The 53,646-nt window shown below is 64.3% G+C and carries 60 protein-coding genes (2 of these 60 cut by a window edge); 27 read left to right on the forward strand and 33 right to left on the reverse strand.

The window, feature by feature from the left end; genetic code table 11:
* From rplC to rpsL, 6 genes are all read right to left on the reverse strand, one after another.
* Positions 1–375 carry the start of a 50S ribosomal protein L3 gene (rplC, locus tag AOA14_RS07895; protein WP_062903064.1) on the reverse strand. It extends 384 nt beyond the left edge of the window, so only the first 375 of its 759 coding nucleotides appear in the window; it begins with the start codon at positions 373–375; the stop codon falls past the left edge of the window.
* 303 nt (positions 376–678) lie between these two features.
* Positions 679–990 carry a 30S ribosomal protein S10 gene (gene rpsJ, locus AOA14_RS07900; protein WP_003042199.1) on the reverse strand — a complete coding sequence of 104 codons (312 nt, stop codon included), beginning with the start codon at positions 988–990 and terminating at the stop codon, positions 679–681.
* Between the two features lie 147 nt (positions 991–1,137).
* A complete protein-coding gene (gene tuf, locus AOA14_RS07905; RefSeq protein WP_062901388.1) occupies positions 1,138–2,328 on the reverse strand; it encodes an elongation factor Tu in 1,191 nt (396 codons plus the stop codon).
* 153 nt (positions 2,329–2,481) lie between these two features.
* A complete protein-coding gene (gene fusA / locus AOA14_RS07910) occupies positions 2,482–4,575 on the reverse strand; it encodes an elongation factor G (protein WP_003042194.1) in 2,094 nt (697 codons plus the stop codon).
* 96 nt (positions 4,576–4,671) lie between these two features.
* Positions 4,672–5,142, reverse strand: a complete 471-nt coding sequence (gene rpsG / locus AOA14_RS07915; protein WP_003042192.1) for a 30S ribosomal protein S7 — start codon at positions 5,140–5,142, stop codon at positions 4,672–4,674.
* A 73-nt stretch (positions 5,143–5,215) separates the two neighbouring features.
* Entirely contained in the window at positions 5,216–5,587 is a 372-nt protein-coding gene (rpsL, locus tag AOA14_RS07920) for a 30S ribosomal protein S12 (protein ID WP_003042180.1), read from the reverse strand.
* 290 nt (positions 5,588–5,877) lie between these two features.
* Here rpsL and AOA14_RS07925 point away from each other — a divergent pair, with 290 nt between their 5' ends.
* Positions 5,878–6,375, forward strand: coding sequence for a DNA-deoxyinosine glycosylase (locus AOA14_RS07925; protein WP_062901389.1), 498 nt, complete (start codon positions 5,878–5,880; stop codon positions 6,373–6,375).
* Between the two features lie 97 nt (positions 6,376–6,472).
* Here AOA14_RS07925 and AOA14_RS07930 read toward each other — a convergent pair whose 3' ends face one another.
* Positions 6,473–7,774, reverse strand: coding sequence for a metal-dependent hydrolase family protein (locus AOA14_RS07930; RefSeq protein ID WP_062901390.1), 1,302 nt, complete (start codon positions 7,772–7,774; stop codon positions 6,473–6,475).
* A 115-nt stretch (positions 7,775–7,889) separates the two neighbouring features.
* Between AOA14_RS07930 and AOA14_RS07935 the strand changes: the two genes are divergently transcribed.
* On the forward strand, positions 7,890–8,564 hold the full coding sequence (locus AOA14_RS07935; RefSeq protein WP_062903065.1) for a pyrimidine 5'-nucleotidase: 675 nt from the start codon (positions 7,890–7,892) through the stop codon (positions 8,562–8,564).
* A gap of 14 nt (positions 8,565–8,578) precedes the next feature.
* Positions 8,579–9,421, forward strand: a complete 843-nt coding sequence (dapD, locus tag AOA14_RS07940; RefSeq protein WP_003042169.1) for a 2,3,4,5-tetrahydropyridine-2,6-dicarboxylate N-succinyltransferase — start codon at positions 8,579–8,581, stop codon at positions 9,419–9,421.
* 53 nt (positions 9,422–9,474) lie between these two features.
* On the opposite strand, the gene gpmA is transcribed toward dapD, so the two are convergent.
* Entirely contained in the window at positions 9,475–10,161 is a 687-nt protein-coding gene (gene gpmA / locus AOA14_RS07945) for a 2,3-diphosphoglycerate-dependent phosphoglycerate mutase (RefSeq protein ID WP_062903066.1), read from the reverse strand.
* Positions 10,162–10,368: 207 nt separating this feature from the next.
* On the opposite strand from gpmA, the gene AOA14_RS07950 reads away from it, so the two are divergent.
* Positions 10,369–10,824, forward strand: a complete 456-nt coding sequence (locus tag AOA14_RS07950; RefSeq protein WP_062901391.1) for an Hsp20 family protein — start codon at positions 10,369–10,371, stop codon at positions 10,822–10,824.
* An 82-nt stretch (positions 10,825–10,906) separates the two neighbouring features.
* Here the strand turns inward: AOA14_RS07950 and AOA14_RS07955 are convergent, their stop codons facing one another.
* The 12 genes from AOA14_RS07955 to AOA14_RS08010 form a co-directional block, all read right to left on the reverse strand.
* Positions 10,907–11,389, reverse strand: a complete 483-nt coding sequence (locus tag AOA14_RS07955; protein ID WP_062901392.1) for a GNAT family N-acetyltransferase — start codon at positions 11,387–11,389, stop codon at positions 10,907–10,909.
* The gene (locus AOA14_RS07960) at positions 11,386–12,495 is read right to left on the reverse strand and encodes a M14 family metallopeptidase (protein WP_062901393.1); all 1,110 of its coding nucleotides are present in this window, start codon (positions 12,493–12,495) and stop codon (positions 11,386–11,388) included. The genes AOA14_RS07955 and AOA14_RS07960 overlap by 4 nt, the downstream gene beginning before the upstream one ends.
* Positions 12,492–13,118 (reverse strand): DUF4136 domain-containing protein, encoded by a 627-nt coding sequence (locus AOA14_RS07965; RefSeq protein ID WP_062903067.1) that lies wholly within the window; start codon positions 13,116–13,118, stop codon positions 12,492–12,494. Before AOA14_RS07965 ends, AOA14_RS07960 begins: the two co-directional genes overlap by 4 nt.
* 73 nt (positions 13,119–13,191) lie before the next feature.
* Positions 13,192–13,824, reverse strand: coding sequence for a cell wall hydrolase (locus tag AOA14_RS07970; protein ID WP_062901394.1), 633 nt, complete (start codon positions 13,822–13,824; stop codon positions 13,192–13,194).
* 195 nt (positions 13,825–14,019) lie between these two features.
* Positions 14,020–14,358, reverse strand: coding sequence for a DUF1491 family protein (locus AOA14_RS07975; protein WP_062901395.1), 339 nt, complete (start codon positions 14,356–14,358; stop codon positions 14,020–14,022).
* 21 nt (positions 14,359–14,379) lie between these two features.
* Complete coding sequence (locus tag AOA14_RS07980; protein ID WP_062901396.1) at positions 14,380–14,844, reverse strand: PTS sugar transporter subunit IIA; 465 nt, start codon at positions 14,842–14,844, stop codon at positions 14,380–14,382.
* Between the two features lie 164 nt (positions 14,845–15,008).
* On the reverse strand, positions 15,009–15,584 hold the full coding sequence (hpf, locus tag AOA14_RS07985) for a ribosome hibernation-promoting factor, HPF/YfiA family (RefSeq protein ID WP_003042145.1): 576 nt from the start codon (positions 15,582–15,584) through the stop codon (positions 15,009–15,011).
* A gap of 47 nt (positions 15,585–15,631) precedes the next feature.
* Positions 15,632–16,333 (reverse strand): DNA polymerase III subunit epsilon, encoded by a 702-nt coding sequence (gene dnaQ / locus AOA14_RS07990; RefSeq protein WP_062901397.1) that lies wholly within the window; start codon positions 16,331–16,333, stop codon positions 15,632–15,634.
* Between the two features lie 19 nt (positions 16,334–16,352).
* A complete protein-coding gene (gene coaE / locus AOA14_RS07995) occupies positions 16,353–16,976 on the reverse strand; it encodes a dephospho-CoA kinase (RefSeq protein ID WP_062901398.1) in 624 nt (207 codons plus the stop codon).
* A complete protein-coding gene (gene aroE / locus AOA14_RS08000) occupies positions 16,973–17,797 on the reverse strand; it encodes a shikimate dehydrogenase (RefSeq protein WP_062901399.1) in 825 nt (274 codons plus the stop codon). Before aroE ends, coaE begins: the two co-directional genes overlap by 4 nt.
* Entirely contained in the window at positions 17,794–18,390 is a 597-nt protein-coding gene (locus AOA14_RS08005; protein ID WP_082819859.1) for a Maf family protein, read from the reverse strand. The genes aroE and AOA14_RS08005 overlap by 4 nt, the downstream gene beginning before the upstream one ends.
* Positions 18,390–19,208: a pyruvate, water dikinase regulatory protein gene (locus tag AOA14_RS08010; protein ID WP_062901400.1), complete on the reverse strand. Its 819-nt coding sequence runs from the start codon at positions 19,206–19,208 to the stop codon at positions 18,390–18,392. Before AOA14_RS08010 ends, AOA14_RS08005 begins: the two co-directional genes overlap by 1 nt.
* Positions 19,209–19,544: 336 nt before the next feature.
* Between AOA14_RS08010 and hemE the strand changes: the two genes are divergently transcribed.
* From hemE to AOA14_RS08040, 6 genes are all read left to right on the forward strand, one after another.
* Complete coding sequence (gene hemE, locus AOA14_RS08015) at positions 19,545–20,573, forward strand: uroporphyrinogen decarboxylase (protein WP_062901401.1); 1,029 nt, start codon at positions 19,545–19,547, stop codon at positions 20,571–20,573.
* A gap of 4 nt (positions 20,574–20,577) precedes the next feature.
* A complete protein-coding gene (locus AOA14_RS08020) occupies positions 20,578–21,030 on the forward strand; it encodes a CopD family protein (RefSeq protein WP_062901402.1) in 453 nt (150 codons plus the stop codon).
* A gap of 193 nt (positions 21,031–21,223) precedes the next feature.
* Positions 21,224–22,480 carry a transcription termination factor Rho gene (rho, locus tag AOA14_RS08025; protein ID WP_003042126.1) on the forward strand — a complete coding sequence of 419 codons (1,257 nt, stop codon included), beginning with the start codon at positions 21,224–21,226 and terminating at the stop codon, positions 22,478–22,480.
* A 6-nt stretch (positions 22,481–22,486) separates the two neighbouring features.
* On the forward strand, positions 22,487–22,780 hold the full coding sequence (locus AOA14_RS08030; RefSeq protein WP_062901403.1) for an antibiotic biosynthesis monooxygenase family protein: 294 nt from the start codon (positions 22,487–22,489) through the stop codon (positions 22,778–22,780).
* A gap of 8 nt (positions 22,781–22,788) precedes the next feature.
* Complete coding sequence (locus tag AOA14_RS08035) at positions 22,789–23,499, forward strand: TerC family protein (protein ID WP_062901404.1); 711 nt, start codon at positions 22,789–22,791, stop codon at positions 23,497–23,499.
* A gap of 63 nt (positions 23,500–23,562) precedes the next feature.
* Positions 23,563–23,964, forward strand: coding sequence for a DUF1489 family protein (locus AOA14_RS08040; protein WP_062901405.1), 402 nt, complete (start codon positions 23,563–23,565; stop codon positions 23,962–23,964).
* On the opposite strand, the gene AOA14_RS08045 is transcribed toward AOA14_RS08040, so the two are convergent.
* Genes AOA14_RS08045 through AOA14_RS08055 form a run of 3 tightly spaced genes read right to left on the reverse strand, consistent with a single transcriptional unit; the run spans position 23,961 to position 26,680 of the window.
* A complete protein-coding gene (locus AOA14_RS08045; RefSeq protein ID WP_062901406.1) occupies positions 23,961–25,559 on the reverse strand; it encodes an FMN-binding glutamate synthase family protein in 1,599 nt (532 codons plus the stop codon). The two genes, AOA14_RS08040 and AOA14_RS08045, sit on opposite strands and share 4 nt — an antisense overlap.
* A gap of 15 nt (positions 25,560–25,574) precedes the next feature.
* Positions 25,575–25,985, reverse strand: coding sequence for a nuclear transport factor 2 family protein (locus AOA14_RS08050; protein ID WP_062901407.1), 411 nt, complete (start codon positions 25,983–25,985; stop codon positions 25,575–25,577).
* Positions 25,982–26,680, reverse strand: coding sequence for a dienelactone hydrolase family protein (locus tag AOA14_RS08055; protein ID WP_062901408.1), 699 nt, complete (start codon positions 26,678–26,680; stop codon positions 25,982–25,984). The genes AOA14_RS08050 and AOA14_RS08055 overlap by 4 nt, the downstream gene beginning before the upstream one ends.
* 92 nt (positions 26,681–26,772) lie before the next feature.
* Between AOA14_RS08055 and AOA14_RS08060 the strand changes: the two genes are divergently transcribed.
* The 9 genes from AOA14_RS08060 to AOA14_RS08100 all read left to right on the forward strand — a co-directional run bounded on the left by AOA14_RS08060 (position 26,773) and on the right by AOA14_RS08100 (position 37,608).
* Entirely contained in the window at positions 26,773–27,069 is a 297-nt protein-coding gene (locus tag AOA14_RS08060; RefSeq protein ID WP_062901409.1) for a DUF6489 family protein, read from the forward strand.
* 44 nt (positions 27,070–27,113) lie between these two features.
* The gene (mnmE, locus tag AOA14_RS08065) at positions 27,114–28,397 is read left to right on the forward strand and encodes a tRNA uridine-5-carboxymethylaminomethyl(34) synthesis GTPase MnmE (protein WP_062901410.1); all 1,284 of its coding nucleotides are present in this window, start codon (positions 27,114–27,116) and stop codon (positions 28,395–28,397) included.
* 86 nt (positions 28,398–28,483) lie between these two features.
* Positions 28,484–30,355, forward strand: a complete 1,872-nt coding sequence (gene mnmG / locus AOA14_RS08070; protein ID WP_062901411.1) for a tRNA uridine-5-carboxymethylaminomethyl(34) synthesis enzyme MnmG — start codon at positions 28,484–28,486, stop codon at positions 30,353–30,355.
* A 301-nt stretch (positions 30,356–30,656) separates the two neighbouring features.
* Positions 30,657–31,208, forward strand: a complete 552-nt coding sequence (rsmG, locus tag AOA14_RS08075) for a 16S rRNA (guanine(527)-N(7))-methyltransferase RsmG (protein ID WP_238929754.1) — start codon at positions 30,657–30,659, stop codon at positions 31,206–31,208.
* Positions 31,205–31,987 (forward strand): ParA family protein, encoded by a 783-nt coding sequence (locus AOA14_RS08080; protein WP_062901413.1) that lies wholly within the window; start codon positions 31,205–31,207, stop codon positions 31,985–31,987. The genes rsmG and AOA14_RS08080 overlap by 4 nt, the downstream gene beginning before the upstream one ends.
* Positions 31,988–32,947 (forward strand): ParB/RepB/Spo0J family partition protein, encoded by a 960-nt coding sequence (locus tag AOA14_RS08085; RefSeq protein WP_062901414.1) that lies wholly within the window; start codon positions 31,988–31,990, stop codon positions 32,945–32,947.
* Positions 32,948–33,231: 284 nt separating this feature from the next.
* A complete protein-coding gene (locus AOA14_RS08090; protein WP_058810817.1) occupies positions 33,232–33,729 on the forward strand; it encodes a DUF4402 domain-containing protein in 498 nt (165 codons plus the stop codon).
* 225 nt (positions 33,730–33,954) lie between these two features.
* On the forward strand, positions 33,955–34,782 hold the full coding sequence (locus tag AOA14_RS08095; RefSeq protein ID WP_062901415.1) for a fimbrial biogenesis chaperone: 828 nt from the start codon (positions 33,955–33,957) through the stop codon (positions 34,780–34,782).
* Positions 34,783–34,815: 33 nt separating this feature from the next.
* Positions 34,816–37,608: a hypothetical protein gene (locus AOA14_RS08100; protein ID WP_062901416.1), complete on the forward strand. Its 2,793-nt coding sequence runs from the start codon at positions 34,816–34,818 to the stop codon at positions 37,606–37,608.
* A 35-nt stretch (positions 37,609–37,643) separates the two neighbouring features.
* Here AOA14_RS08100 and glpX read toward each other — a convergent pair whose 3' ends face one another.
* The gene (glpX, locus tag AOA14_RS08105) at positions 37,644–38,618 is read right to left on the reverse strand and encodes a class II fructose-bisphosphatase (protein ID WP_062901417.1); all 975 of its coding nucleotides are present in this window, start codon (positions 38,616–38,618) and stop codon (positions 37,644–37,646) included.
* 129 nt (positions 38,619–38,747) lie between these two features.
* Between glpX and AOA14_RS08110 the strand changes: the two genes are divergently transcribed.
* Positions 38,748–39,134: a hypothetical protein gene (locus AOA14_RS08110; protein ID WP_238929755.1), complete on the forward strand. Its 387-nt coding sequence runs from the start codon at positions 38,748–38,750 to the stop codon at positions 39,132–39,134.
* Here the strand turns inward: AOA14_RS08110 and AOA14_RS08115 are convergent.
* The 3 genes from AOA14_RS08115 to AOA14_RS08125 all read right to left on the reverse strand — a co-directional run bounded on the left by AOA14_RS08115 (position 39,131) and on the right by AOA14_RS08125 (position 42,180).
* Positions 39,131–39,955 carry a hypothetical protein gene (locus tag AOA14_RS08115; protein WP_202988432.1) on the reverse strand — a complete coding sequence of 275 codons (825 nt, stop codon included), beginning with the start codon at positions 39,953–39,955 and terminating at the stop codon, positions 39,131–39,133. The two genes, AOA14_RS08110 and AOA14_RS08115, sit on opposite strands and share 4 nt — an antisense overlap.
* Before the next feature lie 59 nt (positions 39,956–40,014).
* A complete protein-coding gene (locus AOA14_RS08120; RefSeq protein WP_062901420.1) occupies positions 40,015–41,334 on the reverse strand; it encodes a homoserine dehydrogenase in 1,320 nt (439 codons plus the stop codon).
* Positions 41,335–41,445: 111 nt separating this feature from the next.
* Complete coding sequence (locus AOA14_RS08125) at positions 41,446–42,180, reverse strand: hypothetical protein (RefSeq protein ID WP_238929756.1); 735 nt, start codon at positions 42,178–42,180, stop codon at positions 41,446–41,448.
* A 417-nt stretch (positions 42,181–42,597) separates the two neighbouring features.
* On the opposite strand from AOA14_RS08125, the gene AOA14_RS08130 reads away from it, so the two are divergent.
* From AOA14_RS08130 to AOA14_RS08150, 5 genes are all read left to right on the forward strand, one after another.
* Positions 42,598–43,254, forward strand: coding sequence for an energy transducer TonB (locus AOA14_RS08130; RefSeq protein ID WP_062901422.1), 657 nt, complete (start codon positions 42,598–42,600; stop codon positions 43,252–43,254).
* 126 nt (positions 43,255–43,380) lie between these two features.
* Positions 43,381–44,136, forward strand: a complete 756-nt coding sequence (locus AOA14_RS08135) for a MotA/TolQ/ExbB proton channel family protein (RefSeq protein ID WP_062903069.1) — start codon at positions 43,381–43,383, stop codon at positions 44,134–44,136.
* A 119-nt stretch (positions 44,137–44,255) separates the two neighbouring features.
* Positions 44,256–44,747: an ExbD/TolR family protein gene (locus AOA14_RS08140; protein ID WP_062901423.1), complete on the forward strand. Its 492-nt coding sequence runs from the start codon at positions 44,256–44,258 to the stop codon at positions 44,745–44,747.
* A gap of 32 nt (positions 44,748–44,779) precedes the next feature.
* The gene (locus AOA14_RS08145; RefSeq protein WP_062901424.1) at positions 44,780–45,205 is read left to right on the forward strand and encodes an ExbD/TolR family protein; all 426 of its coding nucleotides are present in this window, start codon (positions 44,780–44,782) and stop codon (positions 45,203–45,205) included.
* Between the two features lie 186 nt (positions 45,206–45,391).
* Positions 45,392–45,955 (forward strand): superoxide dismutase family protein, encoded by a 564-nt coding sequence (locus AOA14_RS08150; RefSeq protein WP_062903070.1) that lies wholly within the window; start codon positions 45,392–45,394, stop codon positions 45,953–45,955.
* 31 nt (positions 45,956–45,986) lie between these two features.
* On the opposite strand, the gene AOA14_RS08155 is transcribed toward AOA14_RS08150, so the two are convergent.
* Positions 45,987–47,591, reverse strand: coding sequence for a spinster family MFS transporter (locus tag AOA14_RS08155; protein ID WP_062901425.1), 1,605 nt, complete (start codon positions 47,589–47,591; stop codon positions 45,987–45,989).
* 105 nt (positions 47,592–47,696) lie between these two features.
* Here AOA14_RS08155 and AOA14_RS08160 point away from each other — a divergent pair, with 105 nt between their 5' ends.
* On the forward strand, positions 47,697–48,185 hold the full coding sequence (locus AOA14_RS08160; protein ID WP_062901426.1) for a low molecular weight protein-tyrosine-phosphatase: 489 nt from the start codon (positions 47,697–47,699) through the stop codon (positions 48,183–48,185).
* Here AOA14_RS08160 and thpR read toward each other — a convergent pair.
* Positions 48,092–48,709: an RNA 2',3'-cyclic phosphodiesterase gene (gene thpR / locus AOA14_RS08165; RefSeq protein WP_062903071.1), complete on the reverse strand. Its 618-nt coding sequence runs from the start codon at positions 48,707–48,709 to the stop codon at positions 48,092–48,094. The genes AOA14_RS08160 and thpR overlap by 94 nt on opposite strands.
* 140 nt (positions 48,710–48,849) lie before the next feature.
* Here thpR and AOA14_RS08170 point away from each other — a divergent pair, with 140 nt between their 5' ends.
* Entirely contained in the window at positions 48,850–49,578 is a 729-nt protein-coding gene (locus tag AOA14_RS08170; protein ID WP_003042056.1) for a Bax inhibitor-1/YccA family protein, read from the forward strand.
* An 84-nt stretch (positions 49,579–49,662) separates the two neighbouring features.
* Here the strand turns inward: AOA14_RS08170 and msrB are convergent, their stop codons facing one another.
* The 4 genes from msrB to AOA14_RS08190 form a co-directional block, all read right to left on the reverse strand.
* Entirely contained in the window at positions 49,663–50,151 is a 489-nt protein-coding gene (gene msrB / locus AOA14_RS08175) for a peptide-methionine (R)-S-oxide reductase MsrB (protein ID WP_202988433.1), read from the reverse strand.
* Between the two features lie 58 nt (positions 50,152–50,209).
* A complete protein-coding gene (locus tag AOA14_RS08180; protein WP_003042048.1) occupies positions 50,210–51,466 on the reverse strand; it encodes a cytochrome P450 in 1,257 nt (418 codons plus the stop codon).
* 122 nt (positions 51,467–51,588) lie between these two features.
* On the reverse strand, positions 51,589–52,836 hold the full coding sequence (locus AOA14_RS08185; protein ID WP_062901427.1) for an ABC transporter permease: 1,248 nt from the start codon (positions 52,834–52,836) through the stop codon (positions 51,589–51,591).
* On the reverse strand, positions 52,833–53,646 hold the 3' portion of the coding sequence (locus AOA14_RS08190; protein WP_062901428.1) for an ABC transporter ATP-binding protein. Its footprint extends 176 nt past the window's final position; the window shows 814 of its 990 coding nt (coding positions 177–990); the start codon falls outside the window, past its right edge; the stop codon is at positions 52,833–52,835. The genes AOA14_RS08185 and AOA14_RS08190 overlap by 4 nt, the downstream gene beginning before the upstream one ends.

Below are 53,646 nucleotides of genomic sequence, written 5' to 3' on the forward strand. Positions count from 1 at the left end.
GCGCTTCATCGCACCGGCAAAGCCCTTACCCTGGGTGACACCCTGGATATCGACCATCTGGCCGGCGACGAAATGGTCGGCCGACAGTTCGGCGCCGACGTCAAGCGTCGCGTCGTCAGCGACGCGGAATTCGACGAGCTTCGCCTTGGGCTCAACCTCGGCCTTGCCATAGGCCCCGCGCTGCGGCTTGGCGACATTCTTCGCCTTTGCCGAGCCGGCACCGAGCTGGACGGCCACATAGCCGTCGCGTTCCTTTTCGCGAACCGAGACGACCTGGCAGCCTTCGAGGCTCAGAACGGTGACGGGCACATGGCGGCCATCGTCCTGAAACAGGCGGGTCATCCCCATTTTTTTCGCGATCACGCCAGTGCGCATGATCATTCACTCCTAACAGAGGCCGGGCAGAACCATTTCCGCACGGCATGTGGACCCCACCGAACCTGCGCTCGATGACGGCCCTCCCAGCCCGAAATTTCGATGCATCGCCCCGTCCGGGCTGAGGTGCCGCTTTCCCGTGGGATCAGCGGCAAGACGGGGGACGCAGCCCGGATAAATCCGGCGGTATCCTCCGAAACCTGAATGTGTTCCTGCGAAAGCAGGAACCCAGGGCGGTTTCAGTGCGGCCTATCGGCCGCTTCTACCCTGGCCTCCGGATCAAGTCCGGAGCACGCTGGCTAGTTAGGCCAACTTGATTTCGACGTTCACGCCCGCGGCGAGGTCGAGCTTCATCAGCGCATCGACCGTCTGCGGGGTGGGCTGCACGATGTCGAGCAGCCGCTTGTGGGTACGCACCTCGAACTGCTCGCGCGACTTCTTGTCGACATGCGGACCGCGGTTCACGGTGAATTTTTCAATGCGCGTCGGCAGCGGGATGGGACCGCGAATGAGGGCGCCCGTACGACGTGCCGTATCGGCGATGTCGGTGGTGGCCTGATCGAGCACGCGGTGATCAAAGGCCTTCAGGCGAATGCGAATATTCTGCGTTTCCATGACTATTCCAGTCGAATCCCGTCTGACGATGCGAAAGAGCCGAAATGGCCCGTCCCGACCCCCGCATGGAGGCCGGAAAGGCCATCAAAAATCTCAAAAGCTACGAGCCGCCCGAATCACCCGATTCGAGCGGCTCGAGGCCCTATATTACTTAATGATCGAGGCCACAACCCCTGCGCCGACCGTGCGGCCACCTTCGCGGATCGCGAAGCGCAGGCCCTGGTCCATGGCGATCGGAGCGATGAGCTTGACCGTCAGCTGGACGTTGTCGCCCGGCATGACCATTTCCGTGCCTTCCGGCAGGATGACTTCGCCGGTGACGTCAGTGGTACGGAAGTAGAACTGCGGACGATAGTTCGCGAAGAACGGCGTGTGACGGCCGCCTTCGTCCTTCGACAGGACGTACACTTCCGAGCTGAACTCGGTGTGCGGCGTGATCGAGCCGGGCTTCGCCAGAACCTGGCCACGCTCGACTTCTTCACGGCCGACGCCGCGGATCAGCGCACCGATGTTGTCGCCAGCCTGGCCCTGATCGAGCAGCTTGCGGAACATTTCGACGCCGGTGACGGTCGTCTTCTTGGTGTCCTTGATGCCGACGATTTCGACTTCTTCACCAACCTTGACGATACCGGTTTCGACGCGACCGGTGACAACCGTACCACGACCCGAAATCGAGAACACGTCTTCGATCGGCATCAGGAAGGGCTTGTCGAGCGGGCGTTCCGGCTGCGGGATCCAGCTGTCGACGGCTTCCATCAGCTTCAGGATAGCTTCCTTGCCGATGTTGTCGTCGCGGCTTTCGAGGGCGGCCAGAGCCGAACCCGCGATGATCGGAATATTGTCGCCGTCGAAATCGCGCTTCGAAAGTTCTTCGCGGATTTCGAGCTCGACGAGTTCGAGCAGTTCGGGATCGTCGAGCTGGTCAACCTTGTTCAGGAAGACGACCATGGTCGGAACGCCGACCTGCTTCGCGAGCAGGATGTGCTCCTTGGTCTGCGGCATCGGGCCGTCAGCAGCCGAAACCACCAGGATCGCGCCGTCCATCTGCGCCGCGCCGGTGATCATGTTCTTCACATAGTCGGCGTGACCCGGGCAGTCGACGTGCGCATAGTGGCGTTCCTTGGTTTCATATTCGACGTGCGCGGTCGAAATGGTGATGCCGCGCTCGCGCTCTTCGGGCGCCTTGTCGATGTTTTCGAAGTCGACCTTCTGCGACAGACCTTCTTCGGCGAGCACCTTGGTGATCGCGGCGGTCAGCGAGGTCTTGCCATGGTCGACGTGACCGATGGTGCCGATGTTGCAGTGCGGCTTCGTCCGCTCAAATTTAGCCTTAGCCATGTTTCTTGAACCTTCTTGTTCGCGTGTTGAGTTGATCAGTCCTGGACGAGCCTGCTGAATCAGGCGCCGCCCTTAGTAGGTCTTGCCGCGCGGTGCAAGCCCGCGCTTGTCCGGGTCCGCCGTGCGAGGCAAGCCCCGCACGGCCAAACCGGATCAGGCCATCTTCGCCTTCACCTCGTCCGCGACGTTGTTCGGCACTTCTTCATAGTGCGAGAACTGCATCGTGTACTGGGCCCGGCCCTGGGTGAAAGAACGCAGCTGGTTGACGTAGCCGAACATATTGGCGAGCGGCACGATGGCTTCAACCACCTGGGCGTTGCCGCGGCTGTCCGTACCCTGGATCTGGCCACGACGGCTGTTGAGGTCGCCGATCACGTCGCCCATGAATTCTTCAGGGGTAACAACTTCGACCTTCATCACCGGTTCGAGCAGCTTGATGCCGGCCTTTGCCGCCACTTCGCGCATCGCCGCACGGCCCGCGATTTCGAACGCCAGCGCCGACGAGTCGACATCGTGGTACGCACCGTCGATCAGCTTGATGTCGAAGTCGATGATCGGGAAGCCGATCATGTGACCGTTTTCAGCCGATTCGCGGAAACCCTTTTCGACCGCCGGGATATATTCGCGCGGAATGTTGCCGCCCTTGATCTCGTCGGTGAAGGTGACGCCGCTGCCGCGCTCGCCCGGGGTGACCTGGACCTTGACGCGACCGAACTGACCCGAACCACCCGACTGCTTCTTGTGGGTGTAGTCAACTTCGACCGGCTTCGCGAGGCTTTCGCGATACGCCACCTGCGGCGCACCGACATTTGCTTCGACCTTGAATTCGCGCTTCATGCGATCGACGAGAATGTCGAGGTGAAGCTCGCCCATGCCCTTGATGATCGTCTGGCCCGATTCATGGTCGGTCGAGACGCGGAACGAGGGATCCTCGGCTGCCAGGCGGTTGAGGGCAACGCCCATCTTTTCCTGGTCGGCCTTGGTCTTGGGTTCGACCGACAGCTCGATGACCGGCTCGGGGAATTCCATCCGTTCGAGGATGATCGGCGCATTGCTCGCGCAGATCGTGTCGCCGGTCGTGGTTTCCTTGAGGCCGGCGAGCGCGACGATGTCGCCCGCATAGGCTTCTTCGATGTCCTCACGCGAGTTGGCGTGCATGAGGAGCATACGGCCGATCTTTTCCTTCTTGTCCTTCACCGAGTTCAGATAGGTGCCCTTCGAGAGCGTACCCGAATAGATGCGCGCGAAGGTGAGCGAACCGACGAAGGGGTCGTTCATGATCTTGAACGCGAGCATCGACAGCGGTGCGCTGTCCGACGTCGGACGCGAATCGGCTTCCTCGGTGTCGGGGTTGATGCCCTGGACGTCGGGGATGTCGAGCGGCGAAGGCAGATAATCGACAACCGCGTCGAGCAGCGTCTGGACGCCCTTGTTCTTGAACGCCGAGCCGCACAGGACCGGAACGAACGCCTGGCCGAGCGTGCCCTTGCGGATCAGCGCTTTCAGCGTCGCCACGTCGGGCAGCGTGCCTTCGAGATAGGCTTCCATCGCATCGTCGTCCTGTTCGACGGCGAGTTCGACGAGCTTTTCGCGATATTCGGCAGCCTTGTCGGCGAGGTCGGCCGGGATGTCTTCGTAGAAGAATTCGGCGCCCAGGCTTTCATCCTTCCAGATGATCGCGCGTTCGTTGACGAGGTCGACGAGGCCCTTGAAGTCCGATTCCGCCCCGATGGGGAGGTACAGGACGGCCGGCACCGCACCCAGACGATCGATGATCGTCTGAACGCAGTAATAGAAATTGGCGCCGGTGCGGTCGAGCTTGTTGATGAAGCACATCCGCGGAACCTTGTACTTGTCCGCCTGGCGCCACACGGTTTCCGACTGCGGTTCGACACCCGCAACGCCGTCGAACGCGGCGACGGCGCCGTCGAGGACGCGCAAGCTGCGTTCGACTTCGATGGTGAAGTCAACGTGGCCGGGGGTGTCGATGATGTTCAGGCGGTGTTCCGGACCCTGACCTTCATCGGCCTTCCACAGGCAGGTGGTGGCAGCCGACGTGATCGTGATGCCGCGTTCCTGTTCCTGTTCCATCCAGTCCATCGTGGCAGCGCCGTCGTGGACTTCGCCGATCTTGTAGGACTTGCCGGTGTAATAGAGAATGCGCTCGGTCGTCGTGGTCTTGCCGGCGTCGATGTGCGCCATGATACCGAAATTGCGATAGCGTTCGAGCGGATGGCTGCGTGCCATGATCTTTTCCTCGGTTTTTGGGGGAAGCCTTTGGAGCCGCCCCCGATATAGGAAGTTTTGTTGCGATTGCGAGACGCCGGGGGGCGCCCTCGCAAATTACCAGCGGTAGTGGCTGAAGGCGCGGTTAGCTTCGGCCATGCGGTGCGTGTCTTCGCGCTTCTTGACCGCGTTGCCGCGATTGTTCGACGCATCGAGCAGTTCGCCCGACAGGCGCGCGGCCATCGTGGTTTCGCTGCGGTTGCGCGCCGCGGTGATCAGCCAGCGGATCGCGAGCGCCTGCGCGCGGTCCGGACGGACTTCGACCGGAACCTGATAGGTCGCACCGCCGACGCGGCGGCTGCGGACTTCGATATTCGGACGGATATTGGCGAGCGCCTCATGGAACACGCCGAGCGGCTCCTTCTTGGCGCGGGCTTCGACCGCTTCGAGTGCGCCATAGACGATGCTTTCGGCGACCGACTTCTTACCGTCGAGCATGACACTGTTCATGAACTTCGACAGCACGACATCCCCGAAACGGGGATCGGGCAGGATTTCGCGGCGTTCAGGACGACGACGACGAGCCATAGGTAATTCCTTTTACAACAGCATCCCGGCGCAACGCGCCCGCGGGATGATCAAATAGCCGAAAAAGCCGTCCTTACTTCGGACGCTTCGCACCGTATTTCGAACGGCTCTGCTTGCGGTCTTTCACACCCTGGGTGTCCAGAACGCCGCGCAGGACGTGGTAACGGACACCGGGAAGGTCGCGCACACGGCCGCCGCGGATCAGCACGACGCTGTGTTCCTGGAGGTTGTGGCCTTCGCCGGGGATGTAGGAAATGACTTCGCGCTGGTTGGTCAGGCGGACCTTCGCAACCTTGCGGAGCGCCGAGTTCGGCTTTTTCGGGGTCGTCGTATAGACACGGGTGCAAACGCCGCGCTTCTGCGGGTTTGCTTCCATCGCCGGGACCTTGGACTTCACTTTCTGCGGAGTCCGGCCCTTGCGGACCAGCTGGTTGATCGTGGGCATGAATGCTTCACCTTCAAGTGTCCGCCCATCGGAGCGAACGGTTACTCTACCGCGGTGGATGAAGCTCCGGGGCATCGAAATGCCCCGACCTTATAACAGCAAAAGACCCCGGCGGACACATTACGTCCTCCGGAGGCTCCATCCGCGCCAGCAATGTTCAAGCGCTGTTGTGAACGAGTTTGGCGAGAAGTCCGCCGCTTTCGATCGGGGGCGCCCCTAGCGGTGATTCCCTTTGCGGTCAAGCGTCAAGCGGCTTGCGCCGCGGATTTCCGGCCGGTAGCGCCCCGTAAATGCCTCCGGTCCGCCACGCCAGCTTCGCACCGCACGTCGCGCCCGACACGCGCCTGCTGATTCTCGGCAGCCTGCCCGGCGCGCGTTCCCTCGCCGAGCGGCGCTATTATGCGCATCCAACGAACCAGTTCTGGCGGCTGGTAGGCGCCGCGATCGACCGGCCGCTCGCCGTCCTGACCTATGACGAGCGGCTGGGCGCGCTCGCGGATGCGAAGATCGGGCTATGGGACGTGATCCGTTCGGCCGAGCGGCTTACGAGCAGCGATTCGCTGATCCGCGAGGCCGAGGCGCACGACCTTGGCGCCCTGATCGCGGCACTGCCCGATCTGCGCATGATCGCCTTCAACGGCAACAAGGCCGCAGCGATCGGGCGAAGGCAAGTGCCCGTGCTTGAGGGCGTCGCGCTCGTCGATCTGCCATCAAGCAGCGCGGCGAATACGGTGGGCTATGCGGCGAAGCTGGAGCGGTGGCTGCGGTTGCGCGCGGCGTTGGCATAATAGAGCGCGTCATTGCGAGCGAAGCGGCTCAATCCGGAGCTGATCAATGCAGCACTGGATTGCCGCGTCGCTTCGCTCCTCGCGATGATGCTGCGGGTCAATCAACCACTGCCCCCCGCGCCATCACGAAGTCGACCTTTTTCAGCACCGTCACATCGGCAACCGGGTCACTCGCCACCGCGATGATGTCCGCGCTCTTGCCCGGCGCGATCGTGCCGATTTCGTCCGACAGGCCCAGCAGATCCGCGGCGTTGACCGTCGCAGCCTTCAGCGCTTCAACGGGCGTCATGCCGTGCTGGACCATCAGTTCGAATTCGTCGGCGTTGCGGCCATGCTTGGACACGCCCGCGTCGGTGCCGAAGGCGATACGCACGCCGCGCGGGACGAGTTGCTCGAGGCTTTTGCCGGTGATCGAGATGCGCCAGCGAATCTTGGCGAGCACATCGGGTTCATAGGCATTGGCGTTCGCCGCCAGCCGCTCCTTGTAGCCGTTCACGGTCGACAGGGTCGGAACATAATAAGCCTTCGACTTCGTCCAGGCGGCGATCGTCGCTTCGTCGAGGATCGTGCCGTGCTCGATCGAATCGGCGCCGGCGTCGAGCGCCAGGCGGATGCCGTCGGCACCGTGCGCATGGACCGCGACCTTTTTGCCGAACATATGCGCGGTAGCGACGATCGCCTTGGCTTCGTCGTCGAACATCTGCTTGCCCAGCCCTGCACCGATGCGGCTGTTGACGCCGCCCGTCGAGGCGAATTTGATCACGTCGGCGCCGCGCCCGACCTGAAGCCGGACGGCACGGCGGCAATCGTCGGCACCGTTGCAAGTGTTCCCCGCTCCCTGGAAATAGGGGCGCAGTTCGTCCCGATAGCCGAGCGATCCGTCCATATGTCCGGCGCTACCCGAAATCGCGTTGCCCGCATCGACGATGCGCGGCCCCTGCACCTTCCCCGCCAGGATCGCGTCGCGCAGCGCCAGCGTGGCCCCGTCACCATCGCCCAGATTGCGCACCGTGGTGAAGCCCGCACGCAGGGTCTTCAGGCCGTTTACCTCGGCATTGAAGGCCTGAGCCGCAGGGCTGAGCGTCACTTCCTCGAGCTGGCCCGCCAGACCGCCAGCATCGCTGGTCAGGTGGACGTGGCTGTCGATCAGGCCGGGCAGGACATATTTGTCCTTGAGATCGATCAGCACCGCGCCGGCATCGGCCGGCTGGTAGCCGTCGAGAATCGCAACGACCTTGCCATTTTCGACGATGATCGTCGTCGCGCCGCGCACCGGCTTGCCGGGCTCCGCCATCAATTTGCCGGCGTGGATCACCGTGCGCGTCGGCGCCTGCGCCGCAACCGGCGCCGAAAGCAGCGCGCCTGCCAGCGCGAGCGGAAGAAGCATCGTCGATTTCATAAGTCTGTCCCCTGCTGCCCAGTGGCAGCCTGCTTAGCGGGGTAACATGGGAACTGCAAAGTGTGCCACGGCTACCTTGCCGTCGCGGGCGGCGCGTCCTATGGCGCGCGGCGTCATGACGGTACCGATCGATCATATCGACTGCTGGATCTTCGATCTCGACAACACGCTCTACCATCCGTCGGCGCGGCTGTTCGACCTGATCGACGCGCGCATGGGCGCTTTCATCATGCGTCTGATGGACGTCGATGCCGTCGAAGCTCGGCGTGTACAAAAGCAGTATTTCCACGATCACGGCACGACGATGGCGGGGCTGATGCGCCACCACGGCGTCGATCCCGAAGATTTCCTAGTCGACGTCCACGATATTCCTCTCGACCGGCTGGCGCCCGATGCGCGGCTGCGCGCCGGACTCGAGCGCCTGCCCGGCCGCCGTCTGATCTTCACCAACGCCGATGCCGATTATGCGGCGCGCGTGCTCGACGCGCGGGGCATCGCCGATCTGTTCGACGGCATCTGCGATATTCGCTCGACGCGCTATACGCCGAAGCCCGACGCCGAAGCTTATCGCATGATGATCGGCCATCTCGGAATCGATCCGGCGAAGAGCCTGTTCGTCGAGGATATGGCGCGCAATCTGACCCCCGCCAAGGCGCTGGGAATGACGACCGTATGGCTGGACAATGGCAGCGAAAGCGGCCATCGCGACCACCTGCCGGACCATGTCGATTTTCATGTGAACGACATCGCCGACTGGCTTGATGCGCTTCCGGAACATTTTGGGCCGTAACCTTGGGGAATTTCATGAGCACCGACCTGCAATCGACGATCGAAGCCGCCTGGGATGCACGCGAGACGCTCGGTCTGACGACGACCGGCGCGGTGCGCGACGCGGTCGAGGCGGCACTCGCGGGCCTCGATGACGGCAGCTTCCGCGTTGCCGAGCGCGATGCCGGCGGAACGTGGCAGGTCAATCAGTGGCTCAAGAAGGCGGTGCTGCTCTCCTTCCGCCTCAACGACATGGAGATTATCGAGGGCGGCGCCGGCGGCGCGACTTGGTGGGACAAGGTTCCGTCGAAATTCGCCGGCTGGGGCGAGAACCGCTTCCGCGATGCGGGCTTCCGCGCCGTTCCCGGATCGATCGTCCGCCGCGGCGCCTTCATCAGCAAGGGCGCCGTGCTGATGCCGAGCTTCGTCAACATCGGCGCCTATGTCGGCGAGGGATCGATGGTCGATGCCTGGGCCACCGTCGGCAGCTGCGCGCAGATCGGCGCGAACGTCCACCTGTCGGGCGGCGCGGGGATCGGCGGCGTGCTCGAACCGCTGCAGGCCGGACCCGTGGTGATCGAGGACGGCGCCTTCATCGGCGCGCGCGCCGAAGTGGCCGAGGGCGTGATCGTGCGCGAGGGTGCGGTACTGTCGATGGGCGTCTATCTCGGCGCATCGACCAAGATTATCGACCGCGCGACCGGTGAGGTCTTCATCGGCGAGGTTCCGGCTTATTCGGTCGTTGTCCCGGGTTCGCTTCCGGGCAAGCCGCTTCCCGACGGAACGCCGGGGCCGTCGCTCTACTGCGCCGTCATCGTCAAGCGCGTCGATGCGCAGACGCGCGCGAAGACGGGCATCAACGAACTGCTGCGCGACTGATCGCTTCCCGGATAATCGTCATTGCGAGCAAAGCGAAGCAATGACGGGGTGGCTCACCGCTCGCTGAGATAATAGCGCTCGCGCGCCGTCAGATCGTCGTCCAGATCATAGACGATCGGCTGGCCAGTGGGGATTTCGAGGCCGGTGATGTCAGCGTCGGAAATGCCCGACAAATGCTTCACCAGCGCACGTAGGCTGTTGCCGTGCGCCGAGATCAGCACCGTCTTGCCGTCCCGCAGCTGCGGCGCAATCGCGCTGTCATAATAGGGAAGAACGCGCGCGATGGTGTCTTTCAGGCTTTCGGTCGCCGGGATCGCGATGCCCGCATAGCGCGGATCGCCCGACAGATCGTAAGGCGAGCCGGCCTCAAGCGGCGGCGGCGGGGTGTCGAAGCTGCGGCGCCAGATCTTCACCTGATCCTCGCCATGCCTGGCCGCGGTCTCCGCCTTGTCGAGGCCGGTGAGCCCGCCATAATGGCGTTCGTTGAGGTGCCAATCCTTCGTCACCGGCAGCCAGAGCCGCCCCATCGCCTCGAGCGCGAGGTTGAGCGTCTTGATCGCGCGCGTCTGGACCGAGGTGAAGCAGGTGTCGGGTGCTATACCCTTTTCCTTCATCAGTTCGCCCGCCGCCCACGCCTCTGCCGCGCCTTTTTCGGTGACATCGACGTCCCACCAGCCGGTGAAGCGGTTCTCCAGATTCCACTGCGACTGGCCGTGACGGATGAGGATGAGCTGCGGCATGATCTGTCCTTTCGACAAAGGGCGCGCCCGCGCGGGCGATTCGGGGGCGCCATAGCGCGGCTTTCGGGCAAGGGCCACCGCCCCTCTTGAAAAGGGTCGGCGCCATCCCAGATTCGGAACATCCGGTCGCCAAAACGGGGCCGGATGGAAGCCGCGGCAGGCCATGCCGCGGCCCGATGACTTCGCTTTGCAAGGAAGGAATGACCCATGCGTAACAGCTTTGACTGGACCCCCTATCGCCGCTCGACCGTCGGTTTCGATCGTCTGTTCGACTTTCTGGAAAACAGCGGTTCTGCCGAAAATTATCCGCCCTTCGATATCGAGAAGGTCGCCGACGACCATTTCCGCATCACTGTCGCGGTGGCGGGTTTCAAGAGCGACGAGATCGACATCACCGCGCAGCAGAATATGCTGACCGTCAGCGGCCGCAAGGCGCCCGCGAAGGAAGGCGAAACGCGCCAGCTTCTGTATAGCGGCATTGCGACGCGCGCCTTCGAGCGCCGCTTCCAGCTTGCCGATTTCGTGCGCGTCGATCGCGCTGACCTCGCCGACGGGCTGCTGATCATCGACCTGGTGCGCGAAGTGCCCGAAGCGATGAAGCCGCACAAGATTGCCATCGGCGGCACGCAGCCCACGGCGATCGAAGCCAAGAAAGCCGCGTAAGCCAGCGGCTAACGCCGGCCCGAATGGGCCGTACGAACGGGGTCCGGCTGTCCCTTCCGGGCCCCGTTTCTGCTCGGCGTTGCTAGATTGCGCGCGTCATGAAGCGACTGAATGGATCGGGCCTGTAATCCGCGAATGGCCCACAATCGGTGAAGCCATGTCGCCGGTAGAGCGCGAGCGCCGGTTTGAAGGCAGCGCCTGACCCGGTTTCGAGGCTGAGCCGCTCAAGCCCGGCCGCGCGGGCCACTTCGATAATGTGGCTCAGCATCCGGGCGGCGACACCGCGGCGCAGAAAGGCGTCGGCGGTGCGCATCGACTTGATCTCGCCGTGCCGGCCATCGAGCCGCTTCAGCGCGCCGCAACCCGCCAGATCGGGGCCGCAATGAATCGACCAGAAGGTAACACCGGGGGCCTTCAGTCCCTCGAAATCGAGAAAATGGCAGCTTTCCTCGGGCGAGTTTGCGAGCATGCCGGCAAAATGCCGTTCGAGCAGCGCGCGGATCGGGGCGCCTGACAGATCGTCCTCGACGATATGCCAGCCGTCCCGACCTGCAGCATCGGTCAAAGCATCTGATCCAGCGTCGCGAGGCACGCGTGCGCGAGCAGCTTCGAGCGTTCGGGCGACCAGCCGGCGACGGGATCGGGCAGATCGCGATTGTCCTTGAACGGCATTTCGATCGTCATCGACACCGCACCAAAGCGCTCGGCGAGCTGCGTCGTCGACATCGACAGATTGGCCTTGCCCGGCGCTGAGCTTTCATAGCCGAGCGCGGTCTGGAAATCGGGCGTGTTGGCGGCAAGGGCGGACTGGAAGGCCAGATAGCGCGCCTGTTGCTCGTCCTTCAACGACGGGATGCCCTCGAAACCCGCGAGGAACACCGCCGGAATCGCCTCGTCGCCATGAACGTCCATCGCCCAATCGACGCCGCTTTCGTCCATCGCATTGCGCACCGCGAGCACTTCGGGGCTGCGATCGGCAGTCGGATTGTCCCATTCGCGGTTGAGATTCACCCCGGCATAGTTGGTGCGCAGATGACCGCGGCGCGACCCATCGGGGTTCATGTTCGGTACAAGGTGGAAACGGCATTTCTGCCGTAGCGACCGGGCATGGGGATCGGCCGGATCGGTGAGCTTCTCAAGCGCGCCTTCCATCCACCATTCGGCCATGCTCTCGCCCGGATGCTGGCGCGCATACAGCCACACCTGGACCGGCCCGGTGCCCATTTCGAGGCAGTCGATCGGCTGCCCCTCAAGACTGGTGCCGAGACAGCGATAGGAAACGCCGTCGCATTCAGCGACAGAGGCGACCAGGTCGTGATGCCGTTCCATCGAATAGGGCGCGAAATAGGCGATCCACAGAAGCTGCCCTTCGGCGCTGTGGTTGATGGTGAGCGTCCCGGCTTCGTAGCCGGTGTCGAGCCGGAACCAGTTTTCGCGGTCATAGCTGGCGCAGGCGGCATAGCCGGGCCAGCCATCGGGATAGGCCGAATCGCCGAGCCCGGCGATCGCCAGTTCAAGTTCATCGCCCACCGCGCAGCCCACGCGGAAATGGAACCACTGGAAGAAATCGGATTCGCGATCCTTGCGGATCGAAAGGCGGGCACGCGTGCCATCGATCGAATCCACGACGATATTGCCGCTGTCGAAAGCGGCGTTGATGCTGATTGTCATGGAACGCTGATAGTGCGTCCCGATTCGCCGGGGAAGTCCTTGAATAGGGCTTCGGCCAATTTCGCCGCAGCAATCGACGGTTGTGCCGCAGGCGCCTTCACCGGCACCGCGCTGAGCGCCCGGCCTTCCCACACGGCCTGGCCCGTGGCCGCGTCATCGATACGCACCGACAGCTGCAGATCCTGCATCTGTTTCGGCCCGCCACCAAGATTGATGCCGATACCGAGGCCCACCCCCGAGCCATAGCTGCCGGTCGATCCGCCAACGCCGACCGAAACCGGCGAACGCTTCGCAAGCGGCATGCGATCGCTGCGGTCGAAGGCTATGCGAACCTTGAGCGGCGCGGCCGCTCCTTCGGGCGCAGCGACGAAGCCCAGCAACTGCAGCTGACGCTCCACCGCGATGCGATAACTGTTCCATTCGAGTGACGGCTGCGCCGCGCCGCCCGTCGCCGAGGCATCGCCGTGCGGCAGCACTTCGACGGCATAGCGCGTGCCTGGGGCCAGGCCGGCGGTTGCATTGTTATGGAAGCGGGTAACCTCGACGGGGGGAACCGCCGTGGCACAGCCGCCGAGCGCAAGCGCCACTGCCGCGAGCAGGGCGACGGAAAATTGACGCGTCATGCCCGCATCATGCGCCAGCAAAAATGGCTTGGCAATGAACGAGGTGGGGGGCGTGGCCCCCGCACCCTCGAATTCAGCGATAGAAGATATGATTGTCGATCTGCGCGATGCGCGTCTTGCGCCAGCCGGGCGAGACGTAGCGCGCATGGAAGAACAGCGCGCCTGGCGCCTTGTTCTGCCAGCTGCCGTCGCGCGCGATCTGCGCGATTGCGATCGCATTCGACCATTGGCCGGCATTGCGCACGGCGGGCATCTTGCCGCGGCGCACGAAGCTGAACTGGCTCGGCTGATGGACGACGCCGCACAGGCTCGTCGGGAAGCGGCCCGACTTCGCGCGGTTGATCACGACATGTGCGACCGCGAGCTGCCCCGCGAGCGATTCGCCGCGCGATTCGAAATAGACCGCCTGCGCGAGGCAGCGCAGTTCGGGATCGATCGTCTCGGGCTTCGGGGTCGCCGCGACCAACTGGGCCAATGTATCGGCAACAGCGCTGTCGTCGGTGGCGGTATCGACCGGCGTTTCGGCTTCGGTCGACGGAGCTGCCGCATCGCTGTCGGCCGGAACATCGGCGGCGGGCAGCGTGATCGCGGGAATGTTGGCGTCGGCGGCCAGATCACTGGCGAAGCCGGGTTCGGCCAACGACAGCGCGGCAAAGGCAGTGATGCCCACGGCAGCCACGCTGGCAGCGTTCAGAATACGACTCATCTAATCCGTCAAAAGGGCGGCTGACGAACCTAAATCTAACAGGCTGGGGGATCGTTGATCCTGAACCACCTGCGGTCGTCATCCGACTGCGTGTCCATATCGGTAAATCGGGCCTGTCCGAAAAGACGGATGCAACCCGCGATACGACCTACGCGTTATCAAGTGGCCGGGCACCTATTGTGCGCCGCAACAGAGTCAAGTTAACGCGCCCCACTCCGCGACGAGACGTGGCGCATCTGCGATATCCAGTTCGACGATCCACAAGTCGGGATCGGCTTTTCGCCGCCGGTCCTGATAGTTTGCGCGTTCTTCACCATCGCTCGCGGGATCGGGTCCGACCGCTTCCCATATATAATTGCCAGTCATCGCAAAGCGGCGTTCGAGCAGCGGCCCCGCCACCCCTCGGTCGCTGCACTGGACGAGGATCGAGCCGGAATGATCGTCGCCCGCGGCAAGAACCGCAGCGAATCCGCCCGCGGCCTCGGTTTCGCGGATAAGAAGATCGACGAGGAACCGGCTGGTGAAGCGCGTCATCGGAGCATCCGCCCCGGAAGGTCAGGCCGCGTCGCGCGCTTCGGCATCGACGAGCATGGCATAGAGCGCTTCGTCATTCTTCGCACCGCGCAATCGTTCGGCAATGCTCTCATTGCGCAGCATACGCGATACGCCGGCGAGGGCCTTCAGATGGTCGGCGCCCGCGTCGAGCGGCGACAGCAGTATGAAGAGAAGATCGACCGGCAAACCATCGACCGCCTGAAAATCGATCGGCCGCGCGAGCTGCAGGAACATGCCACGCACGCCGTTGAGATCGGCCATCTTGGCATGCGGCAAGGCAATGCCGCGACCAAAGCCGGTCGAACCGAGCCGCTCGCGCTCGAGCAGCGCCTCGCTCACTTCGCCCGCGTCGAGTCCCAGCGACCGCGCCGCCAGTTCGCCGACATAGGGGAACAGCGCCTTTTTGGAATCGAGCTGCACATTGGCGCGCACGGTGGCGGGATAAAGGAGGGAGGATAGGTTCATTGGTCTGGTCAAATCTGCATGGCCGCAAGGCGACGCCACGCGGGTCATCCTGTTGGCGTTGGTTCGCTTGAGCGTACTAGGCTGGCCCCCGCCGTCCGGCTTTCGGGCTTTGTTGGGCGCGGCCCTTAGGCCGAACGGCAGAGAAAATCCAGCCCTATTGTCTGCTAGCGCGGCTCGACCCAGCCAATGGTGCCGTCGCGGCGGCGATAGACCATGTTGTGCGACCCCGTCTTGCTGTTGACGAAAAGCAGCGCATTGGTGTCACGCAAATCAAGCATCATGACCGCATCGGACACGCTGCTCGTCGGGATATCGACGCGGGTTTCGGCGATGATCGCCGGCGCATCGCCTGCATCTTCATCATCGGTGCCGCCGTCGAAAACGACATAGCTGGCATTGTCCTCGATCGTCTCGATCGTCACCAACTGCGCACCATTGCCATTGTTGCGATCCTTCAGCCGGCGCATATAGCGGCGCAGCTGCTTTTCGATACGGTCGGCCGCGCCCTCGAACGCAACATGCGCGTCCTGCGCCTGGCCATGGCCTTTCAGGACCAGACCCTGCATGACATGCGCGACAATGTCGCACTGGAAACTGTCGTGCGGTCCCTTTCCGAAGGTCGCGTGCGCCCCGATCGCGCGCGAGAAATATTTGTCGGCAATCGCGTTCATCCGGTCCGACACATGCGCCTGCAGCGCTTCGCCGGTTTCGATCTGGTGGCCAGAGACGCGGATTTCCATTTTTCTTCTCCTTCAGTCATGTCCACGGGATCGCGGGGGAGCCGCGATCAGGGACTATCGTGCCACAGAGGTTGATTGAGTGTGGCGACGAATTCTGCATGACGCGCCAGTTCGGCCGGGGTTGCACCGTGCGGGCGCGGTTCGCGAAACGGGCGGGTGGGGGCGACGGATCGGACGGGTGCCGGTGCGGCACCCCGCGCCGCGGCGGCGGGTTCGGCGGCGAGCCCCAGCCCGATCTGCCGCCCGCCGGTCATTTCGATATAAAGGTGCGCCAGCAGTTCGGCGTCGAGCAGCGCGCCGTGCTTGACGCGGTGGCTGCGGTCGATGCCGTAGCGCGTGCAAAGCGCATCGAGGCTGTGCTTGGCGCCCGGATGAAGCTTGCGCGCCATCTGCACGGTGCAGCACATGCGCGCCATATCGAGCGGCGGCCGGCCGACGCGCGCCAGCTCGGCGTTGACGAAGCCGAAGTCGAAAGCGGCGTTGTGCGCCACCATCGGCGCATCGCCAAGAAAGTCGAGCAATTCGTCGACGCGCGCGGCAAAGAGCGGCTTGTCGGACAGAAACTGGATCGAAAGGCCGTGCACCGCCTCGGCCTCGGCGGGCATATCGCGTTCGGGATGAAAATAGGCGTGAAAGGTCCGCCCCGATTCGCGGCGGTCGATCAATTCGATGCACCCGATTTCGACCAGCCTGTGCCCCGTTCTGGGGTCGAGGCCCGTGGTTTCCGTATCGAAGATTATCTCACGCATCTTTCAAACAATCTGGACCCTATTGCGCATGGAAACAAGAGGCGATCCGCCGAATCTGACGATGGGTCTCGCTTTTCGGGCGGCCGGTTTCGATCAGGAAATCGGCGCGCGCGCGCTTGACGCGATCGGGAACCTGCAGGCCCCGGATCGCCTTGAACTTTGCATTGGTCATGCCGGGCCGGCGCAGCACGCGTTTGCGCTGGATCCACATCGGTGCGGTGACGACGGCGACTGCGCCGACGCGGTGCCAGCCCCCTTTTTCGAACAGGAGCGGAATGTCGAGCACGACGACATCGCGCGCGCGGTGACGGGCAAGGAATTTCTTCTGCGCGCGGCCGACTGCGGGATGGACGATCGCTTCGAGTGCGACAAGCTCGTGGCGGTTGCCGAGCACGCGGCGGCCGAGTTCCTGGCGATCGACGCCGCGCGGACCGGTGGTGCCGGGAAAGCGCGCCTCGATCGCGGCGACCAAGGCACCGCCGGGACCTTGCAGGCGGTGAACTTCGGCATCGGCGTCGAACACCGGCACCCCTTCGCGTTCGAACATCGTTGCCGCGGTCGACTTCCCCATGCCGATCGAACCCGTCAGGCCGAGAATGAACGGTCGGCGAAGCCGCGATCCGGGGCGCTTGTAATGCGTCATGCGGTGAGAATCGCGCGCAATTCCTCGTCGCGACCTTCGGGCGGCGGCGCGCCGAAAAACAGCTCGAACGCCAAGGCCGCCTGACCGATCAGCATGTCGAGCCCATCGACGATGTCCAGCCCGCGCGCGTCCGCAGCGCGGAGCAGCCCTGTCATCAGCGGCGCGTAAACAAGATCGTATACGATCGCATCGTCGGGCAACGGTGACAGATCGAGATCGAGCGGCGGCTGCCCCGTCATGCCAAGACTGCTCGAATTCACGAGCAACGCGGCCGGCGGAAGCGGGGCATCGAGCGCGACGACATCGCCCTTGAGGCCAAATGTGGCAAGCAGGCCCATCGCCTTCAGCGGCGAACGGTTGAGGATGGTGACATGCCCCACGTTCGCGCGCGCGAGCGCAAAAAGCACCGCTCGCGCCGCGCCCCCGGCGCCGATTAGCGCGACCGGCGCGCCTTCGAGATCGAGTTCGGCGAGCGGGGAATAAAAGCCCGCGGCGTCGGTGTTGGTCCCGATAAGCGATCCGTCGCGTTGCCGCACGATCGTGTTCATCGCACCGATCGTGCCGCGAATGTCGCCCGGATCATCGACCAGATCCATCACCGCGATCTTGTGCGGGATGGTTACATTGCATCCGCGCCAGGCGGGATCGGTCCGGCGCTGGGCGATATAGGCGGCCAGATCGTCAGGTTTCACATGCGCGGGCCGATAGTCGCCCTTCATTCCCAGCGCATCGAGCCAGAAGCGATGAATCAGCGGCGATTTCGACTGGGCAATCGGATCGCCGATCACCTCGGCATAAGGCGCGGGCTCGGCAGCGGTCATTGCGGCGCCAGTCCGGTGGCGCGCAGCCATGCCATCAACGGCAGCATCGGCATGCCGATGATCGTCCAGGGATCGCCTTCGACCCGATCGAACAATTGCACGCCCGCCCCCTCGATTTCGTAACAGCCGACGGTCCAGCGGATGCTGTCCCAATGCTGCGCCACATAGTCGGCGATGAAGGCGTCCGACAAGGGCCGCATCCACAGCCGCGCCTCGCCGATCGCGCGCCAGACCGGCGCGCCGTCGCGCGCTGCAACGACCGCGCTGAACAATTTGTGCCGCGTCCCCGCCATGCGGCGCAGATGGTCTGCCGCCTCATCGGGGCTCGCGGGCTTGGCGAGCATTGTTCCATCGGCAAGCGCGAGCGTCGAATCGGCACCGATTACGGTAACGCCAGGCAGCCGAGAAGAAATCTTGATCGCCTTGGCCTCCGCCAGCGCATCGGCAATGTTGCGCGCCGTCTGGCCGGCGGCAACGAGACCGGCCGTCAGCGCTTCTTCATCGACATGCGCCGCGGTCGCTTCGAACGCGATGCCGGCAGCGCGCAGCATCGCTGCGCGGCCGCTGCTCTGCGATGCAAGGACGATCTGCATCACGCCGTCCGGCCCCCGCGATCCTCGACCAGCTTGATCACCGCAGCCGCCGTTTCCTCGATCGAACGGCGCGTCACGTCGATCACCGGCCAGTCATTGTCGGCGAACATGCGGCGGGCATAAGCGATTTCGGCTTTCACGCGTTCATCGTCCACATAGGCGGTTTCGGGCGCCTGATTGAGCGAGAGCAGACGGTTGCGGCGCACCTGGACGAGGCGGTCGAGGCTGGTCGTCAGCCCGACGACGAGCGGACGCTTCAGATGATAGAGGGCGTCGGGCGGCGGCGATTCAGGAACGATCGGAATATTGGCCGTCTTGTACCCCCGGTTCGCCAGATAGATGCTCGTCGGCGTTTTGGAGGTTCGCGAGACGCCAGCGAGCAGAATGTCGGCCTGTTCCCAATTTTCCCAGCCGATCCCATCGTCATGCGCGACGGTGAACTGGATCGCCTCGACGCGCGCGAAATAGGCGGCATCGAGCGCATGCTGACGGCCCGGCCGCGCCTTGGCTTCCTGCCCGAGCATGCGCGACAAGGCATCGGTTACGGCGTCGAGCGCGGGAACAAGCGGCAGGCCCTGGGCCTCGGCGCGGCGCTCGAGACTGGCGCGCAACTCACCGTTGACGAGGGTGAAGAGGATCATGCCGGGGCTCGCCTGGACCTCCGCCATGATCCGGTCGAGATGCGATTCCGAGCGCACCATCGGCCAGAAATGGCGTACGACTTCGACGTCGTCGAACTGTGCGATCGCCGCCTTGGCGATATTTTCGAGCGTTTCGCCGGTGGAATCGGATATCAGGTGAAGGTGGAGGCGGTCCATCACCTCTCTTGCCGCCTTGCGATCCGAAAAGGCAAGCCGTGAAGCGAAATTCCGAGGCTGTGGATAAGTTCGCGGACAAGCCCCGGGATGAAATCGGCAGGGCGATTCCATCCCCGGCCGCGTCGATTCCGTCCCACCGCTTATCCACAAGGGACGAGTCTTATCCACAGGCTGTGAATAGCGGGGATAAGAGCCAACGACTCCGTGGCGTTTGGCGGACCAGCCGGAGTCAAGCTGTTGGCAAAAAGGGCGGCTGCGCCTAAAGCGCGCTTATCCGCCCGCCAACAATCCACCACAATCATTTATATATATTATGAAGAGAGAAAGAGGGGCCGCGTGAAGGCGTCATCGAAGAGCTTGCTGGCAACGCTGCGTGGGGTGCGGCAGGAACGGCCCGCCCTGTGGCTGATGCGCCAGGCCGGTCGCTATCTTCCCGAATATCGTGCGTTGCGGGCGACGAAGGGCGGCTTTCTGGAACTATGCTATGATCCAGAAGCTGCGGCCGAAGTAACATTGCAGCCGATCCGCCGCTTCGGATTCGACGGTGCCATTCTCTTTTCGGACATTCTGGTCGTGCCGCATGCGCTGGGGCAGCGGCTGTGGTTCGAGACGGGTGAGGGGCCGCGGCTGGCCCCGGCACTCGTCGATAGCGCTCTGGCGTCGCTTGAGGCGGCGCCTGAGCGGCTCGACGCGGTCTATGCTACCGTAGCGCGCGTGGCAGCTGCCTTGCCGCCCCAGACGACCTTTCTGGGATTTGCCGGCAGTCCCTGGACGGTCGCCACCTATATGGTCGCCGGCCAGGGATCGAAGGACCAGGCCGCCGCCCGGCGCATGGCGCTCTCTGATCCGGTGGCATTCGGCGCGATCATCGATGCGATCGTCGACCTCAGCGTGACCTATTTGTCGGGGCAGATCGAACAGGGGGTCGAGGCGGTCCAGTTGTTCGACAGCTGGGCAGGAAGCCTGTCGCCTGCCGAGTTCGAACGCTGGGTGATCGCCCCCAATGCCGAAATCGTCCGGCAACTGAAGGCGCTCCATCCCCACACGCCGATCATCGGTTTCCCGAAGGGCGCGGGCGGCAAGCTGGCGGCATATGCCCGCGGGGTCGGCGCCGATGCGATCGGTCTTGACGAAACGGTCGATCCCGCTTGGGCCAATGATGATCTTCCCGATCATCTACCGGTGCAGGGCAATCTTGATCCGCTCGCGCTGGTCGCCGGCGGCCCGGCTCTTGACGCTGCGATCGATCGCATCCTTGCAGCTTTCCCCGAACGGCCCCATATCTTCAATCTCGGCCATGGTATCGTGCCCGACACGCCCATAGCCCATGTCGAACATCTGATCAGGCGCGTGCGAGGCGAGTAGCGGGATGGCAGACTGGACTGGATTTCTGGGGGTCACGATGTTGTGGGTGAAAGCGGCGCATGTGATTTTCGTCATCTTCCTGATGGCGGGTCTTTTCATGATGCCGCGCTTTTTCGTCTATCATCACCAATGTGCGGTGGGGTCGGACGAGGACAGGAAATGGATCGAGCGCGAAGATCGCCTGCGCAAGATCATCCTCAATCCCTCGCTCGTCCTCGTCTGGATCCTGGGTCTGATGCTCGCTTTCAATGGTGGCTATTGGTCGCAGGGCTGGTTTCACGCCAAGCTCCTGCTTGTCCTGCTTCTGTCGGGCTATCACGGCTGGACGATCGGCTATTTCAAGAAGCTGAAGCGCGGCGAACGACCTCTGTCCGAAAAGCGCCTGCGGATGCTCAACGAGGTACCGGGCGTAGCCGCGGCGATCATCGTCATTCTGGCGGTCGTCCGGCCCTTTTGACCTCTCGTCTCGGCGACAGCCGATTGACTTGACGAAATCGGCGGCTTAGGGGCCGATCAACCCGGCTTTCCGTCGGCGGCGTCGATCTCGGCGCCGAAGCTATCGTGAACGGTCGTCCCCCGGCCGGATAGGCACCGCCTGGTGCGCCGTATCGAACGAATTTTCCTATATTTCTGTTACCTGGAATCCATCCATGCATCTTAAAGAACTCAAGACAAAATCGCCCGCGCAGCTCGTCGAAATGGCTGAAGAGCTGGGCGTCGAGGGCGCCTCGACGCTGCGCAAGCAGGATCTGATGTTTTCGATCCTCAAGGAGCTCGCCGAAGAGGGCGAGGAAATCATCGGATCGGGAACGATCGAGGTTCTGCCCGACAGCTTCGGTTTTCTGCGAAGTCCCGAAGCCAATTATCTTGCCGGTCCCGACGACATCTATGTGTCGCCCAATCAGGTCCGCAAATATGGTCTGCGCACCGGCGACACCGTCGAGGGCGAAATTCGCGCGCCGAAGGACGGCGAACGCTATTTCGCGCTGACCAAGCTGATCAGCGTCAATTTCGACAATCCTGAGGTCGTGCGCCACCGCGTCAATTTCGACAATCTGACGCCGCTCTATCCGAACCAGAAGCTCAAGCTCGATACGATCGATCCGACCGTCAAGGACAAGTCGGCGCGCGTGATCGATCTCGTCAGCCCGCAGGGCAAGGGCCAGCGCGCGCTGATCGTCGCGCCGCCGCGCACGGGTAAGACGGTGCTGCTGCAAAATATCGCGAAGGCGATCACCGACAATCACCCCGAGGTCTATCTGATCGTCCTGCTGATCGACGAGCGGCCCGAGGAAGTCACCGACATGCAGCGCAGCGTCAATGGCGAGGTCGTCTCCTCGACCTTCGACGAGCCCGCGACGCGCCACGTCCAGGTCGCCGAAATGGTGATCGAAAAGGCGAAGCGGCTAGTCGAGCACAAAAAGGATGTCGTCATCCTGCTCGACTCGATCACCCGCCTCGGCCGCGCATACAACACCGTAGTGCCGAGCTCGGGCAAGGTTCTGACCGGCGGTGTCGATGCGAACGCGCTTCAGCGTCCCAAGCGCTTCTTCGGTGCTGCGCGCAATATCGAGGAAGGCGGATCGCTGTCGATCATCGCGACCGCGCTGATCGATACCGGCAGCCGCATGGACGAAGTCATCTTCGAAGAATTCAAGGGCACGGGTAACAGCGAAATCGTCCTCGACCGCAAGGTCGCCGACAAGCGCATTTTCCCGTCGCTCGACGTCGGCAAGTCGGGCACCCGAAAGGAAGAACTGCTCGTCGAAAAGGACAAGCTCAGCAAAATGTGGGTGCTGCGCCGCATCCTCATGCAGATGGGCACGGTCGATGCGATGGAATTCCTGCTCGACAAGATCAAGGATTCCAAGACCAACGAAGATTTCTTCGACAGCATGAACCAGTAAGCCGCGATGGCCGTGATCGAGCATGCCTTGCTGCCGGTCCGGCCTGGAATGGAAGTGGAATTCGAAGCGGCCATCGCCAAAGCGCGGCCGCTGATCGAAGCCTCGCCCGGCTTCATTTCGCTGACCCTTCGTCGGCCGTTGGGAACCGGACAGCCCTATCTGTTGTTGGCAGAATGGCGAACGGTCGCGGATCATCGCGATGGTTTTCGTCGATCCGACCGCTATGAACGGTGGCGGGCGCTGCTGCATCGCTTTTACGACCCCGTGCCGGGGGTGAGCTATTTCGGAGACGCTGTGTGATTTTGGACATGTTGACGCAGGCGGCGGCCACTGCCGGGCCCGGTGGGTTCGGCGAAATCTGGTCGCACATCGTCGCCGATTTTTCGAACATCACTGAACCCGCCGCGCTCGCTGCCTTCGTGCAGGTGCTGATGATCGACATCGTGCTGGCCGGCGACAATGCCATCGTCGTCGGCGCGCTCGCCGCAGGACTGCCCGCCGATCAGCGCAAGAAGGTGATCCTGATCGGCGTTCTGGCGGCGCTCGTCCTGCGCATTGCCTTTGCCCTTGTCGTCACGCAGTTGATGCAGATCGTCGGTCTGATCTTCGTCGGCGGTCTGCTGCTGATCTGGGTCGCCTGGAAGATGTGGCGCGAACTACGCGAAGGCGCGCATTCGGCCGGATCACCCGAGATTGAGGGCGACGAACATTCGGGGTTGAAGCCTGCCAAAAGCTTTGCCGCCGCCGCCTGGGCGGTCGCGATCGCCGACGTCAGCATGAGTCTCGACAATGTGCTTGCGGTTGCCGGCGCGGCGCGCGAGCATCCGGGCATCCTGATCGTCGGGCTGATCTTCGCGGTCGCACTGATGGGTATCGCGGCGAATATCATCGCCAAATATATCGAGCGCTATCGCTGGATCGCCTATGTCGGCCTTGCCGTCATCCTCTATGTCGCGGTCAAGATGATCCACGAAGGCTGGATCGACCCCGCGGTCGGGCTGGGAACATTGTTCGGCTGAACAAAAGCCGGTCTCGTGAGAGGCCGGCTTTTCTTTTAGCGGCGGAATCCCCATTTGGCGGATATGGCAAAGCTCCATCTCACCCGTGTTGCTGTGGGTTGTCCCGACTATCCGTCGCTGGATGCGCGGATTGCCGCACGCGCAGAGCAGGGCGAAGTGCGGTTCACGACGCGGTTCAAGCCGAAACGTGCCGACGAACTGATCGGCGGCAGATTGCATTTCATCATTCGTCACATGATCGTCGGGCGCGTCGAAATCCTGGCTTTTGACGATCGGGATGATGGGCGGGTCGATATTGTGTGTGCGGCCAGGCTCGAACCCGTTCATCCGCAGCCCAAGCGTGCGCACCAGGGCTGGCGTTATCTGAGCGAGGCCGATGCGCCCAAGACTGCGGATGGCGCGAGCGGAATCGGCGATCTGCCGCCCGAGCTCTATCGCGAATTGGCGGCGATCAGCCTGATCTAGCGCTCACCGGGCGTGCCTTCGATGGCGGCGCGAAAGCTGTCGGCACGCGCCATGGCCCAATAGCGCGCGCTGGCGACCGATCCCGGATCGTCGAGCAGAATGGAGCGCGGGTAGAAGCTGTAGATGCGGTCGATCGAATCCGAGCGTGCCGAATTCAGCCGCTCGTGGAGATGGTGCGGCCTTATCTGCCATGGATCGTCGAGCCCCATTGCGCAGCTGATATCCCATAGCGCCGACACGGTGGACGCCTGGAACCGGCGGACCCGTTCGGCCTTGTCCTCGACGACCAGACCGCGTTGGCGTCCGGCATCCTGCGTTGCCACGCCCGTCGGACATTCGTCGGTGTGGCATTTGAGCGACTGGACGCAGCCGAGACTGAACATGAAAGCGCGCGCCGCGTTGGACCAGTCGGCGCCGAGGGCGCAATTGACCGCGAGCCCGGCGCCCGAATGCACCTTGCCCGAGGCGGCTAGACGGATTTCTTCCTTGAGCCCGCAGCCGACAAGCGCGTTGCGGACGAAGATCAAGCCTTCGCGAAGCGGCATGCCGACGCGGTTCGAAAATTCAACCGGAGCGGCGCCGGTGCCGCCTTCGGCGCCGTCGACGACGATATAGTCGAGGCGGATTCCCGTCTCGAGCATGGCCTTCATGACGGCATAGATTTCGTGCGGCTGGCCGACGCAGAGCTTGATCCCGACCGGCTTTCCGCCGGTGAGATCGCGTAGCTTCGCCGCCCATTCGACCATTTCTATCGGCGTCGAGAAAGCGGAATGCGCGGCCGGCGACACGCAATCCTTGCCTTCGGGAACTCCGCGCGTCGCAGCGATCTCGGCGCTCACCTTCGGGCCTGGCAAGACGCCGCCATGCCCCGGCTTCGCGCCTTGGCTGAGCTTGATTTCGATCATCTTGACCTGATCATGTTGCGCGGCATCGCGAAAGCGATCGGGGTCGAAACGACCTTCATCATCGCGGCAACCAAAATAGCCGCTGCCCAGCTCCCAGACGATGTCGCCGCCGTGGACACGGTGATAGGGGCTGAAGCCGCCTTCGCCGGTATCGTGGTAGAAATCGCCTGCCTTGGCGCCAAGATTGAGCGCCTCGATCGCCTTGGCGCCGAGCGACCCAAAGCTCATGGCCGAAATATTGAGGAGCGCCGCATCATAAGGCCGTGCGCATTGTGCGGTTCCGACGCGGACCCGCCGCGTCCGGTCATGCGCTTCGGCGGGCGCAATGCTGTGGCTCATCCATTCATATTCGTCCGAATAGACGTCGAGTTCGGTTCCGAAGGGATGGCTGTCGAGCTGCCCCTTGGCGCGGGCATAGACCAGATCGCGTTCGTTGCGCGCGAAGGGACGGCCGTCGAGCGGGCTTTCGACGACATAAGCGTAAAGAAAGGGCCGCAATGCCTCGAACAGCCAGCGGATGCGCGCGATCAGCGGATAGTTGCGGCGCAGCGAATGATGCGACTGCATGACGTCGTAAAGCGCCACGAGCAGCAACGGCGTCCAGATCAGCAAGCTCCAGCGCGCGGGCGCCCACCATAGCGCCAGCGCAATCGCAGCGATCAGGCCGGGAATGACGATCCATCGGCGCATGACAGGGAAACGCGGTCAGCCCGCCTGCGCTGCAAGCATCGCCGCCATTTTCTCCCAAACCTTGTTGATCGCCTTGAGCGGGCGAACCATAACCTTGAAATCCTGTATCTTTCCGTCGTCGTTCCAGCGAATTATATCGACGCCGTTGATGTGGATTCCCTCAAGTTCGGTTGAAAATTCGAGGCAAGCCTGGTTGCCGTCGGCGATTTCACGCAGATAGCGAAAATTTTCACCGCCGAGCACATGGCTCGCGGCGTGCAGATAGGCGAACACCTTGTCGCGGCCTTCTTGCGGCGAGTGAACGACGGGAGAATGAAATACCGCGTCGTCGGCCAGCATGGCGCGCAATGCTTCCGGATCGCCGCCCGCCGCCATATAGGCGTGCCAGGCGGCAAGTCCGGGATGGACGCCGGACCCGGCGCTCATGCAAGAGCCTCGGCGAAGAAATCGCGCGTCCGGCTGTCGGCAAGCTGCGCGCCATCGTCGTTGCGGCGATTGCCCATCGTTGCTGCGAAGCCATGGTCGAGGCCGGGATAATCGTGGAGCGTAACTTTGAGATTGGGATCGAGCGCTTCGTGGATCTTTGCCTGCGCGGCATGATCGACGAAATGATCCTCGGTCGGAATGTGGAGCATCAGCGGCTTGGCAATCGCATGCGCCTCGTTCAGCATCGTGTCGATCATGACGCCATAATAGCCGACCGAAGCGTCGATATCGGTTCGCGTCGCCGCCATATAGGCCAGCCGTCCGCCAAGGCAGAAGCCGACGCAGCCGACCTTGGTCGCGCCCTGGCTGTGCAGCCAGCGGATCGCGGCCTCGATATCCTTGACGCCCAGGTCGGCATCATATTGCCCGAAATAGCCAAGCGCTTCCTGAAATTCGGCCTCGATATCGGGGCTGAGTTCGACACCGGGCGCGAACCGCCAGAAAATGTCGGGGGCGATCGCCAGATAACCGAGCGCCGCCCAGTCGTCGGCCTTTTTGCGGATGCCTTCGTTCACGCCGAAGATCTCCGGGATTACGATGATGGCGCGCGTCGTGTCGGCATCGGGCCGCGCGACATAGGCGGGAATCCGGCCTTCTCCGTCGAGTGCGGCGATTTCGCTGTTGGTTGGCGACATGAGGGGCTCTCCTGACTCTTGCTTATTGGCTGTGAAAGCGCGAAGCTAGCCGCCGACAGGGCGACGCTCAAGCGCGGAAAGGGCGGAAAACAATGAAGTTCAACATCGAGGTCGATTGCACGCCCGAAGAGGCGCGGCGCTTGTTCGGACTTCCCGACCTCGAGCCGCTGCACGACATCTACCTCAGCCGCGTCAAGGAACTGATGGCGAAGGGGATCACGCCCGACATGGTCCAGTCGATGGTCAAGAGCTGGGTCCCGATGGGCGAGAGTGGATTGAACCTGGTTCAGTCGCTGCTCGGTCAATTCGGTGGCGGGCTGATGGGGGGGGCGGCGAAGCCCGCGGCCAAGGATGACGAGGACAAGCCGGCGCGGGGAAGCAAGCGCTGATCAACACGCCGGCAAGCGAAACAATTTTTGCCCTGTCGAGCGGGATGCCGCCGGCCGCGATCGCGGTTGTGCGGGTCAGCGGTGTGCACGCCGCCGATGCCGTGCGGGCGTTAGCGGGGCGTCTGCCGCCGCCGCGGCATGCGTCGCTTGCCGATCTCAAGGATGCAACGGGAGCGCCGCTCGATCGGGCGCTCATCCTCTGGTTTCCGGGACCGAATACGGCGACGGGCGAAGATCTGGCCGAGTTTCATCTGCATGGCGGCCGCGCAGTCGTCGCAGCGGTCGAATCGGCGCTGACAGCGCTTCCTGGGCTGCGCCGCGCCGAGGCGGGCGAATTCACCCGGCGCGCTTTTCTGAATGACCGGATCGATCTCGCCGAGGCCGAGGGGCTTGCCGATTTGCTTGCCGCCGAAACCGAAAGCCAGCGGGTGCAGGCGCTCGGGCTAGCCAGCGGCCATGTGTCGCGCGCGGTGGCCGCGTGGCAGGAACGCTTGCTGGCGTTGATGGCGGCGGCCGAGGCTGAGCTGAACTTTGCCGACGAAGATGACGTCGATGTTTACGAAGGCGCTGCCGCACGGTTGGTTGCGGGAATGGCGGCGCTGGCGGCCGAGTTGGGCGAGTGGCTGGCGCAACCGGCGGCCGAAGTGATTGCAGACGGGCTCTCGGTGGTGATCGCCGGGCCGCCGAACGCCGGAAAGTCTACACTTATCAACGCATTGGCGCAGCGTGAGTTGGCAATCGTATCTCCCGTCGCTGGGACGACCCGCGACGTCATCGAAACCCCGCTGGCGCTCGATGGCATTGCGATGCGCTTTTCGGACACCGCGGGATTGCGCGGCGAAGGCGCCGATGTCGTCGAAGCGATCGGTATCAATCGCGCACGCGCTGCGGTGGAGGCCGCAGACATCGTCCTGTGGCTCGGCCCGCCGCGTGACGCCCCCGACCATCCCCGCTGTATCCTGATCGCGGCGCAAGCCGACCGGTGGCGCGGCGACGCCGCTGCCGAAGCCGATGCGGCGCGCTGCGACCTGATCCTGTCGGCGGCGACGGGCGAAGGCATGGAGGCGTTGCATGGCATGATCGTCGACATGGCGCGAACGCTGCTGCCCCGCGAAGGCGAAGCGGCGCTACGCCAGCGTCAACGCGCTGCACTCGCCGACGCGAAACAATGGCTTGGCATCGACGCGGGGTCGCGCGAGGCGGGCGACCTCATCCTTATTGCCGAGCGCCTGCGGCTTGCCGCAGGTGCGCTCGACCGGATCACCGGGCGTGCTGGCGTCGAGGATATGCTCGATGCGTTGTTCGGACGCTTCTGCATCGGCAAATGATGTTCCACGTGGAACAGTTCGTGCAGCCGGCGTGCGTGCGGGCGCCGTAGACCGACCCCGCCGAATCGGCTAAAGGCGCGGCAATCATGGACAGCAGCAAGATTTTCGACGTGATTGTCGTCGGCGGGGGACACGCCGGGACCGAAGCCGCGGGCGCCGCTGCACGGCTCGGCGCGCGCGTTGCGCTCGTCAGTTTCGACCCGGCGCTGATCGGGACAATGTCGTGCAACCCGGCGATCGGCGGTCTCGGCAAGGGCCATCTGATGCGCGAGGTCGACGCGCTCGATGGCTGGATGGCGCGCGCCGCCGATTCCGCCGCGATTCACTATCGGATGCTCAATGCGTCGAAGGGCGCTGCGGTGCAAGGCCCGCGTATCCAGGCCGACCGGAAACTCTATCGCGATGCGATCCAGGCGTTGCTTGCAGCGGAGGAGGCGATTTGCGTCGTGGCCGGCGAAGCCGCGGCGCTGGTGCTTCGCGAAGGCGGTGCCCGCGTCGAAGGCATCGAACTGGGCGATGGGACGCGGCTCGTCGCGCCGGCTGTGGTGCTCGCGACGGGCACCTTCCTCGGCGGACGCCTGTTTCGGGGTGAGGAGCGCATGGTGGGCGGGCGGGTCGGCGAAGCCGGCGCACATCGGCTCGCCGAGCAATTGCGTGCCGCGGCTTTGCCGATGGCGCGGCTCAAGACCGGAACCCCGCCGCGGCTCGACGGGCGCACGATTGATTGGGCGCGGCTCGAGGAGCAACCCTCGGACAGCGCTGAAGGCGCGCGTTGGACCTGTTCCACGTGGAACAGCGAGCGGACAGTGTCGCAGATTTTCTGCGCGATTACGCGCACCAATGCCGAATCGCACCGCATCATCGCCGACAATCTCCACCGCTCGCCGCTGTTCACCGGTGCGATCGGGGCGGCTGGGCCGCGTTACTGTCCGTCGATCGAGGACAAGATCCACCGCTTCGCCGACCGCGAGGGGCATCAGGTGTTTCTCGAACCCGAGGGGCTCGATTCGCCGCTCGTCTATCCGAACGGCATTTCGACCTCGCTACCTGCCGACGTCCAGCTCGCGATGCTGCGCACGATGGAGGGTCTGGAACGCGTCGAGATGACGGTGCCCGGCTATGCGGTCGAATATGACCATATCGATCCGCGGGCGCTCGATCGCGGTCTGCAGGTGCGTGCAATTGCCGGTCTGTGGTGCGCGGGCCAGATAAACGGCACCACCGGATATGAGGAAGCGGCGGCACAGGGTCTGGTTGCGGGTGCGAATGCCGCGCTTGCGGTGCAGGGCCGCGAGCCGCTCATCCTCGATCGGTCCGAATCCTATATCGGAGTGATGGTCGACGATCTGGTTTTGCAGGGTGTCACCGAGCCCTATCGCATGCTCACCGCACGCGCCGAATATCGTCTCCGGCTGCGGGCCGATAACGCCGCGACGCGGTTGACGCCGAAGGGAATCGCGTTGGGGCTGGTGCGACCCGCGACGGCGGTGCAGTTCGAAGCGCGCATGGCGGAACGCGCGAGAGCAACGGAGCTGTTGTCAGCGCCGGTAACGAGCTCCGATTATGCCGCTATCGGCCTGGGACTGCCGGGCGACGGGGCGCCGCGGACGCGAATTGACCTGTTGCGCTATTCGGGTGTCGCGATCAGCGACCTTGCGGTGCTCGCGCCGGAGCTTGCCGACATCGACCCGACCCTACTCGCCGAACTGGCTGAGGACGCCCACTATGCGCCCTATATTGCGCGGCAAGAGGCTGAACTGCGTGCGCTCGCGGCGAATGAAGCCATCCTGCTTGACCCCGCGCTCGACTATGCTGCTATCGGCGGCTTGTCGCGCGAAATGGTCGAGCGGCTTACCAAAGCGCGGCCGGAAACGCTGGGCCAGGCGGGGCGCATCGACGGCGTGACCCCCGCTGCACTGACTGCGATCATGGTGCATAGTCGGCGACGGGCGGCGTGAGGTGGGCGTGGCCGACAATTCTCCCAGGGTTGATCGGTCAGGTGACGGATGCTTCTCGGCGCTTCCCCCAGCTGGCTGGCAATGAAGCAGGTCCGTGTGAAGGGCCTCGCGCCCCCGCCGCGGGACTCGAATACCGCTCGCAAGGCACCAGGGCGGGGTGAGGTCGAGGGCCATTGATCGACAGGACAATTTACGCATGACGATTGAATTGCTGACAAGCGAAGCGGAAGCACGCAGTTGGATCGGGGCGGCCTTCGCGCCAACCGAACAACAATGGGCGCAGCTCGATCGCTTTGCCGCGATGCTGGTGGAGGAGAACGCCCAGCAGAATCTGATTGCTGCATCGACAATCCCGACCTTGTGGGTGCGGCATATCGCCGACAGCGCGCAGTTGCTGGCGCTCGACGATGAGGGCGAAGGGCTCTGGATCGATCTCGGCAGCGGACCAGGGTTGCCCGGGCTGGTCGTCGCAATCCTGTCGTCACGGCCGATGCTGCTTGTCGAATCGCGGCGGCGGCGCTGCGATTTTTTGCGTGCGGTCGCGGGCGAACTTAATCTTGCACATGTCGAGGTTGTCGAAGCGCCGCTAGAACGCATCGCGACGCGCCCTGTGGCTACGATCAGCGCGCGGGCCTTTGCGCCGCTCGACAAGCTAATCAACTTATCCACGCGTTTTTCGACCGAATCGACGCGGTGGCTGCTGCCAAAGGGGCGAAACGCAGTTAAGGAACTGGCATCTCTGCCGGAGCCATGGCAGAGAATGTTCCACGTGGAACAGAGCCGGACGGACGCCGACAGCCAGATATTGGTTGGCATGGGGACGATCGGTGGAAAGCAGCGAGGAAAGCGATGATTCGTATCGCCGTGGCGAACCAGAAGGGCGGGGTCGGCAAGACGACGACCGCGATCAATCTGGCGACCGCGCTTGCGGCGACGGGCTGGCGCACGCTGATCATCGACCTCGACCCGCAGGGCAACGCTTCGACGGGGCTTGGAATTGCGCAGTCGCAGCGCGAATTTTCGAGTTATGAATTGCTGCGCGGCGATGCGCAGCTGGCCGATTGTGCCGTCCCGACGGCAGTGCCGCGGCTTGATATTGTCCCGGCGACGGTCGATCTGTCGGGCGCCGAGATCGAACTGATCGAATTTTCCGATCGGCTCCATCGCCTTGAGCAGGCGTTGACGAGTGCCGAGGCGGGGCAGTGGGATATCTGCCTGATCGATTGTCCGCCGTCGCTCGGCATGCTGACGCTCAACGCGCTGATTGCCGCCGAATCGCTGATCGTGCCGTTGCAGTGCGAATTTTTTGCGCTCGAGGGTTTGAGCCAGCTGCTCACTACGGTCGAGCGCGTGCGCGGTCGCTTCAACCAGAAATTGTCGATTCTGGGCGTCGCGCTGACGATGTTCGATCGCCGCAACCGGCTGACAGACCAGGTTTCGGACGATGTCCGCGAAGTGCTGGGGCCGGTGGTCTTTCAGACCGTCATTCCGCGCAACGTGCGACTGTCGGAAGCGCCGAGCCACGGTCTTCCGGCGCTGATCTATGACCATCGCTGCGCTGGATCGGCCGCGTATATCGCGCTCGCGCGCGAATTGATCGACCGCCTGCCCAATGTTCGCAAGGCTGCATAAATGGCTGATAATAAAGACGAAACTGGACCATCTGCGCCGCGCAAACGCCCGTCGGGGCTCGGCCGCGGGCTGAACGCGCTGTTCGGCGACGTGGCGGCTGAAGCTCCGGTACTCGCGAGTCCCGGTGCCGCCCGCCCGGCGACGACGGCACCTGCTGGCGATTCGGTGCAGCATATCGCGGTGGGCGCGATTCGCCCGCTTCCCGGCCAGCCGCGCCGCCACTTCGATGAAAATGCGATTGCCGAGCTTGCCGATTCTATCGGGACGCGCGGCCTGTTGCAGCCGATCATCGTCCGACGCGCGCCGGGAGGCGAGGGGTACCAGTTGGTCGCCGGCGAACGCCGCTGGCGCGCAGCGCAGCGCGCGGGGCTGCACCAGATTCCGGCGCTGGTGCGCGAACTCGACGACGCTGCGACCTATGAGATTGCGCTGGTCGAGAATATCCAGCGCCAGGATCTGAACGCGATCGAAGAGGCGAGCGCCTATCGCAAGCTGATCGAGGATTTCGGTCACAACCAGGAAGCGCTGGCAAAGCTGGTCGGCAAGTCGCGCAGCCATGTTGCGAATCTTATGCGCCTGCTCGACCTTCCTCTCGAAGTGCAGGATCTGGTCGGTGACGGATCGCTGTCGATGGGTCATGCGCGCGCGCTGATCGGGGCCGACGGCGCCGAGGCGATCGCGCGCAGGGTCGTCCAGGAAGGCTTGTCGGTGCGTATGGTCGAGGCGCTGGTGCGCGAGGCGAAGGGAGGCGGCCGCAAGGCGCCCGCCGAAAGCCCGACCGTGGCTGGCGGCGGGCGCGATCCCGACATCGTCGCGGTCGAACGGCATCTGTCTGAGCTGCTCGGAATTGGCGTTGCGATTCACTATGCGGGCGGCGGCAAGGGCGCGTTGACCCTGAAATTCGCGTCGCTCGACCAGCTCGACATGATCTGCCAGCGGCTGTCGGGCGAATCGATCTGATCGGCGCGCGCCGGGCCATGGCGATTCGCCGCTGATATTTTTCTGTCCGATGCGCTTAATCTGTCCCGCTGCGGGCCGTTAAAGGGGTGACGGCAATCCCCACGATTGGCCGAAAACTGGCTTAATGCCTTGTTTTTGCTCGCTTGCATCCTGCAGGGCGGGCCAATTCTATATGCGCTGTTAACCATGCTTGTTGGGCAAAAGCTGAACCGGTCGCCCGCTAAAGGGGTCGGCGAATGGGGTGGGATTTCCATTCGATTATCGACTGTTCAAGGGACCAACTTATGCGCACCATTGGAATGAAGCGCGCCCTCATCGGCGCCGCAATTGCTGCTCTCGCCATGAACGCCCCGGCGGCGCATGCGGCGACGGCCACGGGTACGGCGAAGGCGAAGATCCTTCGCCAGATCACGCTCTCCAACACCAGCGATCTGCAGTTCGCGACCGTCATCAGCGGCGCGACCGCCTCGACGGTCGCGGTGTCGACCGCGGGCGGCGTGACCTGCGGCACGGGACTGACCTGCACCGGCACCACGACGGCGGCCAATTTCGACATCACCGGCACCAATGGTGCGGTTGTCGTGGTCGGTGGCGACGCGAATGTCACGCTCAACGGATCGCTTGGCGGCACGATGAACTCGACGCTCAGCTATTCGGCGACGAACGTTACGCTCGGTGCGACCGGCGGCAGCTTTCAGGTCGGCGGCACGCTCAGCGTTGGCGCCAACCAGACGGCTGGCGATTACAGCGGCACGTTCAACGTCACTGCCAACTACCAGTAAACCCTGATTATCAGGTGGGGGGATCGGCGCGCCTGTGGGCGTGCCGGCCATCGAAAGGGGTCGCCGGATACCAGCTCCGGCGGCCCTTTTTCGTATGCGCGGCGCAGGGCGATGCGTGCGTGCCCAGCTATGGTTAGCGAAATATCAACCATGATGGCGCAACAGGGAGGCGACCAACCTGGGGGCGGCGACCGCGGTCCCCGAACGATTGTGGGGATCGTATCTATGTTTCGCTTTTTCAAGGGCTTTTGCCTGCTCGCGGCGGCTGCGTGCAGCAGCACTGCGCCGTCCGCGCACGCCGCGGGCGATCTGCTCGTGGCACCGACGCGCGTGATTCTCGACGGTTCGCGCGGCACCGAGGTGGTGCTCAACAATATCGGGGCCGAACCCGCAACCTACCGCGTTAGCCTGGAGATCAAGCGGATGACCGCCGAGGGCGGGCTCGACGAGATTGACGAGGCGAACGCGAACGCTGCCGAACGCGCCGCGCTCGACATGATCGCCTTCAGCCCGCGCCGCGTGACGCTGCCGCCGAACCAGCCGCAGGTGATCCGCATCGGCGTGCGTATCCCCGAAGGCCTCGCGCCGGGTGAATATCGCGCGCATATGCTTTTCCGCGCGGTTCCCGATGCGGCACCGGCCGTCGCCGATCCTGCCAAGCCGACGGGCGACGGTGTGTCGATCGCGCTCACCCCCATCTATGGCATCACTATCCCGATCATCGTGCGCGTCGGCGAACTCGCCGCGACCGCAAAGATCGGGGAGGCATGGGTTGGGGATACGCGCGACGGACCCGCCTTCAATTTCCACCTCACGCGCACCGGCAACCGGTCGGTCTATGGCGATATCGCGGTGACGCGGCCGGGTGTGGCTGAGCCGCTGCTGCTGGCGCGCGGCATCGCCGTTTATCCAGAGGTCGGCGATCGCACCGTTTCGCTGCGCGTGCCGGCCGAGGTCGCGGCGAAGCTGAAGGGGCCGGTGCAGATCCGCTATTCGGAGGATCGCGAAGTCGGCGGTGCGACGATCGATCAGGCCGACCGGGTGGTGAAATAGCCGGACGGCGCGCGGAACCGGACGGAGGCGGCGATGCTCGGCGCCTTCCTGAAACGCCTGCTGCCGGCGCTCGCCGCCGGGATGGCGCTGGTGGGCTTGCTGCCCTCCGGCGCCCACGCCGCTGAAAAAACAGATATATATCAAACTACTAGTGACAGCTGGAAACCGAACGAAGACGATCGATGGCTGTTCGACCTGCGCTCGGGCCAATATCGGCTCGGCGACGGCGTACGGGGTTATCAGACGCCGCAGGGGCTGTGCGTCGATCTTGCCGATGTCGTGCTCGCACTCGATCTCGCGGTGCGCGTCGACCGCAAGTTGCGCCGCGCAACCGGCTGGGTGCTCGACGAGCGCCGCACCTTCCTGATCGACCGCGACGCGGGCGAAGTGCGCGCGGGCAGCGAGCGCTTCCGGATCGGCGCGAATATGATCCGCGACACGGCGGCGGGGTGGTGCGTCGACCTTGCCAGTCTGTCGAAATGGATCGGGGTGCCGATCAGCGCCGACCTGTCGAATGCTGTTCTGCGCATCGATTCGAAGGAAAAGCTGCCGTTCCAGCTCGCCGCCGAGCGCCGCGCGCGCGCTGCGACGATTCGTCCGCAGACGCGCTTCGACCTCGCCAGCCTGCCGCAAGCGCCGCGACCCTACCGAATGTGGAGCACGCCGTCGCTCGACGTTGTCGCTTCGGCAGGCGTGGTGTCCGACAAGCAGGGCGGCTCTTCGACGCAGGCGCGTTACGAAATCTTCGCTGCCGGCGAATTGCTCAAGCAGAGCTTCGATGCGCGCCTCTCGTCCGACGACAAGGGCGTCCCCGACAGCCTGCGCCTGCGGCTCTATCGCACCGATCCCACCGGCCAGCTTCTCGGCCCGCTCCACGCGACGCATTATGCGGTCGGCGATGTCAGCCTGCTGTCGACGGGAATCGTCGCCCAGTCGGTGCCGGGCCGTGGCGCGGTGCTGACCAATCGCCCCGTCGAACGCCCCGACGCGTTCGACAAGACCGATTTCCGCGGCGATCTACCCGCCGGATGGGACGCCGAACTCTATCGCAACGGTCAGTTGCTGGCCTTTACCAGCCCCAATGGCGACGGCCGCTACGAATTTCTGGGCGTCCCACTGCAATATGGATCGAACCGGTTCGAGATCGTCCTTTATGGCCCGCAGGGGCAAGTGCGCCGCGAAATCCGGCAATTGCAGGTCGGGCTCGATTCGATCCCGCCGCAAAAGACCTGGTATTGGGCCGGGATTGCCCAGGACGATACCGACCTGATCGAGTTCGGCGGGCCGCGCGGCGGCGCCTTCCGGCGCGGCTGGCGCGGTTCGGCGGGGATCGAGCGCGGCCTCGATACGCGCACCTCGATCGCCGCCTATTTCCACAGTCTGCTGATCGAGAATGTCCGCCGCAACTATGGCGAGGCGGCGCTGCGCCGTTCGATCGGCCCGACCTTGCTCGAGTTTGGCGTTGCCTATGCCGACGACGGCGGCCACGCGCTGCGGGCAAGCTGGCTCGCCGGCTTTGGCGAAACCTATATCCGTGCCGACGCGATGCGCGGTTGGGGCGGTTTTGTTTCGGACCGTTTCATCAACAATATCAACGGCCTCTATTCGGTGTCGATCGACCAGTCGGTAAAATTGGGACAGGCGGTGCTGCCGTTGCACGTCGATGTGGCGAAGATCGACCGGACCTCGGGCGTTTCGAGCATCGGGGCCTCGGGACGCGCCTCGGCGAGTTTCCGCACCATGACGCTGACCGGGCAGATCGACTGGTCGCGATCGGATGTGCCCTATGGCCCCGACCCGCCTGACAATCTGACCGCCACGCTGCTCGCCAATGCGCGCATCGGGCGCGTCCGTCTGCGCGGTGAGGCGCGCTTTGCGCTGGCGGGATCGAACGCCGATTCGCGCCTGACCGCGATTGCCGAATGGTCGGGCAAGCGCGACGCCGAATGGCGCGCCGAACTGGGCTATGACAAGGGGCTCGACCGCGCGCGCGCCGGGATTGGCTACACGCGGCGTTTCGACAAGTTTCAGCTTTCGGGCTTCGGCGAAGTGGCGAGCGACGGATCGGTCGCGGCGTCGCTGTCGCTTGCCTTCAGCTTCGGGCCGCGCAGCCGGGCCGATGGCGGCGGCGGGGGCTGGCGCGTGTCGAGCGAAAAGCTCGCAAGCCGCGGCCAGGTGCTCGCCGAAGTGTGGATGGACGATAATGGCGACGGTATCCGCCAGCCGGGCGAAGCGGCGGTCGCCGACGTCCCGCTGACCGCGGGTAATGGCTATGTCGATAGCGCAACCGCGAAGGATGGCCGTGCCACGATCGACGGTCTCGAACCCTTTCGTCCGGTGATGATCGGCATCGATGCCGGAAGCCTGCCCGACCCCTATATCCAGCCCGCACTGCCCGGTGTGGTCGTCACGCCGCGGCCCGGCGTCGCGACGCATGTTGCGCTACCGCTGACCGCGGCCGGCGAAATCGAAGGCGTCGCGATGCGCGACGGCGGCAATGCGATCGAGGGATTGCAGCTCGAGCTGGTCGATGCAGAAGGACGGGTGCGCGCAACCACTCTGACCGAGTTCGACGGATATTTCCTTTTTGAAAGCGTGGCTTACGGACGCTACACGGTGCGGATAGCGAAAGCATCGGCGGCCGCTCTGCGGCTCGATGCCGCATTTGCGCTATCCGCGGTCCCGGGCAAGCAGACGCCGCGCGTTCGGCTCGGAACGCTGGCGCTGAAGCCGCTGGCGCGCGCGCTGGCGGGCGGGGACGCCGCCGGCGGGGGACAGGGCGGCGCGCGGGCACCGCCCGACGACGCGAAAGCAAGCGGCGGCTAAAGTCCTGATCCTGCTTTGGGGGTGACGGGGCGTCCTCAGCCGAGGCGATGTTCGCCCTTCACCCAGCGCACGGTGCCCGACGATGCGCGCATCACCACGGTTTCAGTGGTCAAGATGCCGCCGCGGCGATGCTTGACGCCGCGCAGAAGCGAGCCGTCGGTGACGCCGGTTGCGGCGAAGATTACATCGCCCTTGGCCAGATCTTCGAGGTCGTAGACGCGGTCGAGATCTTCGATTCCCCATTTTTTCGCGCGCAGCCGCTCGTCGTCGTTGCGGAAAAGCAGGCGGCCCTTGAACTGGCCACCGACGCAGCGCAGCGCCGCCGCGGCGAGCACACCTTCGGGCGCGCCGCCCGATCCCATATAGATATCGACATTGGTTTCGGGATTGGTCGTAGCGATCACGCCCGCGACGTCGCCGTCTGGGATCAGCGCGACGCCGCAGCCGATCGCGCGCAGTTCGGCGATGATCGCTTCATGGCGGGGGCGGTCGAGGACGCAGACGATGATGTCGGCCGGCGCGCAGCCTTTTTCGCGGGCCACCGCTTCGACATTTTCGCGCACGCTATTGTCGAAATTAACGATCCCGGGCGAATAGCCGGGACCGACCGCAAGCTTGTCCATATAGACGTCGGGGGCGTTGAGCAGGCAGCCTTCTTCGGCGATCGCGAGCACTGCGAGCGCGTTGGGGCCGGCCTTGGCGGTGATCGTGGTGCCTTCGAGCGGGTCGACCGCAATGTCGATCTTCGGGCCCTTGCCAGGCGCATTGCCGACCTTTTCGCCGATAAAGAGCATCGGCGCTTCGTCGCGTTCGCCTTCGCCGATCACGATCGTGCCGTCCATATAGAGCGTGTTGAAAGCGTTGCGCATCGCCTCTACGGCGGCGGCATCGGCCGCCTTTTCGTCGCCGCGGCCGATCAGCTTGGCGGCAGCGATCGCCGCGGCTTCGGTGACGCGCACCATTTCGAGCACCAGGACCCGGTCGAGGTTGCTACCGTCACTTTTTGCCATCGGCTCACATCTCCGTCTTTACTTGCTCCGCCCCATCGGCATGCTGGGCGCCATATGGTCGTGCGCCCCGCTTGTCGAGATCGCTTCGCCCGATTCGGGGGCGTGATTGCGCTGACGTGCGTCATTGGGATGACAGCGCCGCCGCTCGCCGCTCAGGACGCGCCGCCGCCGCCCGCGCAGGACGCCGAGGGTGCGATCGCGCGCAGCCGGGTGCTGCCCGACCCCGTGCGCCGCTGCGGTCCGATCAAGGCTGGCGAGATTCTGGTGTGCGGCTCCGATACCGACCGCAATCGCCTGTCGCCCGAACTGCGCGCCATCGCCGGGGTGGGTCAGGATGCATCGCCGCAAATCCCGCGGGCCGAGGCGAGGGCGATGAGCCTCGACAAGCTGCCCTATAACTGGATGCCGATCGGTGGGCGGTACAAGCCCGGCCCCGAATATAACCCGCTTTACGAGATGGCGAAGCGCGCGACCGATCCCGAAGCGGGAATCCCCGCGCTGCCCGAGGAGCCCTAGGCAAACACCTCGACTGTCGTGCGATCTTCGGAGGCGCGGTATAGACCTGCGGGAACGAGCAGCAGCATCAGGAAATAGGCCGCCCAGAACAGCAGCCATCCGATACGCATCGCCGTTTCGGCGAAACTGCCGGGCGCGCTGTTGAACAGAATGAAAAGATGCGGTGCGAGCAGCGCCAGCGTCAGCAGGCCGGACAGGACGTAGATGGCAAGATAGAGCCCGAGGAGACGCGGCCATGCCGTTCGCGTGCGGCGCCAGGATTCGGCAAAGGCCGATACCGGCTCGAGCCGCCCGCTCGCCGCCATCACCGGTCCGACGAGGCAGAATCGCGCATAAATCCACGAGCCGAGCAGCGCCGAAACGATATAGCGGAGGATCACAAGGGCGATTCCATAGCTCTGAACAGACTGAAATGCCGCGAGCAGCAGGATCGGTAGCGACAGGATGATTCCGACGCCGAAATAGAGGATCATATTGACCACCAGATAGGCCGCGCCGGCGACGAGCCCGTACATGATCTCCGAAATATAGCCCTCGCGGATCTCGGCGAGCAGCGCATTCCAGGCCGCAAGCAGCGCGCCGCTTACGATCAGGCTGACGATGCCAAGAAGATAGAGCGGCCCGGTGATCGATCCGCTGACGCGATAGGTCCAGGGATCGGCAGCGATGGCGACGAGGGTGCGCAGATCGAAGATCGGCTCGCTCGACAGCAGCAGAAAGGGCAGCACGACGCCGAGGCCGACATAGGTCAGCAGCGCTTGCCAATACTGCCGGGCCAGCGCGCGTGCTTCGGCCAATCCCTCCCGGATCGCTATATCCATGTCTGTCCCCCCACCCCCTCAGCGAGAGCTAACAGGGGGATTTGCGAATGCAAGCGGGGTCAGAGCGCCAGGATCGGCATATGCATTGGCGTACCGATGACATGATCCGATGCTGCGAGCGCCGCGAGCGCCGCGGCGACGGCGCGGCCCGGACCTTCGTGCGTGACGAGCGCGATCAGCACGCCGCCCTCGGCATCGTCGCCGCGCTGGATGAAGCTTTCGATCGAAACGCCGGCGTCGCGCATAGCGGTCGCGATCTCGGCAAGGACGCCGATCCGGTCCTCGACGATCAGGCGGACATAATGTTTGCCGACGCGCGCGCCCGCATCGGCGGCGGGGGCGGCATCAAGCGCATCGACCGGCATCGCGAAGGCGGGGCCATATTCGTCGCGCGCGATGTCGATGATGTCGGCGACGATCGCCGATGCCGTCGGCCCCGCGCCCGCGCCCGCGCCTTCGAAAAAGAGTCGGCCGACGAAATTGCCCTCGGCGACGACGGCATTGAGCGCGCCGGGGACATAGGCGAGCGGATGGTCGGCGGGGACGAGGCACGGCTGGACATGTTGATAGAGACCGCCTTCGTCGCGTTCGGCCATACCGATCAGGCGGACGCGGTGGCCGAGCGCGGCGGCCTCGCGAATGTCGGCGGCGATCAGGCCGCGGATGCCCTCGGCGGTCACCGTGTCGATGTCGAGCCGGGTGCCGAAGCAGAGCGCGGCGAGGATCGACAATTTGTGTGCGGCGTCGATCCCGTCGACGTCGAAGGTCGGGTCGGCCTCGGCATAGCCTTCGGCCTGGGCCGCGGCGAGGGCGTCGGCGAAGCTCGCGCCCTCGCGCTCCATCAGCGTCAGGATATAATTGCAGGTGCCGTTTAGGATGCCATAGACGCGGGCGATCTGGTTCGCCGAGGCGCCTTCGCGGATCGCCTTGATGACCGGGATGCCGCCCGCGACGGCGGCTTCATATTTGAGCGGCGTGTCCTGCGCCTCGGCGATCTGCGCGAGATCGAGCCCATGATGCGCGATCATCGCCTTGTTCGCGGTGACGAGCGCCTTGCCCGCGCCCAGCGCCTGGCGGGCGAGCGTCAGCGCAGGGCCGTCGGCGCCGCCGACCATCTCGACCACGACGTCGACATCGTCGGATTCGACCAGCGCCGCCATATCGTCTTCCCAGCGATAGGGCGACAGATCGACGCCGCGATCCTTCTGGCGGTCGCGCGCGGAGACGGCGACGATCTCGACCGCGCGGCCGGCGCGGCGTGCGATCAGGGCGCGATTCGCCTCGAGCAACCGGACGACACCGCCGCCGACGACGCCGATACCGGCGAGCGCGACACGCAGCGGCGGGCGCGGGGTGGCGGGGGCGGGCTGAGGCGACATGCAGGCACTCCTTGGCAGGGCGGGCCGGAGCCCGCATTCGCCTGCGCCCCTATCGGCTTTTCGCCCGGAAACAAGGCCCCGCGTTGCCGCAGGCCCGGCAGTTTGGCTGGGTCAGAGGCCTGGCGGCGGTGTGCGGGTGCGCGTGCATTGACCGAGCGCGCCAAGGACGACGGCATAATCGGCGGCCGCTTTCTTGCGGTCTTCGGGAGCGGTGCCGCCGAGTTTGCTGAGCGGCAGGCTTCGCGGCAAGCCGCAGGCCAGGCGATACCAGCCGAGCGTGTTCTGGCGCGGAATCGGCGCGCTTTCGTCGACGATCTCGCCGAAGGCGGCCGACCAGCGGCGCGACCCGTCGGCGGCGGTCAGGACGGTGATCGACACCGGTTCGCCGGTCTTGGTGTCGAGGAACAGCTGCGTCTCGCCCTCGCCGGGCAGTGTGCCGGGGACGTGGAAACCGTTGGCGATTCCGGTAATCGCGGGCGGGGCGCCGGGCTTGACCAGCTCGGTCAGGATCGCGCGCAGCCGCGATTCGGTCGCAGCGTCCCAAGGCAATTGGGCGTCGGGCGCGATCAGCTGGACGCTACCGGTGCTGCTGCTCCCCGCTGCCGCGCCCGCGACCGGGCGGGCGAAAAGCAGCACGGGCTGCTTCTTTTTGAGCTTCGGCGGCTTGCCTTTTGCGTCGAGCGGAAGGTCGACAAGATAGCTGATCCGCGCCGCCAGCGGCCCCGATCCGCGAATCAGGCTGACCACATCGGCCTCGACATAGAATCGCGCAAAGCCCGCCGCGAGCCCCGGTGCCCGTTCGGCCTTAAGCAGCGCCGTGCTGTAGACACGCGCCTCGATCACCATCGGGGCAACTGTCGCCAGATCGGCGAGATCGGCATAGCTCCAGGGACTTTCGGTACCTGCGGCGGGTGTCGGAGTTTGGGCGTAAGCATTTGAAAAACAATTAGTAAACAAAGCAATGCCGGCCACGGTAGCCAGGGCGAGGGCGCGCATATTCGATCCACCTTCTGTTCTATCCTGCCTCGAAAGGCGGCCAATTGCCCATCATGGACAAGTGCACATTAACCGCTGATAAAGGGTTTGCGAACTTCTCGCCACCGCGATAGGACGAGCGGTGAAGCGTCCGGCACAAACAGAACAAGCCGGTTGCTAAGCCATCGGGTCTGCGGAGCGCATCGGAAAATATCCGGGCAATTGGCAACCGAACCCGATGGTGCGGATTTGGTGTCAGGATGATCTAGCAAGGAGCGTCGTCCCTGAATGGCTTATGGTGATAATGTCGACCCTAAAAACAGGGTAGTGGCAATTGTCTTGGTGGGCTTGCTGACGGCAGTGCTGGGCTACGGCCTGGTGAACGGCCTGAATATCAGCATCGTCAAGAAAATTGCCGAAAAATTGGACGTGGTGGACGTCGAAGAGCCGCCGCCGCCGGAGGAGCCGCCGCCGCCGCCGCCGCCGGATAACAAGCTGCCGCCGCCGCCGCCGGTCGTGACGCCTCCGTCGCCGATCCCGCCGCCGAGCACCGCGAACCAGATCCAGTCGGTTCCGACGCCGCCGCCGGCGCCCCCGCCGCAGGTCTATACGCCGCCCGCGCCGCCGGCTCCGCCGCCGACCCCCGACATGTCGAAGGGAGCGTCGCCGAAGGGGTCTCCGGGCCGCTGGGTGACGAACGACGACTATCCGCCGAGCGCGCAGCGTCAGGAACGCGAAGGGACGACGGGTTTCCGTCTGACCATTGGCACTGACGGCAAGCCCACCGGCTGCTCGGTCACTTCGTCCAGCGGTCACTCCGACCTCGACGATGCAGCGTGCAAGCTGCTGATGCGCCGCGCGAAATTCGCTCCGGCCGTCGATCGGAACGGCAATCCCACGACGGGTAGCTGGTCGAGCCGCTTTACCTGGAAGATCGACCGCTAAGCGCCGTTTTTCCTGAATTTTCCGGCAGCAATGCCGACCCCCGGTTTAGATTTTTTGAGAGGGAATATCGAAATGTTCAATCTGATTGCGAACGCCGCTGCTGCGGCTGGTGCCCATGATGTCGGGATGAGCCTCATGCCCGCGTCGATGTGCGTCAAGAAAGAGGGCGAGAACCCCTATGGTCTCGTCCCGGCGCTGTGCGAAGGCGGTATCGTGTCGCAGATCACCTTCCTCGTCCTGCTGATCATGTTCATCGGCACGCTGTACATCCTGTTCACCAAGCTGTTCGAACAGAATAAGGTGATCAACCAGGGCAAGGCAGTCGACGCGAACTTCTGGCGTGCGCCGACCCTCGCTGAAGGTATGAACAAGCTTGAAAAGAACAGCGCCTATCGTCAGGTCGTCGAAGACGGTCTGCGCGCCAACGAAGAGCATAACAAGCTGACCGACCCGGTCGAAGCGCATGACTGGATGCACGGCACGCTCGAGCGTTCGCAGAACCACATCAACTCGAAGCTCAACGGCGGCCTCGCCTTCCTCGCGACCGTCGGTTCGACCGCGCCGTTCGTCGGTCTGTTCGGTACGGTTATCGGTATTCTTCGCGCCCTCGTGAAGATCGGTGCATCGGGCCAGGCCTCGATCGACACCGTCGCCGGCCCGGTCGGTGAAGCGCTCATCATGACCGCCATCGGTCTGATCGTCGCGGTTCCCGCGGTTCTCGCCTTCAACTGGCTCCAGAGCCGCAACAAGGCGATTGCTCGCCGTCTGTCGACCTTCTCGAACGACGTGCTCGGCTCGATCATGTCGGGTGGCCAGGTGAAGCCGGCGATTGCCGCTGCGCCCGCCAAGGCTGCTCCCGCCGCTGCGCCGAAGAAGGCCTAAGACTCTCGCGCTCCGTCGGCCGCTCAGGCGATCGGCGGGGCCGCTGGACAGCGACAGGCGCGCTTCGGCAGGCTTTTCGCAGGTCCATGACAGTAATTTTGTGACAGGATGCTAATCCTATGGCGATGAGTGCAGGCGCAAAGGGCGAAGATGCCCCGATGTCCGACATCAACACGACGCCGCTCGTGGATATCATGCTTGTGCTTCTCATCATCTTCCTCATCACGGTTCCCGTGGTGTTGGAGACGGTGGAGCTCAAGCTGCCCGACGTCGCTTTTGAGCCGACGACGACGAAGCCCGAGAATGTGAACATCTCGGTTCGAGCGGGCGCAACCCCCGGTAGCTGCGAAGTATATTGGGGCCAGTCTCCGGTCGATTCGCGCGAATTGCTCAAGCGCGGTCAAGACAAGCTTGAAAAGCTTCTCAACGATATCGGCGGGCCCCAGAATATCACCGAAGAGAACTTCCCCGAAGTGCATATCCGCGGCGACATCAATACGCCGTACCAGTGCATCGGCGGTGTGATCTACACGATGCAATATGCCGGTTTCCAGAAGATCGGGTTCATTTCGGAACCTGCCCCTGGTTCGGCTACGCTGGGCCGCCTCTAAGGCGGTCCGCGAAGGAATGAAGGAATAGTCTCATGGCTATGGCTGTTGGGGATCGGGACGATAATGAACCGATGATGGAAATGAACACGACGCCGCTGATCGACGTCATGCTCGTTTTGCTCATCATGTTCATCATCACCATTCCGGTCCAAACCCACGCGGTGAAGATCGACCTGCCGGTTCCGACCGATTCGAAGAACAATGTCGACCCGGAAAAGAACAAGATCATGATCGACCCCGCGGGGACGGTCACGTGGAACGGCGTTCCGGTCGATCTGGCGCAGCTTTCGGATTATCTCGAGCAGACGAAGGCGCTGCCGGTTGAACCCGAACTGCAGATCCAGCCGGACCCCTACGCCCGCTATATCGTGGTCGATCGCGTCATGGCGGTCGTGAAGCGTAGCGGCGTCGGCAAGCTCGGCTTCGTCGGTAACGAACAATATGGGCGCGTTTTCTGATCGCTAGATCAGCGATGCGCCATTGAAGGGCCGCGGAGCGATCCGCGGCCCTTTTGCTTTGCCCGGCGTGAAAGCGCTTGGCGCGGCAGCTTCGACGGGGCATCCTGCGGGCCTGGGAACGAACGCCGCGCTGCGGCGTAGGATTTTCGCAAGCGCCGCACCGCGCCAATGATGGGGAGCCGATCGATGAAGCCTGCCGCCACTTTCCGACCGACGATGACCGCCGCGCTGTGCGTAGCCTCGCTGCTCGCCCTTGGCGGCTGCGCCAGCGGATCAAAGGGGCCGACGACGACGATGCCCCCGTCCGACGCCCATGCGCAGCTTTACGACGCCTCGGGCGCCGACCGTGGGCGCGTCGATATCTACAAGGATGGAACGGGCCTGCGCATCGAACTGGTCGCGCGCGGCTTTGCACCTGGCACATATGGCATGCATCTGCACGCCGTCGGCCAATGCACCCCGCCCGATTTCACCAGCGCCGGCCCGCACTGGAACCCGACCCATGCCCAGCATGGCCGCGACAACCCGATGGGCGCGCATCACGGCGATCTGCCCAACCTCGTCGTCGAATCGGGAACGATCGGCCGCGCGACGCTGCAGGTCGTCGGCTCGCGCCTGACCGGCGAGGGCGGGCTGCTCGATGCCGACGGCGCGGCGTTCGTCATCCACGCCGGTCCCGATGATTACAAGACGGATCCGAGCGGTAACAGCGGCGGCCGCGTTGCCTGCGGCGTGATCACGGCCGGATAAGCAGCGGCATATCGGCGTTGCGCGGGCGCAGTCAGGCGGCCGCGTTCGCCGCGCGCTCGGCAATCGTCGCTTCGGCCTGCGGCACCGTGCGATAAGCATAGATCAGCAGCGCCAGCGCGATCGGCGCGACGCCGATCAGCGACAATATGCCGGTCCGCAGGTCACCCACGGGCTTGCCATCGACTATCGTGCCGGCGAGGTCCGAAATCTGCCCGACCATGTAGGGACCAAACGACAGGCCGACGAGTGTCGTGCCGAGGAAGAAGGCGGCGGTCGCCGTCCCGCGCATGCGCGGCAATACCAGATCCTGCGTGGTTGCGGCGGCCGCGCCCAGCGCTGCGGCACCGAACATGCCGGCAAGGAAGTTCATCGCATAGAAGATGAAGCTGCTTTCGGTCGTGTAACCGATCCAGATCGGGATGATCGGCGCGACAACGCCGAATATGATCGTCAGAATGCGGCCCGCCGGATTGCGCGCGCGCAGCGCGTCGGCGATGCGGCCCCCCAGAATTACCCCGACGAACCCTGCAAGCGCACCATTGGCGCCGAGAATGAATGCCAGTTCCTGCTTGGGCAGCTTCAGCACAAGCTCGGCATAGGGCGGTGACCAGAAGGCGAGAGCATAGGCGGCAAGGCTCACCAGCCCGTAACCCAGCGTCGTGCAGATGAAGGCTGGCGTGCCCCAGATCAGACGGAAGGTCGCAGGATCGCGCGCGCGCAGCGTCGAGGCCCATGAAAAGACGGCGTAATAGCCAAGCCCGACCGCCGACCATTGCGGGAAATTGCCCGTCAGGCGAATCATCCACCACGCAAAGGCGGCGATCACGGCGGCGAAGCCGATGTTTACCGCCAGTGCGGTCGGGCCGCGCTGTGCGGCGCCGAAAAGGGTGAAGGGCGGAACGATCGTTGACAGGTCGCGAAAGAATTCGCGGAAAGGATGGGGCGAACTGTGGCTCGCGACTCCGTCCATCGCGCCGCGCGCGGGTTCGCGCAGCGTTGCGACCCACAGAGCGACGAGCAGGCCGGGAATGCCGACGGCCAGAAATGCGCCGTGCCAGCCGACCAGCCCCATCGGCCCGCCGTTCGGCCAGGTGCGGTTCCACGCCTCGACGATCGAGGCGCCGATGAACAGCGAAACGCCGCCGCCAAGGTAAAGCCCCGACGAATAGATGGCGAGCGCGGTCGCCTTCTGCCGCTTGGGGAAATAGTCGGATATCAGCGAATAGGCGGTCGGGCTGGCGGTCGCTTCGCCGACGCCGACGCCCATGCGGGCAAAGGTCAGCGTTACCTGATTGCGTGCGAACCCCGACAGGGCGGTCATCGTCGACCAAAGTGCGAGGCCGATCGACAGCAGCTTCACGCGGTTCCAATTGTCGGCGAGGCGTCCGAGCGGGATGCCGAACAGCGCATAGAAGACCGCGAAGGCGGCACCGCCGAGGAAGCCCATGTCGGCGTCGGTCAGGCCGAGGTCGGCCTTGATGTCGACCGCAAGGATGCTGACGATCTGGCGGTCGATGAAGTTGAGGATATAAACGACGACGAGGACGCCGAGGACATACCAGCTGTATCCCGTCGCGCGCGGTTCGGTCTCCGCACTTTCGAAGCCTGTCCCCGGATCGTTGCTCGTCTCAGCCATCTGGCACCGCGCTCCCTCAGTCATTATCGTTAGCCGCCATGGCTAGCAGAGCCGCCGGGCAGCGCAAGTTGAAAACCGGTTCAACTTTGTGAAGAAGGACATGACATGACCGACGACCGGGACGATGCGCCAGCCATCCTTTTTCTCTGCCTTGGCAATATCTGTCGCTCGCCGCTGGCGGAGGGCGCGGCGCGCGCCGCCTTTGCCGACGCCGGAATCGCGATGCGGCTCGATTCTGCGGGGACTGGCGACTGGCATCTCGGTCACCCGCCCGACGCCCGCGCGCAGGCGGAGGCACGGCGGCATGACGTCGATATCGGCGATCTGCGCGCGCGCCAGCTCGTGCGCGGCGACTTTCACCGCTTCGATCTGATCCTGGCTGCCGACGCCGACAATCTGCGGACCGCGCGTGCGCTCGCCCCGGCGGACGCGACGGCGCGGCTGATGCTGATGCTCGATCTCGTACCCGGACGGGCGGGCGAGAGCGTGACCGATCCCTATTATGGCGCCGACGATGGCTTTGCCGAAACCTGGGCCGATGTCAGCGCGGTTGCCGCCGCGCTGGTTGCCGCGACCGGGTCGTCGAGCGGATAGCGCGCGATCGGATGATAGCGCGACCCGCCATGGCCAAGCTCGCTCTCATAAAGGGTGACATGACCGAAGACGAAGTCGGGCGTCGCCAGATCGCCGTTCAGGGCAAGAAAGGGTGCGACGGGCCCCGATCCGCGATTGAGCCGCGCCAGCGTGACATGCGGCAGAAAGGCGCGCGTCTCCTTCTCGATCCCGATGCGCGTCAGCAATTGGTCAACCTTGCGGTGCAGCGCCGCGACCGGTTCGGCGGGCTCAACCCCTGCCCACACCATGTGCGGCCGCCCATGACGCTCGAACAGGCTGACCCCCGCGATGCGTGCGGCGATGGCGGGGGCGTGCAACGCGCCGAGCGCCGCGGCGACATCCTCGGCCCGGTGGTGATCGACTTCACCGATGAAGCGCAAGGTCAGGTGAAGCTGATCGTCATCCTGCCAGCGTGCGCCCGAAATGCCATGCATTGCTGCGATCAGCCGGGCGCGAATCGGCCGCGGCGGGCGCAGGGCGACGAACAGGCGGTGCGTGGACATGGTGCGCCCCGTCATAGGGCTTTTGCACCGCGCGCGACAGCGCCGAAGGCGCCCGGACCGGTTTCGCTTGAAACGGAGGGCGAAAATACTGATATTGGGAGTACGGCCGGTATGGGCTGGCCGGTGATGGAGATTTGAAAATGGCTAATTGGAACGACCCCAATATGGCGGCGTCCGGCTTTCCTGGCAGCGCGAGCGCGATGGATCAGGCCGTCGATGCCGGCCTGCGGTCGTACATGCTGTCGGTCTATAACTATATGGGCTCGGGCGTGCTGCTTACCGGCATCGTCGCGATGCTCGCCTATTCGACGGGTTTCACCCTGTCGCTGATCGGCAGCCCGCTGATGTGGGTTGTCATGCTCGCACCGCTCGCTTTCGTGATGGTGCTCAGCTTCGGGATCAACAAGCTGTCGACCGGCGCGGCGCAGGCGCTGTTCTGGGGCTATGCGGCGATCATGGGTCTGTCGATGTCGACGATCTTCCTCGCCTTCACCCAGACCTCGATCGCGACGACCTTCTTCGCGACCGCAGCGGCTTTTCTCGGTCTCAGCCTCTATGGCTACACGACCAAGAAGGATCTGTCGGGTTTCGGCACTTTCCTGATCATGGGCGTCGTCGGCATCCTCGTTGCGATGTTGATCAACCTCTTCGTGCAGTCGACCGCGCTCAACCTCGCGATCAGCGTGATTGGCGTGCTGCTGTTCGCCGGCCTCACCGCCTATGACACGCAGAAGATCAAGAGCATGTATTTCTATGTCCGCGGTACCGACTTCGTCGGCAAGTCGGTGGTGATGGGCGCGCTGACGCTCTATCTCGACTTCGTGAACATGTTCACCTTCCTGCTCAACCTGATGGGCAGCCGCGACTAAGCGGCGGCGCATCGGAACGGCAAAGGCCCGGCGGAGCGATCCGCCGGGCCTTTTCGTTTGGAGCGTGCACCAATCGGCGCGTGGTCAGGCGGGAATGAAGCGGAGCGCGGCGCCGTTCATGCAATAGCGCTTGCCGGTCGGCTTCGGCCCGTCGTCGAAGACATGACCCAGGTGGCCGCCGCAGCGCCGGCAATGCGCCTCGGTCCGCGGATAGCCGAGCTCATGATCGACCGACGTTGCGATCGCGCCCGGCAGCGGCGCCCAGAAACTCGGCCAGCCGGTGCCGCTGTCATATTTGGTCTTGCTCGAATACAGCGGCAGCGCGCAGCCCGCGCAGGCAAAGGTGCCGGCGCGATGCTCCTTGTTGAGCGGGCTGGTGTAGGGGCGCTCGGTCGCGGCCTCCCGCAGCACCGCATATTGCGTCGCGGAGAGGCGCTTTTTCCACTCGGCATCGGTGAGGCGCCAGCCCGGCTGTGCCAGCGGGCGCTTGCCGGGCTTGGCGAAGAGCATCGGCGCGGCAATCATCGCGCCGCCCAAGGCGAGACCGGAAAGCAGATAACGACGTTCGATCATGGCAGGCTCCTCTGCCTTTTAGATACGATGCCGGTCTGCTCCCGGTTTCAACGCCGCGTCAATATTTCTCGAGCACCACGGGCAGGTGGCGATAGCCGTGGACGAAGCAGGCGTTCACCCGGTCGGGTTCCCCGACCACATTCACGCGCAGCCGCCGCCGCTGCATTTCGGAGATCAGCGCGGTAAGCTGAAGCTCAGCGACGCGTGCGCCGACGCAGCGGTGGATGCCGTAACCGAAGGCGAGGTGGCGCCGCGCATTTTCGCGGTCGACGATGATCCGGTCGCCGTCGGGGAAGATGCTCTCATCACGGTTCGCAGACGCGTACCACAGCGCGATCTTGTCGCGCTTCTTGATCTGGTGCCCGAACAATTCGGTGTCTTCGGTCGCGGTGCGGCGCATGTGGGCCAGCGGGGTCTGCCAGCGGATGATCTCGTGCATCGCGTTGACCGCGAGTTCGGGATCGTGATTTGCCTCCAGCTTCGCGCGCTCCTCGGGGAAAAGATGGAGGCCGTAGGCGTAGGCCGACATCGAATTGCGCGTCGTGTCATTGCCTCCGACGATCAGCAGGATGAGGTTGCCCATGAATTCTTCATGGCTCATGTGGCTCATCGCATCCGACTGGAGCATGATCGAAATCAGGTCGTGCGTACCGGGATTCTGCGCCTTGCGGTCCCACAATTCCTTGAACGCGGCGCCCATTTCGAATGCGATCGCGAGACGGGCCTGGCGTTCTTCGAGGGTATTGAAACTTTCGATGTCGCCGAGCGCGTCGGACCAGGCAGTCAGCTTGTGGCGTTCTTCAAAGGGAAAGTCGAACAGGATGGCGAGCATCTGCGTCGTCAGTTCGATCGACAGTTTTTCGACCCAGTCGAATGTTTCGCCGATCGGCAGCGAATCGAGCACTTCGCTTGTCCGGCGCAGCGTGTCGGCGCGCATCCGTTCGATTTCGGAGGGGCCGAAGGCCGGGGCGACGGTGCGGCGCTGCGCCGTGTGCTGCGGCGGGTCCATCGCGATGAACATCGGCATCGGGATTTCGCCCTCCTGCAGATGTTCGATGCCGTCGCCTGCGACGGTGATGCCGCCATATTCCCACGAGGAGGAGAATATCTTGGGCAGCGCCTCGATATGCTGGATCGGCTTGTAGGTCGTCACCGACCAATAGGGACCGAATTTCGAATCGTCGCAATAATAGATCGGCGATTCGGCGCGCAGCTGCGCCATCGGCTGCTGCCAGCGATCCTCGCGCCACATGTCGGCGCGGCTGACGTCGAGCGGATTGACGGTTTCGGGTTCGACGCGAATCTGGGTGGCCATTGGGGGCAGCTCCTCTCAAGGCCGTCGGGCGCGGCCGATTGGGTTGCAGAATGCCACTATTTACAGTTTTGTCAATGAGGCTTTGGGGCGATCACCCTAGAAATGGCAACGGTCGCCCGAGGTCACGCGCGTTGCCGCCGTTTCCAGAATTTCCAGCCCGCCTTGCCGCTCAGCACCCCGGCGCGGAACATCCGGACCGAGAGGAAGATGACGAGCGCGACCCAGAGCAGCTGCCAGCCGAGCGCAAGCAGATGGACCGCCTTCGCATCGTCGGTCGCGGCGCGCGCCGCCATCGCGAAGGGCGACGAAAAGGGAAAGATTTCGGCGAAGCGCGCGAGCGGGCTGCCCGGCGCGCTCGCGGCGGCCGAAGAGAGGCTGAACATGCCGACCTGAAAGATGGTGATCGGCAGGCTGAGCATCTGGATTTCGCGCACCGTTCCTGCCTGCGCGCCGACACCGAGGAACACCGCGCCGAGCAGCAGGAAAGCCATGATGAAATAGACGAAGCAGATGCCGACGAAAAAGCCCCAGCCGGTAGCCGGCACCGCGAGCATCGCCGCGACCGGCTTGCCCGCGCCTGCCGCCGAGAGCGTGGCCGGGTCGATCTGGGTTGCCGCGATCAACCCGCCTCCTGCCGCAATCGCAAGCCAGAAGGCGATAAACAGCACCGCGACGCCGAGCATGCCGAGCAACTTGCCGAGAAAGACGCTTTCGAGCGGCACCGCGGCGGCGAGGATTTCGATGACCTTGTTGCCCTTTTCCTCTGCCAGCGAACTGACGGTCTGCCCCGCGAGCAGCAGCGTCATCAGGAAGATCGCAAAGACCGCGCCGAAGCCCATCGACTGCTGCACGGCGATGCTCGTCCCGCCGCTGCGGATCGATTCGAAATGCGGTGCGACCGGCGGCACCGCGCCGGCGGCGCGGTCGCGCAACACCTCTTCCGCGAGCAGCGCGAGATAGCGGCCCGAGCGGCTACCCTCCTCGCGTTCGACGATGCGCGGCGCGGCGAGCGGGCCGACCATCACCGCATAGGTGTCGGCGCCCTTTTCCTGCGCGATGACCAGCGGATCATCGCCCTTCGGCGAGGCGATCCGCACGTCGAGCGTCGCGGGACCGCGGCCGCCCAGCGCGTCGCGCAAGCGTGTGTCGGCGCTGCGCAGCGCCGCGACATCGCCGGCGTCGGCGACGACGACGATCCGCCCTGCGCCGCGCGCGCTGTCGGCGAGCTGCGATGCACCGAGGCCGCCGACCAGGCTCATGCCGAGCATGAACAGCGGTGCGAGCAGGAAGAGGAGAAAGGTCGGCGTCGCCACGATCGCAAGAAAGTCGCGGCGCGCGACGACAGCCATATTTTTCAGAAAGGGAGTCATGCGCTTGCCTCCGCAGCGGCTTCTTCGGCGGCGTCGGCGGCGAAGCCCGCGTCGACCTGGCGCACGATATGGACGAAGGCATCGTGCAAGCCGGGGCGGGCGATCGACAGGCCGGCGACGCCATGCCCGCTGGCGGTGATCCGCGCGAGCAGCGGTTCAACCCCCGCGTCGTCGATCGCAAAATGCCAGGCGTCGCCGCGCCGCTGCGCATCGGCGGGCAGCAGCGCCGCGATCACGCCATCGTCGGCGCCGGTGCGCGGTGCGTAGCGCACCTGCATCGGCAGCAGCGCGCGCGCCTCGTCGACCGTGCCCTCGAAGCGGCGCTGCGACCGCGCGATGATCGCGAGCCGGTCGCATAGTCGCTCGGCATGCGCCATCACATGGGTGGAGAAAAGGATCGTCGCGCCGCGATCGCGTTCGCGCCGCACGAGCGTTTCAAGCCGCTCCTGATTGACCGGGTCGAGTCCCGAAAAGGGTTCGTCGAGCACGATCAGGTCGGGAGCATGGACGATCGAGCCGATGAGCTGAACCATCTGGGCCATGCCCTTCGACATCTTGCGGATCTTTTCGTCGATGACGCGTTCGAGCCCGAGTTCGGCCATGAAGGTCGCGGCGCGGCGGCGACCTTCGCCCCAGTCGAGCCCGCGCAGCGCCCCCATGAAGGCGATCGCCTCGCGCGCCTTCATACCGGGATAGAGGCCGCGTTCTTCGGGCAGATAGCCGATGCGGTGGCGCACCGATTGCGGCTTGTGGCTGCCAAAGAGGCGGCTCGTCCCCTCGTCGGGATCGATGATGCCCAGCGTCATGCGC

The organism is Sphingopyxis terrae subsp. terrae NBRC 15098 (assembly GCF_001610975.1).
GTDB lineage: Bacteria > Pseudomonadota > Alphaproteobacteria > Sphingomonadales > Sphingomonadaceae > Sphingopyxis > Sphingopyxis terrae_A.

Excerpts from the sequence above, each read along its gene's own strand:
- rpsJ (WP_003042199.1), bottom strand. The coding sequence starts at position 990 with ATGGAAACGCAGAATATTCGCATTCGCCTGAAGGCCTTTGATCACCGC.
- tuf (WP_062901388.1), bottom strand. The coding sequence starts at position 2,328 with ATGGCTAAGGCTAAATTTGAGCGGACGAAGCCGCACTGCAACATCGGC.
- fusA (WP_003042194.1), bottom strand. The coding sequence starts at position 4,575 with ATGGCACGCAGCCATCCGCTCGAACGCTATCGCAATTTCGGTATCATG.
- rpsG (WP_003042192.1), bottom strand. The coding sequence starts at position 5,142 with ATGGCTCGTCGTCGTCGTCCTGAACGCCGCGAAATCCTGCCCGATCCC.
- rpsL (WP_003042180.1), bottom strand. The coding sequence starts at position 5,587 with ATGCCCACGATCAACCAGCTGGTCCGCAAGGGCCGGACTCCGCAGAAA.
- AOA14_RS07925 (WP_062901389.1), top strand. The coding sequence starts at position 5,878 with ATGCCTCCGGTCCGCCACGCCAGCTTCGCACCGCACGTCGCGCCCGAC.
- AOA14_RS07930 (WP_062901390.1), bottom strand. The coding sequence starts at position 7,774 with ATGAAATCGACGATGCTTCTTCCGCTCGCGCTGGCAGGCGCGCTGCTT.
- AOA14_RS07935 (WP_062903065.1), top strand. The coding sequence starts at position 7,890 with ATGACGGTACCGATCGATCATATCGACTGCTGGATCTTCGATCTCGAC.
- dapD (WP_003042169.1), top strand. The coding sequence starts at position 8,579 with ATGAGCACCGACCTGCAATCGACGATCGAAGCCGCCTGGGATGCACGC.
- gpmA (WP_062903066.1), bottom strand. The coding sequence starts at position 10,161 with ATGCCGCAGCTCATCCTCATCCGTCACGGCCAGTCGCAGTGGAATCTG.
- AOA14_RS07950 (WP_062901391.1), top strand. The coding sequence starts at position 10,369 with ATGCGTAACAGCTTTGACTGGACCCCCTATCGCCGCTCGACCGTCGGT.
- AOA14_RS07960 (WP_062901393.1), bottom strand. The coding sequence starts at position 12,495 with ATGACAATCAGCATCAACGCCGCTTTCGACAGCGGCAATATCGTCGTG.
- AOA14_RS07965 (WP_062903067.1), bottom strand. The coding sequence starts at position 13,118 with ATGACGCGTCAATTTTCCGTCGCCCTGCTCGCGGCAGTGGCGCTTGCG.
- AOA14_RS07970 (WP_062901394.1), bottom strand. The coding sequence starts at position 13,824 with ATGAGTCGTATTCTGAACGCTGCCAGCGTGGCTGCCGTGGGCATCACT.
- AOA14_RS07975 (WP_062901395.1), bottom strand. The coding sequence starts at position 14,358 with ATGACGCGCTTCACCAGCCGGTTCCTCGTCGATCTTCTTATCCGCGAA.
- AOA14_RS07980 (WP_062901396.1), bottom strand. The coding sequence starts at position 14,844 with ATGAACCTATCCTCCCTCCTTTATCCCGCCACCGTGCGCGCCAATGTG.
- hpf (WP_003042145.1), bottom strand. The coding sequence starts at position 15,584 with ATGGAAATCCGCGTCTCTGGCCACCAGATCGAAACCGGCGAAGCGCTG.
- dnaQ (WP_062901397.1), bottom strand. The coding sequence starts at position 16,333 with ATGCGTGAGATAATCTTCGATACGGAAACCACGGGCCTCGACCCCAGA.
- coaE (WP_062901398.1), bottom strand. The coding sequence starts at position 16,976 with ATGACGCATTACAAGCGCCCCGGATCGCGGCTTCGCCGACCGTTCATT.
- aroE (WP_062901399.1), bottom strand. The coding sequence starts at position 17,797 with ATGACCGCTGCCGAGCCCGCGCCTTATGCCGAGGTGATCGGCGATCCG.
- AOA14_RS08005 (WP_082819859.1), bottom strand. The coding sequence starts at position 18,390 with ATGCAGATCGTCCTTGCATCGCAGAGCAGCGGCCGCGCAGCGATGCTG.
- AOA14_RS08010 (WP_062901400.1), bottom strand. The coding sequence starts at position 19,208 with ATGGACCGCCTCCACCTTCACCTGATATCCGATTCCACCGGCGAAACG.
- AOA14_RS08020 (WP_062901402.1), top strand. The coding sequence starts at position 20,578 with ATGGCAGACTGGACTGGATTTCTGGGGGTCACGATGTTGTGGGTGAAA.
- rho (WP_003042126.1), top strand. The coding sequence starts at position 21,224 with ATGCATCTTAAAGAACTCAAGACAAAATCGCCCGCGCAGCTCGTCGAA.
- AOA14_RS08030 (WP_062901403.1), top strand. The coding sequence starts at position 22,487 with ATGGCCGTGATCGAGCATGCCTTGCTGCCGGTCCGGCCTGGAATGGAA.
- AOA14_RS08035 (WP_062901404.1), top strand. The coding sequence starts at position 22,789 with ATGTTGACGCAGGCGGCGGCCACTGCCGGGCCCGGTGGGTTCGGCGAA.
- AOA14_RS08040 (WP_062901405.1), top strand. The coding sequence starts at position 23,563 with ATGGCAAAGCTCCATCTCACCCGTGTTGCTGTGGGTTGTCCCGACTAT.
- AOA14_RS08045 (WP_062901406.1), bottom strand. The coding sequence starts at position 25,559 with ATGCGCCGATGGATCGTCATTCCCGGCCTGATCGCTGCGATTGCGCTG.
- AOA14_RS08050 (WP_062901407.1), bottom strand. The coding sequence starts at position 25,985 with ATGAGCGCCGGGTCCGGCGTCCATCCCGGACTTGCCGCCTGGCACGCC.
- AOA14_RS08055 (WP_062901408.1), bottom strand. The coding sequence starts at position 26,680 with ATGTCGCCAACCAACAGCGAAATCGCCGCACTCGACGGAGAAGGCCGG.
- AOA14_RS08060 (WP_062901409.1), top strand. The coding sequence starts at position 26,773 with ATGAAGTTCAACATCGAGGTCGATTGCACGCCCGAAGAGGCGCGGCGC.
- mnmE (WP_062901410.1), top strand. The coding sequence starts at position 27,114 with ATGCCGCCGGCCGCGATCGCGGTTGTGCGGGTCAGCGGTGTGCACGCC.
- mnmG (WP_062901411.1), top strand. The coding sequence starts at position 28,484 with ATGGACAGCAGCAAGATTTTCGACGTGATTGTCGTCGGCGGGGGACAC.
- rsmG (WP_238929754.1), top strand. The coding sequence starts at position 30,657 with ATGCTGGTGGAGGAGAACGCCCAGCAGAATCTGATTGCTGCATCGACA.
- AOA14_RS08080 (WP_062901413.1), top strand. The coding sequence starts at position 31,205 with ATGATTCGTATCGCCGTGGCGAACCAGAAGGGCGGGGTCGGCAAGACG.
- AOA14_RS08085 (WP_062901414.1), top strand. The coding sequence starts at position 31,988 with ATGGCTGATAATAAAGACGAAACTGGACCATCTGCGCCGCGCAAACGC.
- AOA14_RS08090 (WP_058810817.1), top strand. The coding sequence starts at position 33,232 with ATGCGCACCATTGGAATGAAGCGCGCCCTCATCGGCGCCGCAATTGCT.
- AOA14_RS08095 (WP_062901415.1), top strand. The coding sequence starts at position 33,955 with ATGTTTCGCTTTTTCAAGGGCTTTTGCCTGCTCGCGGCGGCTGCGTGC.
- AOA14_RS08100 (WP_062901416.1), top strand. The coding sequence starts at position 34,816 with ATGCTCGGCGCCTTCCTGAAACGCCTGCTGCCGGCGCTCGCCGCCGGG.
- glpX (WP_062901417.1), bottom strand. The coding sequence starts at position 38,618 with ATGGCAAAAAGTGACGGTAGCAACCTCGACCGGGTCCTGGTGCTCGAA.
- AOA14_RS08110 (WP_238929755.1), top strand. The coding sequence starts at position 38,748 with ATGACAGCGCCGCCGCTCGCCGCTCAGGACGCGCCGCCGCCGCCCGCG.
- AOA14_RS08115 (WP_202988432.1), bottom strand. The coding sequence starts at position 39,955 with ATGGATATAGCGATCCGGGAGGGATTGGCCGAAGCACGCGCGCTGGCC.
- AOA14_RS08120 (WP_062901420.1), bottom strand. The coding sequence starts at position 41,334 with ATGTCGCCTCAGCCCGCCCCCGCCACCCCGCGCCCGCCGCTGCGTGTC.
- AOA14_RS08125 (WP_238929756.1), bottom strand. The coding sequence starts at position 42,180 with ATGGTGATCGAGGCGCGTGTCTACAGCACGGCGCTGCTTAAGGCCGAA.
- AOA14_RS08130 (WP_062901422.1), top strand. The coding sequence starts at position 42,598 with ATGGCTTATGGTGATAATGTCGACCCTAAAAACAGGGTAGTGGCAATT.
- AOA14_RS08135 (WP_062903069.1), top strand. The coding sequence starts at position 43,381 with ATGAGCCTCATGCCCGCGTCGATGTGCGTCAAGAAAGAGGGCGAGAAC.
- AOA14_RS08140 (WP_062901423.1), top strand. The coding sequence starts at position 44,256 with ATGGCGATGAGTGCAGGCGCAAAGGGCGAAGATGCCCCGATGTCCGAC.
- AOA14_RS08145 (WP_062901424.1), top strand. The coding sequence starts at position 44,780 with ATGGCTATGGCTGTTGGGGATCGGGACGATAATGAACCGATGATGGAA.
- AOA14_RS08150 (WP_062903070.1), top strand. The coding sequence starts at position 45,392 with ATGAAGCCTGCCGCCACTTTCCGACCGACGATGACCGCCGCGCTGTGC.
- AOA14_RS08155 (WP_062901425.1), bottom strand. The coding sequence starts at position 47,591 with ATGGCTGAGACGAGCAACGATCCGGGGACAGGCTTCGAAAGTGCGGAG.
- AOA14_RS08160 (WP_062901426.1), top strand. The coding sequence starts at position 47,697 with ATGACCGACGACCGGGACGATGCGCCAGCCATCCTTTTTCTCTGCCTT.
- thpR (WP_062903071.1), bottom strand. The coding sequence starts at position 48,709 with ATGTCCACGCACCGCCTGTTCGTCGCCCTGCGCCCGCCGCGGCCGATT.
- AOA14_RS08170 (WP_003042056.1), top strand. The coding sequence starts at position 48,850 with ATGGCTAATTGGAACGACCCCAATATGGCGGCGTCCGGCTTTCCTGGC.
- msrB (WP_202988433.1), bottom strand. The coding sequence starts at position 50,151 with ATGATCGAACGTCGTTATCTGCTTTCCGGTCTCGCCTTGGGCGGCGCG.
- AOA14_RS08180 (WP_003042048.1), bottom strand. The coding sequence starts at position 51,466 with ATGGCCACCCAGATTCGCGTCGAACCCGAAACCGTCAATCCGCTCGAC.
- AOA14_RS08185 (WP_062901427.1), bottom strand. The coding sequence starts at position 52,836 with ATGACTCCCTTTCTGAAAAATATGGCTGTCGTCGCGCGCCGCGACTTT.